This is a genomic window from Marinifilum breve (assembly GCF_003202155.1).
In the GTDB taxonomy this organism is placed as follows: Bacteria; Bacteroidota; Bacteroidia; order Bacteroidales; family Marinifilaceae; genus Marinifilum; species Marinifilum breve.
Genome location: NZ_QFLI01000003.1, coordinates 172,768 through 230,438, shown reverse-complemented (window position 1 = coordinate 230,438; position 57,671 = coordinate 172,768). Strand labels below are relative to the sequence as shown.

43 protein-coding genes (2 of these 43 only partly in view) are annotated in these 57,671 nt (G+C 36.6%); 27 read left to right on the top strand and 16 right to left on the bottom strand.

What is annotated here, in order from left to right; translation table 11 throughout:
* Positions 1-2,464 carry the 5' portion of a sensor histidine kinase gene (locus DF185_RS08600; protein WP_110360346.1) on the bottom strand. Its footprint begins 1,334 nt before the window's first position, so 2,464 of the gene's 3,798 nt are visible here — the first part of the coding sequence; it begins with the start codon at positions 2,462-2,464; its stop codon lies beyond the left edge, outside the window.
* Positions 2,465-3,107: 643 nt separating this feature from the next.
* Complete coding sequence (gene hydE / locus DF185_RS08595) at positions 3,108-4,199, bottom strand: [FeFe] hydrogenase H-cluster radical SAM maturase HydE (RefSeq protein ID WP_110360345.1); 1,092 nt, start codon at positions 4,197-4,199, stop codon at positions 3,108-3,110.
* Positions 4,200-4,471: 272 nt separating this feature from the next.
* On the opposite strand from hydE, the gene DF185_RS08590 reads away from it, so the two are divergent.
* From DF185_RS08590 to DF185_RS08545, 11 genes are all read left to right on the top strand, one after another.
* Positions 4,472-6,532: an acetate--CoA ligase family protein gene (locus DF185_RS08590; protein WP_110360344.1), complete on the top strand. Its 2,061-nt coding sequence runs from the start codon at positions 4,472-4,474 to the stop codon at positions 6,530-6,532.
* 108 nt (positions 6,533-6,640) lie between these two features.
* Complete coding sequence (locus DF185_RS23570; RefSeq protein ID WP_165835983.1) at positions 6,641-6,790, top strand: hypothetical protein; 150 nt, start codon at positions 6,641-6,643, stop codon at positions 6,788-6,790.
* An 89-nt stretch (positions 6,791-6,879) separates the two neighbouring features.
* Entirely contained in the window at positions 6,880-7,572 is a 693-nt protein-coding gene (locus tag DF185_RS08585; RefSeq protein WP_110360343.1) for a hypothetical protein, read from the top strand.
* A 51-nt stretch (positions 7,573-7,623) separates the two neighbouring features.
* Positions 7,624-8,145, top strand: coding sequence for a flavodoxin (locus DF185_RS08580; RefSeq protein ID WP_110360342.1), 522 nt, complete (start codon positions 7,624-7,626; stop codon positions 8,143-8,145).
* Between the two features lie 290 nt (positions 8,146-8,435).
* Positions 8,436-9,767, top strand: coding sequence for an aminotransferase class I/II-fold pyridoxal phosphate-dependent enzyme (locus DF185_RS08575; RefSeq protein WP_110360341.1), 1,332 nt, complete (start codon positions 8,436-8,438; stop codon positions 9,765-9,767).
* Between the two features lie 190 nt (positions 9,768-9,957).
* On the top strand, positions 9,958-10,185 hold the full coding sequence (locus tag DF185_RS08570) for a 4Fe-4S dicluster domain-containing protein (RefSeq protein ID WP_054716272.1): 228 nt from the start codon (positions 9,958-9,960) through the stop codon (positions 10,183-10,185).
* 52 nt (positions 10,186-10,237) lie between these two features.
* Complete coding sequence (locus DF185_RS08565; RefSeq protein ID WP_110360340.1) at positions 10,238-11,323, top strand: 3-methyl-2-oxobutanoate dehydrogenase subunit VorB; 1,086 nt, start codon at positions 10,238-10,240, stop codon at positions 11,321-11,323.
* A 3-nt stretch (positions 11,324-11,326) separates the two neighbouring features.
* Complete coding sequence (locus tag DF185_RS08560) at positions 11,327-12,100, top strand: thiamine pyrophosphate-dependent enzyme (protein WP_110360339.1); 774 nt, start codon at positions 11,327-11,329, stop codon at positions 12,098-12,100.
* Positions 12,101-12,134: 34 nt separating this feature from the next.
* Entirely contained in the window at positions 12,135-12,686 is a 552-nt protein-coding gene (locus tag DF185_RS08555) for a 2-oxoacid:ferredoxin oxidoreductase subunit gamma family protein (protein WP_110360338.1), read from the top strand.
* A 250-nt stretch (positions 12,687-12,936) separates the two neighbouring features.
* Positions 12,937-14,262, top strand: a complete 1,326-nt coding sequence (locus DF185_RS08550; RefSeq protein WP_243421761.1) for a M16 family metallopeptidase — start codon at positions 12,937-12,939, stop codon at positions 14,260-14,262.
* Positions 14,263-14,308: 46 nt separating this feature from the next.
* Complete coding sequence (locus DF185_RS08545; protein WP_165835982.1) at positions 14,309-16,372, top strand: M16 family metallopeptidase; 2,064 nt, start codon at positions 14,309-14,311, stop codon at positions 16,370-16,372.
* A 310-nt stretch (positions 16,373-16,682) separates the two neighbouring features.
* Here the strand turns inward: DF185_RS08545 and nadD are convergent, their stop codons facing one another.
* The 5 genes from nadD to DF185_RS08520 form a co-directional block, all read right to left on the bottom strand.
* The gene (gene nadD, locus DF185_RS08540; RefSeq protein WP_110360336.1) at positions 16,683-17,264 is read right to left on the bottom strand and encodes a nicotinate (nicotinamide) nucleotide adenylyltransferase; all 582 of its coding nucleotides are present in this window, start codon (positions 17,262-17,264) and stop codon (positions 16,683-16,685) included.
* 1 nt (position 17,265) lies between these two features.
* Positions 17,266-17,832, bottom strand: a complete 567-nt coding sequence (gene gmk, locus DF185_RS08535) for a guanylate kinase (RefSeq protein WP_110360335.1) — start codon at positions 17,830-17,832, stop codon at positions 17,266-17,268.
* An 83-nt stretch (positions 17,833-17,915) separates the two neighbouring features.
* Positions 17,916-18,794 (bottom strand): YicC/YloC family endoribonuclease, encoded by an 879-nt coding sequence (locus DF185_RS08530; protein ID WP_207784608.1) that lies wholly within the window; start codon positions 18,792-18,794, stop codon positions 17,916-17,918.
* A gap of 69 nt (positions 18,795-18,863) precedes the next feature.
* Entirely contained in the window at positions 18,864-20,204 is a 1,341-nt protein-coding gene (locus DF185_RS08525; protein WP_110360333.1) for an MATE family efflux transporter, read from the bottom strand.
* A gap of 82 nt (positions 20,205-20,286) precedes the next feature.
* Positions 20,287-22,152, bottom strand: coding sequence for an ABC-F family ATP-binding cassette domain-containing protein (locus tag DF185_RS08520; protein ID WP_110360332.1), 1,866 nt, complete (start codon positions 22,150-22,152; stop codon positions 20,287-20,289).
* A 132-nt stretch (positions 22,153-22,284) separates the two neighbouring features.
* Between DF185_RS08520 and nth the strand changes: the two genes are divergently transcribed.
* Positions 22,285-22,944 carry an endonuclease III gene (nth, locus tag DF185_RS08515; protein WP_110360331.1) on the top strand — a complete coding sequence of 220 codons (660 nt, stop codon included), beginning with the start codon at positions 22,285-22,287 and terminating at the stop codon, positions 22,942-22,944.
* Between the two features lie 65 nt (positions 22,945-23,009).
* Here nth and zupT read toward each other — a convergent pair whose 3' ends face one another.
* Positions 23,010-23,834: a zinc transporter ZupT gene (zupT, locus tag DF185_RS08510; protein ID WP_110360330.1), complete on the bottom strand. Its 825-nt coding sequence runs from the start codon at positions 23,832-23,834 to the stop codon at positions 23,010-23,012.
* A 167-nt stretch (positions 23,835-24,001) separates the two neighbouring features.
* On the opposite strand from zupT, the gene fdxA reads away from it, so the two are divergent.
* The 4 genes from fdxA (at position 24,002) to DF185_RS08490 (ending at position 30,589) form a co-directional block, all read left to right on the top strand.
* Positions 24,002-24,172 (top strand): 4Fe-4S ferredoxin, encoded by a 171-nt coding sequence (fdxA, locus tag DF185_RS08505; RefSeq protein WP_110360329.1) that lies wholly within the window; start codon positions 24,002-24,004, stop codon positions 24,170-24,172.
* 616 nt (positions 24,173-24,788) lie between these two features.
* Positions 24,789-27,971, top strand: coding sequence for a SusC/RagA family TonB-linked outer membrane protein (locus tag DF185_RS08500; protein WP_110360328.1), 3,183 nt, complete (start codon positions 24,789-24,791; stop codon positions 27,969-27,971).
* A gap of 12 nt (positions 27,972-27,983) precedes the next feature.
* Positions 27,984-29,684, top strand: coding sequence for a SusD/RagB family nutrient-binding outer membrane lipoprotein (locus DF185_RS08495; protein WP_110360327.1), 1,701 nt, complete (start codon positions 27,984-27,986; stop codon positions 29,682-29,684).
* Between the two features lie 14 nt (positions 29,685-29,698).
* Positions 29,699-30,589 (top strand): BT_2262 family domain-containing protein, encoded by an 891-nt coding sequence (locus DF185_RS08490; protein ID WP_133250002.1) that lies wholly within the window; start codon positions 29,699-29,701, stop codon positions 30,587-30,589.
* Positions 30,590-30,662: 73 nt separating this feature from the next.
* Here the strand turns inward: DF185_RS08490 and DF185_RS08485 are convergent, their stop codons facing one another.
* Complete coding sequence (locus DF185_RS08485) at positions 30,663-32,258, bottom strand: YfcC family protein (protein WP_110360325.1); 1,596 nt, start codon at positions 32,256-32,258, stop codon at positions 30,663-30,665.
* Positions 32,259-32,514: 256 nt separating this feature from the next.
* Here DF185_RS08485 and hutI point away from each other — a divergent pair, with 256 nt between their 5' ends.
* The 3 genes from hutI (at position 32,515) to DF185_RS08470 (ending at position 36,171) form a co-directional block, all read left to right on the top strand.
* Positions 32,515-33,768, top strand: a complete 1,254-nt coding sequence (gene hutI, locus DF185_RS08480; protein WP_110360324.1) for an imidazolonepropionase — start codon at positions 32,515-32,517, stop codon at positions 33,766-33,768.
* 608 nt (positions 33,769-34,376) lie between these two features.
* Positions 34,377-35,105, top strand: coding sequence for a DUF6261 family protein (locus DF185_RS08475; protein WP_110360323.1), 729 nt, complete (start codon positions 34,377-34,379; stop codon positions 35,103-35,105).
* Between the two features lie 139 nt (positions 35,106-35,244).
* Positions 35,245-36,171: a M23 family metallopeptidase gene (locus DF185_RS08470; RefSeq protein ID WP_110360322.1), complete on the top strand. Its 927-nt coding sequence runs from the start codon at positions 35,245-35,247 to the stop codon at positions 36,169-36,171.
* Between the two features lie 39 nt (positions 36,172-36,210).
* On the opposite strand, the gene odhB is transcribed toward DF185_RS08470, so the two are convergent.
* Together odhB and DF185_RS08460 are read right to left on the bottom strand one after the other, a co-directional pair.
* Positions 36,211-37,461, bottom strand: a complete 1,251-nt coding sequence (gene odhB, locus DF185_RS08465; protein WP_110360321.1) for a 2-oxoglutarate dehydrogenase complex dihydrolipoyllysine-residue succinyltransferase — start codon at positions 37,459-37,461, stop codon at positions 36,211-36,213.
* A 100-nt stretch (positions 37,462-37,561) separates the two neighbouring features.
* The gene (locus DF185_RS08460) at positions 37,562-40,414 is read right to left on the bottom strand and encodes a 2-oxoglutarate dehydrogenase E1 component (protein WP_110360320.1); all 2,853 of its coding nucleotides are present in this window, start codon (positions 40,412-40,414) and stop codon (positions 37,562-37,564) included.
* Positions 40,415-40,663: 249 nt separating this feature from the next.
* Between DF185_RS08460 and DF185_RS08455 the strand changes: the two genes are divergently transcribed.
* The 5 genes from DF185_RS08455 (at position 40,664) to DF185_RS08430 (ending at position 48,858) form a co-directional block, all read left to right on the top strand.
* On the top strand, positions 40,664-41,323 hold the full coding sequence (locus DF185_RS08455) for a YiiX/YebB-like N1pC/P60 family cysteine hydrolase (protein ID WP_110360319.1): 660 nt from the start codon (positions 40,664-40,666) through the stop codon (positions 41,321-41,323).
* Between the two features lie 15 nt (positions 41,324-41,338).
* A complete protein-coding gene (locus DF185_RS08450; protein ID WP_110360318.1) occupies positions 41,339-44,203 on the top strand; it encodes a PD-(D/E)XK nuclease family protein in 2,865 nt (954 codons plus the stop codon).
* A gap of 257 nt (positions 44,204-44,460) precedes the next feature.
* Positions 44,461-46,398, top strand: coding sequence for an OmpA family protein (locus tag DF185_RS08440; RefSeq protein ID WP_110360316.1), 1,938 nt, complete (start codon positions 44,461-44,463; stop codon positions 46,396-46,398).
* Positions 46,399-47,178: 780 nt separating this feature from the next.
* Entirely contained in the window at positions 47,179-47,694 is a 516-nt protein-coding gene (locus DF185_RS08435; RefSeq protein WP_133250001.1) for a hypothetical protein, read from the top strand.
* 39 nt (positions 47,695-47,733) lie between these two features.
* Complete coding sequence (locus tag DF185_RS08430; RefSeq protein ID WP_110360314.1) at positions 47,734-48,858, top strand: cysteine desulfurase family protein; 1,125 nt, start codon at positions 47,734-47,736, stop codon at positions 48,856-48,858.
* A 335-nt stretch (positions 48,859-49,193) separates the two neighbouring features.
* Here the strand turns inward: DF185_RS08430 and DF185_RS08425 are convergent, their stop codons facing one another.
* On the bottom strand, positions 49,194-49,727 hold the full coding sequence (locus DF185_RS08425) for a hypothetical protein (protein ID WP_110360313.1): 534 nt from the start codon (positions 49,725-49,727) through the stop codon (positions 49,194-49,196).
* A 475-nt stretch (positions 49,728-50,202) separates the two neighbouring features.
* Here DF185_RS08425 and DF185_RS08420 point away from each other — a divergent pair, with 475 nt between their 5' ends.
* Entirely contained in the window at positions 50,203-53,313 is a 3,111-nt protein-coding gene (locus DF185_RS08420) for a serine hydrolase domain-containing protein (RefSeq protein ID WP_110360312.1), read from the top strand.
* Here the strand turns inward: DF185_RS08420 and DF185_RS08415 are convergent.
* The 3 genes from DF185_RS08415 to DF185_RS08405 form a co-directional block, all read right to left on the bottom strand.
* On the bottom strand, positions 53,284-53,742 hold the full coding sequence (locus DF185_RS08415) for a CYTH domain-containing protein (RefSeq protein WP_110360311.1): 459 nt from the start codon (positions 53,740-53,742) through the stop codon (positions 53,284-53,286). The two genes, DF185_RS08420 and DF185_RS08415, sit on opposite strands and share 30 nt — an antisense overlap.
* A gap of 90 nt (positions 53,743-53,832) precedes the next feature.
* Positions 53,833-54,600 carry a type III pantothenate kinase gene (locus tag DF185_RS08410; RefSeq protein ID WP_110360310.1) on the bottom strand — a complete coding sequence of 256 codons (768 nt, stop codon included), beginning with the start codon at positions 54,598-54,600 and terminating at the stop codon, positions 53,833-53,835.
* Positions 54,601-54,622: 22 nt separating this feature from the next.
* Positions 54,623-55,564 (bottom strand): NAD(P)-dependent oxidoreductase, encoded by a 942-nt coding sequence (locus tag DF185_RS08405; RefSeq protein WP_110360309.1) that lies wholly within the window; start codon positions 55,562-55,564, stop codon positions 54,623-54,625.
* Positions 55,565-55,580: 16 nt separating this feature from the next.
* Between DF185_RS08405 and DF185_RS08400 the strand changes: the two genes are divergently transcribed.
* Together DF185_RS08400 and DF185_RS08395 are read left to right on the top strand one after the other, a co-directional pair.
* Positions 55,581-56,888: an ATP-grasp domain-containing protein gene (locus DF185_RS08400; protein ID WP_110360308.1), complete on the top strand. Its 1,308-nt coding sequence runs from the start codon at positions 55,581-55,583 to the stop codon at positions 56,886-56,888.
* A 7-nt stretch (positions 56,889-56,895) separates the two neighbouring features.
* The gene (locus tag DF185_RS08395) at positions 56,896-57,417 is read left to right on the top strand and encodes a GNAT family N-acetyltransferase (RefSeq protein ID WP_110360307.1); all 522 of its coding nucleotides are present in this window, start codon (positions 56,896-56,898) and stop codon (positions 57,415-57,417) included.
* 10 nt (positions 57,418-57,427) lie between these two features.
* Here the strand turns inward: DF185_RS08395 and DF185_RS08390 are convergent, their stop codons facing one another.
* Positions 57,428-57,671, bottom strand: the final stretch of a protein-coding gene (locus tag DF185_RS08390; protein ID WP_110360306.1) for a LysR family transcriptional regulator. The gene runs 614 nt beyond the window's last position; 244 of the gene's 858 nt are visible here — the last part of the coding sequence; its start codon lies off the right edge, out of view — the gene reads right to left on this strand; it ends in the stop codon at positions 57,428-57,430.

The window sequence follows — 57,671 nt, the reverse complement described above, 5'->3', positions numbered from 1 at the left end:
CCAATATTTTGTTTTGAGCTTCGATTTCGAACTTTTGCTCGCGAACTTCTTTTGTTTTTTCAGTGACCAACTTTTCAAGCTCAATTCTTTTTTGTTGAATGTTTCGAATTCGAGCCATCATGATTAGGTAGACAACAAGTGCCAACAATAAAATTTCGAGACTAATGGCCCACCAGGTTTTATACCAAGGAGGTCTAATCTTAAAATGATATTCATAAGGAGATGAAGTCCATTTTCCATCACTATTTGAAGCCATTATTTTGAAGGTGTATTCTCCAGGCGGAATTCTGGAGTAAATTGCTTCACTCTTGTCACTGACTGGCGACCATTCCTGATCTAATCCTTCCAATTTCCATTTGTATTTTACTTTCTCGGGTGCTTTATAGCTTAGAGCCTCAAACTTAAATGTAAGATGATGCATATCGTGAGTGAGGTTGAGATCCTGTGGTAATGGGAACCAAGGATTGACACCACACATGCATTTGGAGTATTTTTCATCTCTCCAATTTACTTTTCGGAAGAATAATTTAATATCAGTTAATTGAATAATTGGAGGATTTGGGTTGATAACATCTTTTGTTGGGCTAAACATCATGGCGCCATTAATCGTTCCAAACCATAGGTTTCCCTTTTTGTCGATATAATTACATGAGCCGTTATTTTCAACTCCAACAAAGCCATCGAATTTGTTATAATGCCTGATGCTTTCAACAGCACTGCTATCATTATAGTTTATTCTGTCAACACCGCTTTGAGCTCCTACCCAAATGGTTCCATTTTGATCTGTGAGAATAGAGTAGGCAATGTCTGAACTCAATCCTTCTTCAGTGGTTACGTAAGTCCATGTTTTTCCATCCCATTTATTTATGCCTCCGCTAAAGGTAGCTGCCCAAATGTTGCCATTGGTATCTTCAGTTACTTGCATTACCCATTTGTAATTTAGGCCATTGGTTTCGTCAAAATTGATAACGGTATCCTTATCAAACATACTTAAGCCCTGAAAGTGAGAAAACCATGCCCGATTTTTTGAATCTACATATACATTGGTGATTTGATCGGTCTTTAGTCCATGGCTTTCAGTAGTGATTTGCGTTCGTCTGCCATTTTTATCGTAATGAACTACCCCAAAGCCCTGAGTGGTAAACCACATTTCGCCATCTTTTTCAAGAATATCAATAATTCCAGTCCCCGCAGGTAAGCCATATCGCTGCGATACTTCTTTAAACCTTGAGCCATTATATTCGATTAAACCATTGAAGCCAGCCATTAGAATATTGCCATTTGACAGCTGGTGAAAATCACGAATGTTTATTAATCCAGGGTGATCCGATTGAGTATAGGCTTTTCGTTCATTTCTCTTGTACTGCACGATTCCTTTACCTGATATGCTGAACCAGAAATTGTTTTTAGAATCCTGCATAATTGCACGCACAATATTTCCACCAACATCATTGGTAAAATCAATAGATAGGAACTTGTTATTGCCATACTTAATCAAACCGTTCCCGCTGGTTGTCATCCAAATATTACCTTCCTTGTCTTCAACAATATTGTTGATGAACGGGTTTATCAAACCTCGACTGGCATCTATTATTTTGCTGTATTTTTCATCAATAAGCAATACTCCAGTTCCAAAAACACTAATCCACAAACGATTATTGGAATCTAGTGTTACTGAGCCGATATTTTGAGGAGGGATATTGCTTGGCAGATCAATTTTTTGTGGTTTCCCATCCACCATTTTGTAGAAAACAAAACCATAATTCGGAATGAAGTTCGAAAACCATAGTTTGTTTTGATTATCGACTAAAGTTGGTACTACAATTTGTCCTTCAAATTCAGGAATATCGTTAAGTGTTGATCTGGACAGGATTTCATTTTTAAATTCAAATAAACCATCTATGGTAATGATGTAAATTGTTCCTTCATTATCCATTAGAATATTTCTCACCTGGGTTCTGTTTAGAATGTCTTCGTGCTCCTGAATAAAGTCTTTAAACTGTCCCTTTTCTCTATATATAATCTGTCGATTATTTAGATCATTTCCCAATGCCCATATTCGGCCTTTTTTATCTTCGAAAACCCTAAAATAAACAGCATTCGGAACATTGTCATCTGTTCCATAGTTTTTAAACGATACGCCATTGAAGCTTGTAATGCCAATACTTGTTCCAATCCATAAGTTTTCTTTAGAATCCTGATGTAAGGCCCTGATGTTATTATCTGCCAAACCATGACGACGATCGTAAGAAATGAACTCTTTGCCATTGAAGCGGGAAATACCACCACCATTGGTGCCGAGCCATAAATTTCCTTTCTGATCTTGAATTAAACTAAAAACTTCCGACTGAGGTAAACCTTCCTCAAGGGAATAATTTTGGAAGCTATACTGTTGCGCTTTGGAATGATGATTGGGGAGTAAAATCATACAAAGAACCATACAAAACACCACAAAATATCTCATAATACTCCTTTAAATGTAAATAATCTGCTAATGCCATTTAAGGTACAATTTTTTTGAAGGAATTGAAAGTGTTAATACCATGCTACAGCTTGGTTTTTTGTTATTTATCTGTTAAGGTTTTAATTCAGTTTTATCTATTATTTTGCCATATGGATTAGTAAGTAATGATTTCACTCATTTTCGAACGACAATGGTGCTGAGAGTTTTTTTAGACACATTGTACGATTGACAATGCCAAATTTGAAGACAAAATCATACATTAATCGAGTGACAACGTGCATTTCGAAATTTTTAGAAGCGTTTTTCAAATGAAAAAAGGCCTTTTGAAGGTAAAAAGCCATTTTTTTCAAAAGAGAACGTACCTTTTGAATTCAAAAAGTCGTTTTAAATGAGTTAGAAAGTAGATTTTAAATTGAAAACTGCCTTTCAAAAACTAAAAACGCCCCTTTTTAATTTAAAAAGCCATTTTCTTTGATTTAAAACGTGCCTAAAAGATTAAAAAGGCCTTTTTCCACTCGAATAACGCAACTTTTTAATTTCAAAAGCAGTATTGTCTTTTGAAAAATGTGTCTATGAAACTTGTAGAGGTTTATTGAAGAACAATTAACTCAATTAGAATTTATTGAATTGTGCTTTTTCTTTTTTAAGCATCCTTCCTTCTGCTAGCATAGTGTCTCGAATCTCCCCATTCGCCATAACCAATCTCTCCATCGGCCATGTTAATTCTGGCTTCCATGCAGTTTGTACAATCATCAGCACCTTCATCAATACAAGGTTTGTTCTGATAAAGCAAATAGTTGGCTCTTTCGTTTGTTGGGGTAATATTTGGCATGATGATGTTGGCACCAATTCTTAGGGCCTTTTCTCGTCCCAAAGGATCAATTGCTTGCAGAGCTGTTGCTGATGCAATGTTGATGTCTTTCATTAAAATACGCAATACGGCAATCATTCTAAGGGTTAATCTGAATCTATCATTCAAACTCATTAACTGATCGCGATATTCATACAATGGCGTTTCATCATGCTCGATGAATGGTCCCATTCCTACCATATCGATGTCAAATTCTTTCATGAACAACAAGTCGTTGGCCAAATCTTCATAAGTCTGAAATGGAATGCCAATCATTACACCTGTTCCAGTTTGGTATCCGATATCCTGTAAATATTTCAAGCATTTCAATCTGGTTTCGTGCGCATGATTTTCATTCTTTGGATGAATTTTCTCGTATAGCTCACGATTGCTCGATTCAATTCTTAGTAGGTATCGGTGAGCGCCTGCATCATACCAGCGTTGGTAGGTTTCTTTCGTCTGTTCACCCAAGGAGATGGTAATTCCCAGCTCGTTATTGCTCAACTTCTTAATTTCTTTCAACAGATTTTCAATTCTGTCAACAAATTCCTTATCCGATCTTTCGCCAGATTGTAATACCACCGAGCCATAGTTGTTATCGTAGGCAAATTTTGCTGCCTTTAGTATTTCTTCGTCAGCAATGTCGTATCGATCAACATTTTTGTTGCCTACTCTAATTCCGCAGTACAAACAATCCTTTTTACAGATGTTCGAGAATTCAACCAAACCTCTGAAATGAACATTTTTCCCAATGTAATTAAGCTTTACTTCGGATGATTTGGTAAACAATGCTTTCTCATCTTCTCCAGTAGATTTTAATAATTGGATTATATTTTCTTTTGTTAATGAGTCTTGCTCCAGGATCTGTTGAATACTTTTTGACATCTGATTTTGTATCTGTTGTTTCTCCGACAAAAATACTTATAAAATTCTAGCTTTTTGTACCATCGGATACAATTTGGAATAAAATACTCTTAAATCTTAATATAGTGTTATTCGAAAACGTTTGAGTGGAAATGAGATAGCTATGCTTCTAAATAACAATATTGATAAGCGAAAATGTAAATTTTACTTACGGATTGTTTGATAAATCAGCTCAATAGGAGCAGATTATTACTATATTTGTCGGAAAATTGAAAAACTATTAACAACAAAACATGATAAACGAACAGTTACTTAACCCCCAAAGTATAGTTGTAGTTGGCGGTTCCGACGATGTGCAAAAACCAGGTGGAAAGGTTTTAAAAAACCTTATCGATGGAGATTTTAAAGGCGACTTGTATGTAGCTAATCCTAAATTGGATGAAGTACAAGGTGTTAAATCATTTAAAGACCCTAAGGATCTGCCTAATGTAGATCTTGCAATTTTGGCAATTGCAGCTAAATTTTGTCCTTCTACAATTAAATTCTTAGCAGAAGAGAGAAACACTCGTGCTTTTATTATTCTATCGGCTGGTTTTAGCGAAGAAAACGAGGAAGGTGCTAAACTAGAACAAGAAATTGTTGATACAGTAAACTCGGTTGGTGGTTCATTAATTGGCCCGAACTGTGTGGGTGTTTTAAACTCAAACTACAATGGTGTTTTCACCACTCCAATCCCAAGTTTAGATCCTAAAGGTTGCGATTTCATTTCAGGATCTGGAGCTACAGCAGTATTCATTATGGAGTCTGGTGTTCCTAAAGGATTGTCATTCTCTAGCGTTTATTCGGTAGGTAACTCAGCACAAATGGGTGTTGAAGAAATTTTGAAACACATGGATGAAAGTTTCGATCCTGAAACAAGTTCGAAGGTAAAACTTTTATACATTGAAAATATTGATAAGCCTGAAATGCTATTGAAGCACGCTTCATCTTTAATTCGCAAAGGATGTAAGATTGCTGCGATTAAATCAGGTAGTTCGGAAGCTGGTAGTCGTGCTGCTTCATCGCACACTGGTGCTTTGGCTAGCTCTGATGTTGCCGTTGATGCATTGTTCAAAAAAGCTGGTATCGTTCGTTGTAGCGGTCGTGAAGAGTTGGCAACTGTGGCATCTATCTTCATGCATCCTGAATTGCAAGGTAAGAATGTTGCTGTAATCACTCATGCTGGTGGTCCTGCAGTAATGTTGACAGATTCTCTTTCAAATAACGGTTTGGATGTTCCTCATATCGAAGGTCCTAAAGCTGATGCTCTGTTAGAGAAACTATATCCTGGTTCTTCTGTTGCAAATCCAATCGACTTCCTGGCAACGGGTACAGCTCAGCAATTGGGTGATATTATTGATGCTTGTGAGAATGATTTCGATAACATCGATGCAATGGCTGTTATTTTCGGTAGCCCGGGATTGTTCCCAGTATATGATGTATATGATCTTCTTCACGAGAAAATGAAAGAGTGCAAGAAGCCTATCTATCCAATTCTTCCATCGGTAATTAATGTGAAGGACGAGATTGAGCACTTCTTGGCTAAAGGTAGAATCAACTTCCCTGATGAGGTAGTATTTGGTAATGCATTGGCAAAAGTGTACAATACGCCAAAGCCACAACCAGAAGAAATTGCTTTACCAGATGTTGATGTAGCTGGAATTCGCAAGATTGTTGATGAAGCTGATAACGGATATTTAAGCCCTGAGCAAATTCACAACTTGTTAGACGCTGCAGGGATTGCACGTGCACAAGAAGGTGTTGCTGATACGGAAGAAGAGATCGTAGCTTTGGCTAAGAAAATAGGTTTCCCATTGGTAATGAAAGTTGTTGGACCAGTTCACAAATCGGATGTGGGTGGTGTAACCTTGAATGTGAAGGATGAAGAAACTGTTCGTTCTGAGTTCAAGAGAATGATGCAGATTAAAGATACTTATGCAGTAATGTTGGCTCAGATGCTTAGCGGTACTGAGGTATTCATTGGTGCGAAGCGTGAAGATAAATTTGGTCACATGGTATTGTGTGGTTTAGGAGGTATCTTTATCGAGGTATTGAAGGATGTGAAAGCATCTCTTGCTCCAATTTCAACTGAGGAAGCACATGAAATGATTCAAGGATTGAATTCATACGGAATCATTAAAGGTGTAAGAGGTCAGGAACCAGTGAACGAAGATCGTTTTGCTGAAGCAGTAACTCGTGTGGCAGCATTAATGAAAGTTGCTCCTGAAATCTTCGAAATGGACTTGAATCCACTATTGGGTAACAAGGATGCGGTTGTAGCTGTTGATGCTCGTATCAGAATTGAAAAAGAATAATTGATAAAATAGATATCAGAAGATAGAGATGAGATGTGAGAAAATGTTTTTAGATTTTATTTGTCTCAAATCTCACATCTATTATCTAAAAGTCTAAATATATATGTGATGAGAAAGTGGAAAGATCTGAATAAGAATGAGAAAATGATGATCAGTTTTGTGATTATCCTTTTAATAGGGATCGTCATAAAGTGGAAAGATGTGAAGACAGGATTCTTTCAAGGTCTGGACAACTATACAGAGCAATCAGAAAAATAAAAACAATAGCATGGGATTCTTTCTCATGCTATTTGTTCAATTAGTATAGTTGTAATAACTGCTCGTAAATAATAACTAACTATAAAACAATGAAGAAACAAGATATTATCTTCTGGCTAGGATTCGTATTGTTGTTCTTGCCGTTTTTTGTATCTCAAACTGTTTTCGATTTTTATATCGATTTTAATAAGGAGCATGGCATGATAACAAGTTTCATCAAGTTTGCAATTTTGGCAACCATTGGTGAGGTAATCGGCTTGCGTATTCGAACAGGTAACTATTATCAAAAAGGATTTGGTGTAATTCCTCGTGCAATTGTATGGGGATTCTTAGGTTTAACCATTAAGTTGGCATTTGTAATTTTTGCAACCGGCACTCCAATTTTCTTATCATACCTTGGAGTTGAAGGTGCTATTGAGGCAATGAAACAGCCATTTACTGTAACAAAACTATTGGTGGCTTTCTGTATTAGTGCCTTTATGAACCTGATTTATGCACCAGTAATGATGACCCTGCATAAGATTACGGATACTCACATTGTTGATAATGGTGGTACTGTTGTTGGATTGCTTCGTCCAATAAAGTTTTCCAATATTTTTGTGAATTTAAACTGGGATGTTCAGTGGAACTTTGTATTCAAAAAAACAATTCCATTTTTCTGGATTCCAGCCCATACAATTACCTTTTTGTTGCCACCAGATTTCCAGGTTTTATTTGCAGCGGTTTTAGGTATTGTATTAGGCGTATTGCTTGCCATTGCGAGTTTGAAAAGTGCCAAATAGTTTTAACTTTGTAGAAGAAACAAGAAACACACTAACATAAAATATTGTCCTATGAGTAAGATTGGATTGTTTTACGGACCTGAAGGCGGAAATGTGGATAAGGTCGCTAAAATTGTAGCTGAAAAGATAACTACTAAAAAAGTTGAAGTTCATTTGGTTAAAGAAACCGACGCTGAAAAATTGAAGGAGTATTCAAATATCATCATGGGAATTTCAACGCTTGGAAAACATACTTGGTCATCTGATAATTCGGGTAATGATTGGGATGATTTTTTACCAAAATTGAATGGTTTAGATTTAAAAGGTAAAAAAATTGCTCTTTTTGGATTAGGAGATCATATTGCTTACGCAGATTTCTTTGTCGATTCAATGGGAGATTTGGCTGAGGCAATTAAACCTACAGGAGCCGAAATGATTGGTCAAGTTAGTGAGGAAGGCTATGAATTTAACGAATCAAGAGCATTTGTTGATGGCAAATTTGTTGGCCTGCCATTGGATGAAGACTTTGAATCAGACCTTACCGAAGAAAGGGTAGAGAAATGGTTAGAAGTTATTCTTCCTGAATTTGAATAATATTCTATAGAGTATAAAAATATAAGAGGCTGACGGTATTCCGATCAGCCTCTTTTAATTTGTAAGGTAATGAATCCTTAATGTGACGAATTGAAACATTTAAAACGATTACTTTGTTTAGATTGCAATCAAATAAGAGTTTGATGTTTTAATTTGTTATTAAAATTCGTAAAATTGCATAGAATTAGTAAGGTGAGTAGTAGTAGATGCTTAAAAATTGAAAGATTTTAAGATGGAAAAAGCTAAAAATATCACCAGCTATTAACCTTAACCACAAAATATACAGAGAAATGAAAAATACCCCCATAAATAAAGAAGTTGTTGATAAGCAATTAGCGTATTGTGGAATCAATAATATGGCTGATGCAACAATTCGTGATATTGTTCGTGTTGTAAATTTAATTCAGGAGGAAAGCGGAGAGAAATTCATTAGAATGGAGATGGGAGTTCCTGGATTAAAACCTGCAAAAGTGGGGATTGAGGCAGAGAAAAAAGCCTTAGAGGAAGGAGCCGCTTCGGCATATCCGATGTTGGAAGGGGTTAAAGCTTTAAAGGAAGAAGGTTCTCGTTTCGTTAAGAATTTCATGAATATCGATATCAAAGCTGATGGTATTGTTCCAACTGTTGGTTCAATGCAAGGTGGATATGCGGCTTTCATGGCAATTGGAAATTGTGATCCTAAAAAAGATACAATATTGTTTATCGATCCAGGTTTTCCAGTACAGAAAACACAGCTGGAGGTTATGGGACAGAAATACGAATCATTTGATGTATACAATTACAGAGGAGAGAAGCTAAGAGAAAAATTAGAAGAATTCCTTTCGAAAGGCAATATCGCTGGAATGATTTATTCAAACCCTAACAATCCGGCATGGATTTGCTTTAATGAAGAAGAACTTAAAATTATTGGTGAGCTAGCCAATAAATACGATACGATCGTGATGGAAGACTTGGCATATTTTGCTATGGATTTCCGTTCGGATTTAGGTAAGCCAGGTGTGGCTCCTTATCAGCCAAGTGTTGCAAATTATACAGATAACTATGTGTTGATGATTTCGAGCTCAAAAGCGTTTAGCTATGCTGGGCAGCGTATTGGTTTGCTTTGTATTTCAGATAAACTATATAGCCGTAAGTTCGAAAATCTTGAGAAAAGATTTGGTGGAACTGGTGAATTGGGATATACAATCATCTATAGAATTATTTATACTTTATCATCGGGCACTTCTCATTCGGCACAATATGCTTTATGTGCGATGTTGAAAGCTGCAAATGAAGGAAGTTTTGATTTTATTAACGATGTGAAAGAGTATGGTGAAAGAGCTCAAATCATGAAAAAGATGTTCCTAGAAAATGGTTTCGAACTGGTTTATGATACTGATGTGAATGTACCACTTGCTGACGGATTCTATTTTACGGTTTCATATCCTGGAATGACAGGGGCTGAACTAAATAAAGAGTTATTGTATTACGGAATTTCAGCAATTTGTTTGAACGAAACTGGTAGCTTGAAAGAAGGACTAAGAGCATGTGTTTCTCAAATTTCTCGTGATCAATTCAAGGATCTTGAATTCAGATTAAAAGAGTTTGAAAAACATCATCAATTAGAAAGTAAATTGAGCTAAAAAATATATAATGTTTTAATCCTTAGTGGATTATATTATTTAGATTGATTGTAAATTCTGGTGTTTAGGTGTAAGGAATTGAAATTCAGTTGATTTGATGGGATAATAAATTGAAAGTGGAATCATCAATATTGCTTTTAATTTGTTACCTTTAGAGTGTAAAAACATTTAATTTTTAATTATAAATGCTATGGCAAAATTTAAAGGTGCTATTGTAGTTGATACCGAAAAATGTAAAGGATGTGGACTTTGTGTAGTGTCTTGTCCTACAGCGGTTATCGAACTGGCAAGAGGAGTAAATGGTAAAGGTTATCATTATGCTCATATGGCCAATCCAGATGCTTGTATTGGTTGTTCAAGCTGTGGCTTGGTTTGTCCTGATACTGTAATTACAGTTTACAGAGCCAAGGCTAGCTAGTACAATAAGTACTTATTACTAAAATCTGAAAAATTTATAAAAAATATTCGTAATGGGAGACGTTCGTTTAATGAAAGGAAATGAGGTAATTGCAGAAGCAGCGATTCGCTGTGGTTGCGATGGATATTTCGGATATCCAATTACTCCTCAATCCGAAATTATGGAGACCCTAATGATCCGCAAACCAGAAGATGAAACTGGTATGGTGGTTCTGCAAGCTGAGAGTGAGGTTGCTGCTATTAACATGGTTTATGGTGGTGCTTCTTGCGGTAAGAAAGTAATGACTTCTTCTTCTAGTCCAGGGATTAGTTTGAAAGCAGAAGGTATTACTTATTTGGCAGGTGCTGAGCTTCCTGCATTAATTGTAAATATTGTACGAGGAGGCCCAGGTTTGGGAACTATTCAGCCTGCTCAATCGGATTACTTCCAAGCTGTAAAAGGTGGTGGTCATGGTGATTATAAATTAATCGTTTTGGCACCAGCATCAGTTCAGGAAATGAACGATTTTGTTGACCTAGGGTTTGAGCTTTCATTTAAATACTTAAATCCAGCAATGATTCTATCTGATGGTGTTATCGGTCAGATGATGGAAAAGGTAGAATTATCTGATTACAAACCACGTTGGACTGATGAGGAAATTGAAAAGATTTCAGGATCATGGGCAACTAACGGTAAGAAAGCTGGTGGCGAACGTAATATTTCAACTTCTTTGGATTTGGATTCTGCAAAGCAAGAAGTATTCAATCACAAACTTCAAGCTAAGTATAGAGCAATGGAAGAGAACGATGTTCGTTTCGAAAAAATTGCTTGTGATGATGCAGATTACTTATTCGTAGCTTATGGTTCAAGTGCAAGAATTTGCCAGAAATCAGTTGAGCTTGCAAGAGAAAAAGGTATTAAAGTTGGTTTGTTACGTCCAATAACTCTATTCCCTTATCCAACAAAGCAAATTCAAGAAATGTTGGGACAGGTTAAGGGTATCCTATCTGTAGAAATGAGTGCTGGTCAAATGGTAGAAGACGTTAGACTAGCAGTTGAAGGTAAAGTTCCAGTAGAACACTTCGGACGCTATGGTGGAATTATTCCAACACCAGAAGAGGTTGTGGAAGCATTGGAAGAAAAAATTTTAGGAAAATAAGTTATGACAGCAACAACTGAAATCAATAATATTATTAGCGAAGAGAACTTGGTTTACAAGAAAACCGATGTTCTTTTAGATAACGAAATGCACTATTGCCCAGGTTGTACACATGGTGTAATTCACAAGGTAATTGCTGAGGTTATCGAAGAAATGGATATTCAGGATAAGACAATTGGTGTTTCACCAGTAGGTTGTTCTGTATTAGCCTATAATTATTTAGATATCGACTGGCAACAAGCAGCTCATGGTCGTGCTCCTGCACTAGCTACAGCTACTGCTCGTTTAATGCCGGAAAAATATGTTTTCACTTACCAGGGTGATGGTGATTTAGCATCAATTGGATGTGCTGAAATTATTCACGCTTGTAACCGTGGCGAAAACATTGTAGTGGTATTTGTAAACAATGCAATTTACGGTATGACTGGTGGTCAAATGGCACCAACTACTTTGGAAAATCAGGTAACTGCAACTTCTCCTTATGGACGTGATTGTGCTTCTACTGGTGCACCAATGAAGATTAGTGAAATGGTTAGCCTTCTGCCAGGTACGCGTTTTGTAACTCGTCAATCAGCAGAAACTGCAGGTGCAGTAAGAAAGTTGAAGAAAGCTATCCGTAAAGGATTTGAAAATACTAGAGAGAAAAAAGGTCTTTCTTTCATCGAAATTGTAGGAACTTGTTCTTCAGGTTGGAAATTATCTCCAACTCAATCAAATGAGTGGATGAAAGAAAATATGTTCCCTTATTATCCATTGGGTACATTAAAAGATGAATAGAACTCCATTTTAAATCAATAAAAACTGTAAAAAAATGACAGAAGAAATTATCATTGCAGGATTTGGTGGTCAAGGTGTACTTTCAATGGGTAAAATTTTAGCTTACTCAGGTATTATGCAAGATCAGGAAGTTTCATGGATGCCATCATACGGTCCTGAGATGCGTGGAGGTACTGCTAACGTAACAGTAATTTTAAGTGATGACAGAATTAGTTCACCTGTTTTGAAAAAGTTTGATACAGCTATCATTCTTAATCAGCAGTCGATGGACAAATTCGAAGCTGATATTAAACCAGGAGGAACATTACTATATGATCCAAACGGTATCACTCGTCATCCGGAAAGAGAAGATATTAACATTTTTAAGATTCCTGGAGCTGCTTTGGCTGCTGAAATGGGTAATCCAAAAACTTTTAACATGATTATTTTAGGTGGTTTCTTGAATGTGAAGCCTATTGTTAAAATTGAAAATGTTAAAAAAGGTTTGGAAAAATCTTTACCAGAGCGTCACCACAAATTGATTCCTCTAAATATTGAAGCAATTCAAAAAGGAATTGATAGTGTTGAAAATGTTCAAGTCCTGTAATCACAACAGACATAACATACATTCAATAAGTAAAGAGGAGTTCATTTGAGCTCCTCTTTTTTCGTGCTAAATAATTAACAAGTTTTAACTGTTTTGTTCAGTTAAAAAGGTTTAACAGTTTAATACATCGTTTTGTCGAGTTAAATCTGAGTTTATCCAAAAAAATTGAAAATGCTGATATAATCATCTAATATTGTTTAGCAGTTTTAGATTCGAGTAGAATCCAATTAATAATGTAAAACAATATAAAATGATGATGAAAAAGCTTCTACTACTTTCGTTGCTAGTTGTATTCGGACTGGCAAGTGGCTTTTCCCAAAATGGAAAAATTGAGTTTGAAGAGTATGATTTGGATAATGGCTTGCATGTTATTTTGCAGCAAGATCATACTACACCAAACATTGTAGTTTCTGTGATGTACCATGTTGGTTCGAAGAATGAGAATCCTGAACTTACTGGATTTGCACACTTCTTTGAGCACTTAATGTTTGAAGGAACCAAGAACATTCCTCGTCACCAATATGACAAATATGTGTCAAGAGCAGGTGGTGAGTTGAATGCAAATACTTCTACTGACAGAACTTATTATTTTGAAATGCTTCCATCAAACCAATTGGCTTTAGGCCTATGGTTAGAGTCGGAAAGAATGTTGCATGCAAAAGTTGAAGAAATTGGAATTAAAACTCAAAAAGGAGTTGTAATTCAAGAGAAGAAGCAACGTTACGATAATCCTCCTTATGGCACAATTTTGCCTCAAACAATGGCTCATGCTTACGAAAAGCATCCATACCGTTGGACTCCAATAGGAGATGAAGAACACATTCGTAATGCAAAAGATGAGGATTTCATGAACTTTTACAAAGAATTTTATGTGCCAAATAATGCTGTATTAACAATCTGTGGTGATTTTGAAAAAGCGGAAGCAAAAAAATTAATAAATGATTATTTCGCTGAAATTCCTAAAGGAACTAAAAAGATTTATCGTCCAAATATTGTGGAGCCTAAAAAGACAGCTGAGGTTAGAGATACAGTATTTGATAATATTCAATTGCCAGCAGTTATTCAAGCATATCATATTCCAGCTGTAGGAACTTCTGATTTTTATGCTGTAGATATGTTATCAAAATTGATGACTGATGGAAAGAGCTCACGTCTTTACAAAGAATTGGTTGATAACCAGCAAAAAGCAATTCAGTTGATGGCTTTCCCAATGCCTTATGAAGATCCAGGTTTGACTCTTGCTTTTGGTATTCCAAATATGGGAGTGGATCCTAAGGCCTTAGAGGATGAAATGGACAAGGAATTTGCTGTGGTAAGAGATGAATTAATCTCTGATAGAGAATTCCAGAAGCTAAGAAATAAAATTGAGAATGAACTGGTAAGTTCAAATTCAACAATTGCAGCACGTGCAGAAAACCTTGCAACTGCTTATACATACTTTAAAGATACAGAAAGAGTAAATAAAGAACTTGAAAAGTATTTTGCTGTAACAAAAGAGGATATAAGAAATGTTGCTAAAAAGTATTTCGTTCCTGAGAATAGAGTTGTTTTGTATTACTTACCAAAGCAGAAATAATATAGAAGTTCTTAATTGAAATTTCCAGAATAGAAAATATATGAAAATGAAAAACTTATATAGATTTTTAGCACTTGCTGTTGTTGTTTGTTTCGCATTTACAGCTAGTGCTCAGGTTGACCGAACAAAAGCTCCTAAAGCAGGGCCAGCTCCAAAAGTACAGTTGGGTGATTACGATAGTTTTACCCTTAAAAATGGAATGAAAGTTTTAGTGGTTGAAAATCACAAGTTACCTCAAGTAGGTTTTGCAATCTCTTTGTTAAATGATCCAATTGCCGAAGGTGATAAAGCCGGTTATTTGTCGATTATGGGACAATTGCTTGATCGTGGTACTGCAACAAGATCTTCAAAGCAAATTGCTGATGAAATCGATTTTATTGGTGCTGAATTAGGTGTATCTTCATCTGGAGTTGATGCTGGTGGTTTGTCAAGATATAAGGAGCAAATTCTTGAATTGATGGCCGATGTATTGTTGAATCCAACTTTTCCACAAGAAGAATTTGACAAAATTGTGAAGCAAACTTTATCAGGTTTAGAGGCTAATAAAACCGACCCTAAATCGATGGCAAGTAATATGAGAAGCAGGGTGCTTTATCCTGCACATCATCCATACGGAGATGTTGTAACGGAAGAGACCGTTAAAAGTATTACAATCGACGATTGTAAGAACTACTATAACACCTATTTTAAGCCTAATAAAGCATTAATGGCAATTGTTGGTGATATTACTACCAAAGAGGCTAAGAAATTAGTTAAAAAGTATTTTGGAGAGTGGGAAGCTGCTGAAGTTCCAAGTCATTCTTATGAAATGCCAGCAAAAATGGAAGGTAAGCGTGTAGTATTGGCAAATAAAGATGCTGCTCCTCAGTCATTGGTGAGAATTTACAACTCATTCGAATTGAAAAAAGGTAACCCAGATGTAATTCCAGCATCAGTAATGAATGCAATGTTAGGTCGTGGTTTTTCTGGCTTATTAACCAAAAACTTACGAGAGGATAAGGCTTATACTTATGGTGCAGGTTCGAGATTATATTCAGATAAATTGGTTGGTGGATTTTACACCAGTTCTGAAGTTAAAGCTGAAGTAACTGATAGCGCATTAATGGAAATGGTTGTTGAAATGAATCGAATCAGAGATACAAAGTTGACTCAGGACCATTTGAATATGACTAAAGCAACTATGGCTGGTGACTTTGCCAGATCTCTTGAAGATCCGGGTACTATTGCCAGATTTGCAATGGCAATTGAGCGTTACAACTTGCCAGCTGATTATTATGCAACTTACTTGGAAAAATTGGATAAAGTTACTTTGGAAGATATCCAAACAATGGCTAAAAAGTATGTTGATCCTAACCATGCGGTTTACTTGGTTGTTGGTGATAAGAAATACAAAAAGCAATTGGCGAAATTAGATTCTGATGGAGAAGTTGAAGAGTATGACTACAAAGGTGATATCGTAAAAGAAGATCCTAATGCAATTCCAGCAGGTTTGACATGCAAATCAGTAATTGATAACTACATTGCTGCAATTGGAGGTCGTGAAAAGTGGGAAGCTGTAAAAGATATTAGCATCAAAGGTGAAATGAAAATGGGCCCAATGAGCATTAATGTTGAGACAGCACAAAAAAACAATAAGAAATTCTGTATGAAAATGACCATGAATGGACAGGTAATGCAAGCGATGTATTACAATGGAACTGCAGGTAGAGTAGTTGCACAAGGACAGGAAATGGCAGCAAATGAAGCACAATTAGCAGGATTTAAGCAACAAGCACAAATGTGTCCTGAACTTTCTATGGAAAAATTGGGTTATGAAATGAAACTTGTTGGTGCTGAAAAAGTTGATGGTGAAAAAGCATATAAACTTGAAATTAAAGATCCTCAAGGGAACTCAAGATTTGATTTCTTTAATGCAAATACTGGTTTAAAAGTTAAAACCGTCGCACAGCAGCAAGGTATGAGTATGATCATGTTGTACAAGGATTACAAAGAAGTTGATGGAGTGAAGTATCCTTTCCAAACCATTACTAAAATGGGACCACAGGAAATGCCTTTAACCATTAAAGAATTGCTTGTAAATAAAGGTGTAGATGATGCAATTTTTAACTAAAATAGGAATTGGATAATAAATTTAGAGAGGCTGCAATTGTAGCCTCTTTTTTATTAAATGCTTTTAGAATAAAGCTTTTAGCTGAAGTGATAATTATTCAGACTCAAATTTTAGGAAAATAATTCAAATTCCCTTTGTAGATTAAAAATAATATCTACCTTTGCACTCCGATTCGGGAGTGTAGTGGTTAGGCACGTTGAGCGAATCAATATTTCAATATGAATTGTATAAGGTTTTAGGGTTAAAGTTTCGTATTGGAAATCATTTTGGGTTAGAAAAAGGCAGGTGGGGACCTGCCTTTTTGTTTTTATTACCTTTCATAGAAGTGCATCTCTTTTAAGTAGTTGTAAGCCGCTTCAGGCATGAAATAGGGAATGTCTTTCTTTTCCTTTATGGCCTCCCTAATAAAGCTTGATGATATTTCCATAAGTGGTGCATTCACCAAATGAACAGTACCATTTAGCTCAACTTCTTTATCCTTAAATCCTGGTCTTGGGTACACATACAAATCATGTTCTTGTAGAATTAACTCGTAGTTTTTCCACTTTTCGAAATTTTTCAGGTTATCCGAACCCATTATTAAAGAAAAATCATATTCGGAGTATTTTTCTTTTAAGTAAGTAAGCGTATCGATTGTATAGGAAGGTTTGGGTAAACCAAACTCAATATTCGAGGCTTTTAATTTAGGATATGCTTCAATTGATCGGTTTACTAACTCTAACCTGTGGTAATCGCTGAGTAAGCTTGATTTTTGCTTAAATGGGTTTTGCGGACTTACTACAAACCAAATTTGATCTAAATCGGAGTATTCGGCCATATAATTTGCTATGGCCAAATGTCCAATATGAATTGGATTGAATGATCCAAAATATAATCCAATTTTAAGCTTCATATTATTTTTTAATGAATTCGCTTAATGTGTTTTCAGCTTCTTGAAGAGCAACCTCAAGCTTGTCGTTAATAATCACCTTATCAAACTGATCTGCAAATCCCAATTCAAACTGGAATTTTTTAATTCGTTCGGCAATTACTTCTTCGCTATCGGTATTTCTTCCTCTTAATCTTTTTTCTAACTCTTCAAGAGAAGGTGGTTGGATGAAAACTGCCAAAGCATCATCTTTATAGTATTTTTTGATGTTTACACCACCAACAACATCAACATCAAAAATAACATTGTTGCCTTTATTTCTAATACGATCAATCTCACTTTTTAGAGTGCCGTAAAAACATCCTTCGTACACTTCTTCCCACTCCAAAAACTCATCATTTTCAATTTTTTGTTTGAATTCCTCTGTGCTTAAGAAGTAATAATCTTTTCCATGCACTTCTTTTCCTCTGCTGGCACGACTGGTTGCTGAAACAGAAAATTCAAGTTTAAAATCCTGTCTAAGTAGATGACGAACAATAGTTGTTTTACCTGAACCACTTGGAGCTGAAAAAATGAATAATTTTCCTGACATATTATAATTTGTGTGTTGTTTTAAAATTATAAAAAAGCGCAGAGTTTTGACCCTACGCTTCTGTTGAATTTCGTTTTTATATCTTACAAGACATTTAAGAGCTGCTCTTTTATCTTCTCCAGCTCGTCTTTCATCTGAATCACTATTTTTTGAATATCAGAATCGTTTGCTTTCGATCCTAATGTGTTTATCTCTCTACCAATTTCCTGAGCGATAAAACCTAATTTTTTACCGATTGATTTGCCATTCTTAGCCGTTTCGATAAAATATTTGCAGTGGTTTTCTAAACGAACCTTTTCCTCGGTAATATCTAACTTTTCAAGATAATAGATAATTTCCTGCTCGAATCTGTTTTTATCTACATTTTGTTTTTCAACAAAATCCTTAAGGTTATCGTTAATTCTTGTTTTAACAGTTTCGATACGTTTTGCTTCGTACTGAGGAACCTCTTTCAATAGTTTTTCAATATTGGCGATGCGTTCAAATATATCCACTTGCAAAGCTTCTCCTTCTTGCTTTCTAAATGAGTTTAAATCAGCAACAGCTGACTTAAATCCTGCAAAAATTTGATTCCATTCTTCTTCGTCCAGCTCTTGGTGCTCTGTTTTTAGGGCATCCGGAAGCTTAACGATGGTTTGAAGAATAGGCTCTTTATCCATAGGAATACCTAATTCTGAAGAAAGTTCGGAAAGCTGTTGATAGTAAGCTTCAACAATTGGTTTGTTTATTTTAGTTTCTTTATCGGTACCAACACTCTCTATAAATACAGACAGTTCAACTTTACCACGTTCAAGCTGATTTTTGATTTCGTTCCTAAGAACCAAATCCTTTTCTTTATAAAGGTTCGGTATTCTGGTATTTATATCCAGCTGCTTGCTGTTTAGAGACTTAATTTCGATGGAAACCTTTTTGTTTTCCAATTCTAGAGTGGCTTTACCAAAGCCGGTCATCGATATTAACATATACGAAATATTTATTTCCGCAAAGGTAAGAGATTGAAGTGGAATTACAAACTAATTGGATTGTAGGAATCAAGCTTTGTTTGGAACAACCGATTTACTTTTCCATTTTCCAGTCAAATAGTATAAATAGGAAAGAAGAGCACCCATTGACCATCCAATTGGAATAGACCACCAAATTCCGGTTTCTCCAATTTTAGCAGAAAGAAAATATGCACCAGGAATTCTAATAATCCATAAAGAGAATAGGGTAATGAACATCGGAATTAATGTGTCTCCAGCTCCACGTAATACACCATTTGTTGTGAATAGAGTAGAAAACAAAAGGTAGAACGAACTCACAATGATTAAGTATTTTTCGCCAATCGCAATTACATTGGGATCTGTGGTAAACATTTTCATGAGTTGACTTCCGAATATCACAATTATGGCAGTCATTAAAATGCAGAACAGGTTCGACATTAAAAATGTTGCCTTAAATCCTTTTCGAACTCGTTCTATTTTGTTGGCTCCTAGGTTTTGTCCTACAAATGCAGCAACGGCCTGCGAAAAGTTCATGGCAGGCATCATGGCAAGAGAATCTATTCTACCTGCAGCGGTATAGGCGGCAATAACATCGGTACCAAAAGTATTTACAATTCCCAGTAAAGCCATCATTCCAATGGCTACAAATGTGTGTTGAATTCCTGATGGTAAACCAATTTTTAAACTCTTGATGAAAAGATCATTATCAAAACTCAGTTTTGATAATGAAAACTTCATGATTTTATGGGTGCGATTAAGATATAAGATACCAGTTACAAATGCTCCTCCCTGAGCAATCACTGTAGCCCAGGCCGCACCTGCAATGCCCCATTTAAAAACCATTACAAAGAGTACATCGAATAGGATATTAAAAAGTGATGCAAGAATTAAAAAATAGAGAGGAGTTTTAGAATCTCCCAAACCTCGCAGAACCGAACTTGTACCATTAAATCCAAAGAACAGGATCATTCCTGCCATATAAATGTTTAGATAAGTGGTAGCCTGTGGAATTAACTCAAGCGGCAATTGCAAAAGAAGAAAAAGCTCTTCGCTATAATAAATGCCAAATATTGATGCAAACAACCCTGCTACAAAGAGGAAAATATACATCGTATCAATGGACTTTTTTACGCTGTTAATATCCTTAGCTCCATAAAATTGAGATATAACAATTGAGAAGCCCGATCCTATTCCGATCAGCAATGCAATTAGTGTGAAAATGATTGGAAATGATGCACCTACCGAAGCCAAGGCCTCTTTACCTAAAACTTTACCTACAATAATGCTATCAACAACATTATAAAGTTGTTGAAATACGTTTCCCAATAGCATTGGTAGTGTAAAGTTAAAAATTAGTTTGCTTACGTTTCCGCTTGTAAAATCTTTCATTCAGCTCTTTTGTAGAAATACAAAGCTCTTAATTTTATCACCATTCTCAAAAAAAACACAAATGTTTAACAGTAGTTAACAATTAGGCACGTTCACTCAATTCTAGCCAACGTAACTCTTTCTCATCTATTAAGTTGATCACTTCTTCAATTCTACTTGCTTTCTGCATCAATTCGTCGTTGGCTAATGTACCAGAGCTCATTGCAGTTTCTAACTCCTCTTTTTCGAAATTTAATGCTTCTAAATCAACTTCTAATTGCTCAAATTCGCGTTTTTCGTTAAAAGATAGCTTTTTAGCAGTGTTATTAGATTTTGGTTTTTCTTTTTTAGGTTTTGCAGGCTTTTCAATTTTCTTAAGCTCTTTTTCCTCTTCGGCAATTGTATCACGGTATATGGTGTAGTTGCCAGGGAAGTTTCTGATTTTTCCCATTCCTTCGAAAGCGAACATCTGATCAACCACCTTATCCATAAAGTAACGGTCGTGAGATACAATGATTAAGCAACCTTTAAAGTTCATTAGATATTCTTCCAAAACATTCAGTGTCATGATATCCAAATCATTTGTAGGCTCATCCAAAATCAGGAAGTTTGGATTTTTCATTAAAACCGTCATCAAATACAATCGGCGTTTTTCTCCACCGCTTAATTTTGATACATAGTTGTATTGTGTTTTTGGCGGAAAAAGGAAATACTCCAAAAACTGAGATGCCGACATTACCTTGCCATTACCTAGATCAATAGATTCAGCAATATCCTTTATTACATCAATGATTTTCTCATTTTCGTTGATTGTAATTCCATCCTGTTTGTAATAACCGTAAACAACGGTTTCACCAATTTCAATAGATCCCGAATCAGGTTCCAGATTTCTGGTAATGATATTTAGAAAAGTAGATTTCCCGGTTCCATTTTTACCTACAATACCAATTTTCTCGCCTCGCTGAAATTTGTAGCTGAAGTCTTCAAGAATTTTCAGATCACCAAAGTTTTTGTACAATCCTTCCAGTTCTAAAATTTTCTTTCCCAGTCGAGCTGATTTGATATCCAACTCCATACTGTCTTCCTTAAACCCAGCTGCAGCTTTTTTCTTCAATTCGTAAAAAGCATCAATGCGATATTTAGCCTTTGTTCCACGGGCTTGAGGCATTCTTCGCATCCATTCTTGCTCCGTTTTTAAAAGCTTTTGAGCCTTACCAACTTCAGCATTTATGTTTTCAATTCTTTCGGCTCTTTTCTCAAGATAATAGGAGTAGTTTCCTTTATAAGTGTAAATGGAATTTGCATCCATTTCAATGATTTCATTACAAACTCGATCTAAGAAATAACGATCGTGAGTAACCATTAGCAATGTTCCTTTCGACTTGTTCAAATATTCCTCCAACCATTCAATCATTTCCAGATCCAAATGGTTGGTTGGCTCATCCAGAATTAAAAAATCAGGATCCGTAATCAATACTTTTGCCAATCCAACCCTCTTTTTTTGTCCACCCGAAAGTTGTCCTATTACCTGATCGAAATTGGTGATTTTAAGTTTAGACAGAATTTGCTTGACTTTATTTTCGTAATCCCAGGCTTTGTATTGATCCATTTTTTCAAGAATCTCAGTCATTTTTTCCTGATCATTCAAGCTAATTACCTTTTCATACTCTCTGATTACAGAAAGCACAGGATCATCTGAGTTAAAAACTTCGTTAAGAACTGTATTGCTGTTTTCCAGGTTTGGGTTTTGTTGCAAGTAAGCAACTTTGATATCATTACGAAAAATTACATCTCCTGAATCTTGCGAGTCGATTCCTGCAATAATATTTAGAAGGGAAGTTTTTCCGGTACCATTTTTTGCAATTAATGCAATTTTTTGACCTTGGCCAACTCCAAAACTAATGCCTTCAAATAGTGTTAGATCTCCGTAACTTTTGCTTAGGTTTTCAACCTGTAAATATGATATCATTGTGTTCTTCTCTAAAATTGTGATGCAAATTTAAGAATAAGTATTTCAATACTTACTTTTCTGTAAGTAAATAAGGTTTTTCCTTAGAGTTTATTAATTTCGTTAGCTCGCAATTGTAAAACAGAATTAACTATGCGTAAAAAAGAAAGATTTGAAAAAATAATAGCTTGGTTTCAGGAGAACATGCCAGTTGCTGAAACGGAGTTGAACTATACCAATCCATATGAATTATTAGTTGCCGTAATTTTATCGGCTCAATGCACCGATAAAAGGGTAAACCAGATAACACCTCCATTATTTGATAAGTATCCAACAGCATTTGATTTGTCTCATGCAACACAAGATGATATATTCGATTTGATAAGGTCTTGTTCATATCCGAATAATAAGGCAAAGCACTTGCTTGGAATGGCAAAAATGCTGGTAGAGGATTTTAAGGAAGTGGTTCCTGATGATGTAAAAGAACTACAAAAGCTTCCTGGAGTTGGTAGGAAAACGGCGAATGTAATTGCATCAGTTGTTTACGATAAACCTGCAATGGCGGTGGATACTCATGTTTTCAGAGTTTCAGAAAGGTTAGGGTTAACAACCAAATCCAAAACACCATTAGAAACGGAGAAAGTTTTAGTGAGCTATATTCCAGAAGAATTGATTGCTACCGCTCATCATTGGATCATTCTCCATGGAAGATATGTTTGTTTGGCTCGTAAACCCAAATGTAAACCATGCGGATTAAAAGAGTATTGTAGATACTTTCAAAGAGAAGAAAAGAAGAACGCTAAGGCAAAATAGAAAGTTAAGCTAGCCCTGATTTGTAATCAGGGCTTATAGAGTAAAGGATTTTAAATCCCATTTTTTTACAAGAATAGCAAAAGGCTCACAGCCATTACAGCCATTCCTGCAATTAATCCATAAATTGCATTGTGATGTTCTCCATATTCTTCCGCGGTAGGGAGTAGTTCATCCAATGAAATGAAAACCATAATACCTGCAACACCTCCGAATAATACACCAAATATTGTATTGCTTAAGCCTAGTACAGAATAAATAAGAATAAACCCAATTAAAGCGCCAATTGGTTCTGCTAAACCAGACAAGAATGAAAGTAAGAATGCTTTTTTCTTACTTCCTGTAGCATAGTAAATAGGTACAGAAACGGCAATTCCTTCTGGAACGTTATGAATTGCAATGGCAACTGCAATTGGAATCGCAATTGTTGGATCGGCAAGAGCCGCAGCAAAAGTTGCTAATCCTTCTGGGAAGTTATGAATGGCAATGGCTAGTGCTGAAAATATACCCATTCTCATCAATTTTTTGTTTTTGATATTGGCCTCGTCAATATCTTCAATCTTTTTAACCTCATGCGGGTTTTCAAAAGAAGGGATTAATTTATCAATGACTGCAATAAATAAAATCCCACAAAAGAATGAAATAACCGTGTACCAGGTTCCTGCGACTTCACCATGATCGGTAATCAAAGCATCTTTTGCTTTCTGAAAAATCTCAACTAGAGATACATAAATCATTACACCTGCTGAAAAGCCTAGCGATAGGGATAGAAATTTGGTATTGGTTCGTTTAGCAAAAAAGGCTATGGCACTTCCGATTCCTGTAGATAGGCCTGCAAATAAGGTCAAACCGAAAGCTATTAATACTGTGGTGGTTGAATATTCGAATTCCATGTATGATTTTTTAGTCTGTTTAATTGTTTTGTTGGAGTAAATATAATGATTAATTGGAATAATTCTAAATAAGAATTTAGGATATTAACATCTTGTTTAGATTGAAACCAAGTCGTAATTTTAATTCAGTTCATTATAAGTAATTTATCAATTAAAAACGAATTGTTATGGCTTACCTTATATCAGATGAATGTACCGCTTGTGGTTCATGTATTAATGAATGTCCGGTTGATGCAATTTCAGAGGGAGATATTTATGTTATCGATTCAGATGCCTGTATTGACTGTGCTGCTTGCGCAGAAATATGCCCAGTAGAGGCTATTTCAGAAGCTGATTGATTTCGTTAAATGACTGAATATTTGAGAGAAATCTGAAAAGATTTCTCTTTTTTTTTTGATATTAAAAAAAAAGAGATAAATTAGATAGGGTAAAATGTTTGTAAATCATCTAATAAATATAGGGCTCTTTATTATGATGTTAAATAATTCCAAATTCTATAGAATATATTTGGAGTGCCAAAAACAATTCTACTAACCTAAAAACTTTTATTATGAAATTACTACTCAAAACATCCTAACAGGATTTAACTAAAAAAACATGTAGATTACATTTATTTTGTAGTCTAAGTATCGTTATATTATTCATTTCATGTCGACTGTTATGGATTGTAACGATTGTAATTCCTATCTCTACAAGCTTTAACCCCGAACCCACCACATTTTTAGCAGATAACGTCTGAATCAGATTCAATTCTGATGATGTTAATGATGTTGCTTGCACCAATCACATTATTATGCTTACCACTTTGCTTAGTGAATGTTTTCAGATACATTAAAATGTATGTGTTAACAGTTTATAAGCACCCGAAAACCAAAAGAATTAGAGCTTTATAATGTCGAGTGTAGTTATTATGCACTCTTATTTTAAAAGAAATACTATCAAAAATTTTTTTTCATGAAAAGACTAATATTTATTGTTTGTGCTTTTATCATGTCAATTCAACTGATAATTGCTCAAACAAGTGAGATTACAGGAACTGTTACTAGCGCCGAAGATGGTCTAGGTATTCCAGGTGTTTCTGTAGTAATAAAAGGAACTACTTCGGGAACAAGTACTGATATTGAAGGTAAATTTTCAATAAGCGCAAAGCCTTCAGATATACTGATGTTTAGTTTTGTTGGAATGATTGCACAGGAAATAGCAGTTGGTGACCAAATTGTTATTAATGTGATTTTGGAAACTGAAACGATTGGTATGGATGAAGTTGTGGTAACAGCATTTGGAATCGAAAGAGTACCAGAATCAGTTGGATACTCGGTGTCTTTGGTAGACGAAGAGGAGTTACTGGACAATGCAGAGCCCGATATACTTCGTTCTATGACAGGGAAGATTCCTGGAGTAACAATCGGATCAGCTACAGGAGCACCAGGAGCAGCAAGTAAAATTAATATTAGAGGTGCTACCTCATTTACTGGAGATAATCAGCCTTTGTTTGTAATTGATGGGGTTCCTTACTCTAATGACAATATTGCAACTACTGATAGTGATGCAAGTATCGTAGGTGGTCAATTTGCATCAGGGATTTCTTCTGTCGATCCTAATGATATTAAAAATATTCAGGTACTTAAAGGTGGAGCAGCTTCTGCTTTATATGGATCACGTGCTGCGAATGGGGTAGTATTAATTACCACAAAATCGGGTGCATCAACAGTAGGAGGTGTAAGGAAAGGTTTTGGTGTTAATATCACTTCTTCCTATGGGTTTGAAGAAATTAAAAGCAACCTTCCTGATTATCAGAATAAGTATGGAGCTGGAACTAATTTCGAATATGCAAATTTCAATGGTTCGTGGGGAGCTGCTTTTAATACTATAGATTCTATTCCAACGCCTGATAATTTATTAGACAATTTTCCAGATCAATTTGGAGATAAAATTGCATATGTTGCTCGTCCTAATAATGTAAAGGATTTGTTTGACACAGGTATTATTCGTGAAAATTCTATTAATATTACTCATGGAGCAGAAACTTCAACATTTAATCTTACAATGTCTGAGGTAGACCAAAAAGGATATATCCCTCACAGTGGATTTAATAGAAAATCATTTGCTCTCGGAGGAACTGCTAAGTTATCAGAAAAGTTGACTGTAGGAGGAAATATGAGTTTCTCTCATGTTGATCAAGATGGTCCTTTGTTTGGTAATAACCAAATAAGTGGAGGTGCCTCTTCGTTTGCACGTGCTCTTTGGCCAGCACGTCATTGGAACTGGACAGAATGGCCATATGAAAATGCTAATGGAGAGCCTGTTATTCCTAATGGTGGTTATGACCACCCACTTTGGTCATGGGAGCACAATACAAATAATCAGACTATTGATCGTACTGTACTTGGTATGAATGCCTCATACGAGATTTTACCTTGGTTAACTGCAGGTTTTAATGCTGGTTATAACAAGAGTCTTCAGGAACAAAAAACAGTTACAGATATAGGATCACGTGGAGCTGAAGGTCTGGGAGAAATAAGAGAAAATGCTTATGTAACCGAAAGATTGGAGTCTACATTTACTTTATCTCTGAATAAAGATTTAAGCGAAGATTTTAATCTTCAAGCAACAGCAGGACTCAATGTGAGTCAGAATGATGTTAGTGTATTTAAAATTACAGGAACTGAAATTATCAACCCAGGAATTTATACTTTGCGAAATACCAAAAGTCAGTCGGTAACTGATGATTATACAACGCGTGATAGAATCATGGGTTTATTCGCTCAAGCTACTCTGGGATATAAAGATTATCTTTTCTTAACCTTAAATGGTAGAAATGACTGGAATTCGGCTCTTTATCTTCCTGAGGGAGGCGTGGGTAAAGAAACAACTAATTTTTTCTATCCAGGTGCTAACCTTGCTTATGTATTTACAAACCATTTTGATTTGAGTGATACACCTATCGACTTTGGTAAATTGCGCTTAGGTTGGTCAAAAGTAGGTGGAGTTGGTGCATTAGGTCCATACGATAACAATGCTGTATTTATAACAGATCCTTCTGCATTTGGAGTAAATCTTATAAGAAACTCAATTAGTTTGAGTAACCCTGTATTGTCACCTGAATTTACTAAAGAATTTGAAATAGGTGGAGAGTTTAGGTTTCTTGAAGGTCGCATTACTTTAGACGCTACGTACTATGATCGAACAACAACAGATATATTGGTGCCTTTAACTGTTCCAAGATCTACAGGATTTCAGACATATTTTACCAATATTGGGGAAATGACCAACAAAGGTGTTGAAATTGGTCTGGGGTTAATTCCAGTAAGAATTAATGATGGTTTTTCTTGGGAGGTATTTTCTTCATTTACTACAAACAATAATGAGGTAACCAAGATTATTGAAGGTATTGATCAATATGCCATTAATGTGAACGAGGTTGCTTTTGTGAAAAAAGGAGAACCACTGGGTGTTTTTGTTGGAAGTTCAAATTATAGAGATGAAAATGGCAACTTGCTAATAGACAGAACTACAGGACAATTAATTAGAGATAATGAGCAAAAAGTGATAGGAGATCCTAATATAGATTTCAGACTTGGGATAACAAACACATTTAAATACAAAGGTTTATCCTTACGAATATTCTTTGATTGGAGACAGGGAGGAGATGTATTCTCTAACACTATAGCTTCATTATTGGGACGTGGTGTAACAAGAGATACAGAAGACAGAGAAGGAACTTATATTATTCCTGGAGTATATGGGGACCCTAATACAGGATTACCAATTTTGGATGATAATGGTAATGCGATTCAAAATACTACAGGTGTAAATATGAACAATTTGTATTTTGGTGAGTCTTATGCGATTAATTCATCTGATGAAATGAAAATTTATGATGGAACAACTTATAGGTTACGCGAGCTTAGTTTAAATTATACTATTCCTAGTAAATGGTTGGAAAATACATTTTTAACCAGAGCATCTGTGGGATTTACAGGTAATAACCTATGGTTTTTTGCTCCTAATATTCCTAAATACACCAATTTTGATCCAGAAATATCAAGTTTTGGAGCTTCTAATGTACAAGGAATTGAGCAATCTGCTGCACCAAATCCAAGAAGATATATGTTTAACGTGAAGATCTCTTTCTAAAAACAGGAAAATATGAAAATAAATAAGAATATAATTATAATATGTATTTGTGGGGTGTTATTAGGAGTGACTGGTTGTGATGACTATCTTGATATTAACACAGATCCTAATAATCCTACAGTTGCACCTTTGGATCAGCTAACTTCTAAAATTCAGAAAGATGCTGCGGATACATATAACTCAGGAGATTTTTGGATGGCTAATTTCCTTGGAGTTTTTACACACCAAATCGTGGTTAGAGAAGAATCAGATCAATATGGTTTATCGACAGGAAGTAATTTTATTTCAAATTCCTGGTCGAAATTATATCTAACCAATACCAATATGAATAGCTTAATAGGTACTGCTACTGAGCAAGGAAATATGATTTATGCTGGGATTGGAAAGATTATGCATGTTGATGCCTTTAGCAAAGCTGTAGACATATGGGGAGATATTCCTTATACAGAAGCCAATCAATTAGGTGAATCTATAATAGCTCCCAAATTTGATGACCAAGTTCAGATTTATACAACATTATTTGCGTTATTGGATGAAGCAATTGCAAATTTGAAAGATGAAACAGCTGAGAATAGTTTAACACCAGGAGGGGATGACTTGATTTATGGTGGAGATGTTGATAAATGGATAAAAGCAGCAAATACACTAAAATTGAAAATGTACAATAATGTACGTCTTTATCCTGAATTGTTTGATGCGGCTGCCGTGAATGCGCTTATCTCAGAAGGAAATCTGATTAGTAGTTTAGACGAAGATTTTGAGTTCAAATATGCATCTGCCTTAGCTCCAGAAGACGAAAGGCATCCTTTGTTTGCCGCAGAGTATGGTGGTGGACAGATAACTCAGTACATAAGTCCTTGGTTCTATGAAATTATGATGGGAGTGAATCCAACATCTTATTTTACCACTATTGAAGATCCTCGAATTCCATATTATTGGTTTAATCAATTGACTGGAGGAGAGTTGGCTCAGAATCCTATTGATTATCATGATCCTAATACCGATTTTGTTTCAATACGATTTGGTTCTCTTAGTGATGGTCGTGATAGTGGACAAAGAGGATCAGGAACAATGGTAGGAATGTATATTTGTGGAGGACGTTACGATGATGGAATGGGTAGTCCTGATGGTGATCTTGGATCTAGTGATGGTACAGGAGTTGCTCCATTTCAATATATCAATTATTACGAACGTTTGTTTATTGAAGCTGAATTGATGCAAGCAGGTGTTGTGACTGGTGATGCAAGTGCTAAATTACGAGAAGCTGTAGTAGCCGCTTTTGCCAAAGTAGATGATATAGCTGAAAACAATGGATCAAGTCAGTCTATCCCTACCTTATCTGGAACTACAGAGGTAACAGCTTACATTGATGATGTTATTACTCTATTTGATGCTGCAACAGCGGATCAGAAAATGGAAATCATAATGACTCAAAAGTGGATTGCTAGTTTTGGGAAATTTACAGATCAGTATAACGATATCAGAAGAACAGGATACCCTGTTTTAGCTAATCCTAATGGTACAAATGAATACCAGATTGATGCAGGACAAAACTCAGATGGTGCACTAGGTGATCCATTACTTGATTCCGAAACCACCTTGGGACGAGATTATCCTATTTCTATATATTGGCCGGCAAATGAGATTAATACAAATTCAAATGCGCCAGATCAGAAACAACAATCGATTTATTCAATTTTTTGGGACAATTAATAAACATTAGAATTATGAAAAAAATACATATAATATCAATTTTTTTAATAGGGCTACTTTTTTCTTGTTCTACTTCGAGTATTGATCAGATTGATGGAGCTATGAAATCGGCTGTGCCTGATTTTAAATTAGATTTAACCTTGGATGGTTTTATCGATAAAGCTAATCCTGCGGGAGAATTTGGATTTTCAATGGATCTTGCTGATGGGGACGTGACCTCAGCAGATGTTAAAGTTGCTTATGTTAATGTAGTTACTAAGGCTACTTCTTTCGCTACCATTGAAGCAGGACTTACAGAATTTCCATATAATAAGAGCCTTACGGTTGCTGGGATTATAGGATTGTTTCCTGACTTGGAAACGACCGATGATCTAAACACTGGTGATGAGTTTATTTTCTACGCAGATTTTAAACTAAGGAATGGAACAGTTGTAATTGGTTATGATGAAAGTGGGCCTAATTACAGTGATGATGTGAGAACTTCGCCATTATATACTCCTTTTGTTGGTATTAGCGTAGCTTGTGCTTCAAACATTGATGGAGTTTATGATTGTGTAGCTAATGGTACTTCTACCGACCCTGGACCATCTCCGAGTGAAAACCCAGCGGTTAATTTCACATCAACTATTACATTGACACCAACTGAAGCGAACGGAGTGTATACGATTTCAGATTTTTCAGGAGGTCTTTTTACGTTTTGGTATGATATTTACGGTTTAGCTGGTGATTATCCTGGTACAATAAAAGATGTTTGTGGAGATATATCTTATACAGCTACTACAGGGCCATTTGGTTCTCCTATTTCAGGTACTGGTAGTGTTGATGAATCGACAGGAGTTATTACCTTAACGGGTCTTGCTGATGACTGGGGAGATACATGGACATTGGTATTAACACCACAATAATTGATTTTTTAGAAACTTAAAAGAAAAAGAGGCTGTCCAATTAATTTTCCGGACAGCCTCTTTATTTTATATTTTAAAATCCATTCAACTCCATTGTTACGGTTGGAATTAGCAATAAAAGTCCTAACAAGAGTAAGATTGCCATAAATCCGCCAATCCACTTCACCCATTTGTCATATGGGATTTTTGCAACTCCAAGAACTCCAATTAGTACACCAGATGTTGGTGTTATCATATTGGTAAAACCATCACCAAACTGGAATGCCATTACAGTTGCTTGACGTGATACTCCAATTAAATCAGAGAATTGAGACATCATTGGCATAGTTAAAGCTGCTTTCGCAGATCCCGATGGGATAATTACATTAATAATATTTTGGATCAGGTACATGATTGAAACAGAAGCCATCTTCCCAAAATCGTTCATCGATTGTGAAATGTAATAAAGGATAGAATCGATTACGTTTCCTTCTTCCAATACAATTAGAATACCACCTGCTAAACCTACAATCATGGCAGCAGAAAGAATATCTCTCGATCCTTCAAGGAACAGATTTGTGATTTCGTTAGCAGTGTTGTTGAATGCAATACCTGAGAAAATACCCATGGCAAAGAATAAGGTAGCAATCTCCATGATGTACCATCCATATCCCATTACACCAACAATTAGATAAATGATTGTGAAAAGTAAAAGATTTAGAATGTAGAAATGCACTGACTTAAGAAGAGATACTAGACCTAAAATTGCAAATAAACCTGTCACAATCGGAAGTACATAGGTAGTCATTTCCGAATTACCAACTTTCAAAGTACTCATAGGATAATGGAAAGAGAATACCACCATGGTAATCAAAAGAATGAAATAGGTAACCCATGCCGATTTTGGGGTATAAAATTCCAACTCTTCCATATCTGTATCGTTGTGTTTTCTCCAGTATTCATCATCGGTGTAAACCAAAGATGCTTGTGGATTCTTGCGAATTTTAGCGGCATATCTTAAAATGAATGCAAATCCGATAACATTAATCACCACCCAGCAAAATAAACGATACTCAATACCTGAAAATAAAGGCAGGTTCGATAATCCTTGTGCAATTCCAATGGTAAAAGGATTTAGAAGCGCTCCAGCAAATCCAAGTCCAGCAGCAACAAAGCAGATACAAACTCCTACAATGGAATCATATCCCATTTTAATGGACATTGGAACAAAAATGATTACAAAGGCAATGGTTTCTTCGCTCATACCGAAGGTGGCACCAAAGGCACTAAACACCAGCATGATTAAGGTCAGTATAATATTGTTGACTCCAATTTTCCGTATGGTTTTATTCTTCTCTAGTTTTTGAGTAAACTTCAGGAAGGAATAGATCCCTACATCAATAGATTTACTGGCATTCATAATCCAGAATGCACCACCAATTACCAAAATAAACATGATAATATCGGCTTTATCAACAAATCCTTTAAAGAAAGAAGAGAAAATTTCCCAGCTCTGTCCCTGACTTTCTATCTGATGATATGATCCCTGAACGATCACTTCACGGTCGGTACCATTTACATTTACTGTGGTACGCTCAAATTCTCCTCCTGGAATAATCCAGGTTAATATTGCAGATAATACAACTATTGCAAATACAATTACATAAGTATGTGGTATCTTTTTAAACATATAGGTTGATTTAGTTTGTGTTTTGGTTTTTACCCCTTAAAATTGAATGCGTAAAAATAGAAAAATATGTACAGAATCAGCGATATAAAATAATTTTAAAGAGCAATTCGAAAAGGTTTGCAATTTGTTCAGAATTAGCTAATATTTGCATGTTAAAGTGAATGAGTGGATTTGAATTGAAACAGCGAAAATTTCAGTATTAAATATTCTTTTCAAATTACTCATTATGAATTGCTAATTATTAATTGATATAGATATGAAACTGTTAATAAGTAATATAAAGACTCTTGTTCAGGTTGAGGAAACTCCACGAAAGTGGGTTGCTGGGACTGATATGGCAAATTTGAATTGCATTGATGATGCTTATTTGCTTATTGAGGATGAAAAGATCTCCGATTTTGGCAAGATGGAAGATATGCCAAACTACGATGAAATGGAAGGTTTTGATCATGTAGAAGAGATTGATGCTACAGGTCGCATGGTATTCCCATCATTCTGCGATTCGCACACGCACCTTGTATATGCTGGTAGTCGTGAGATTGAATATACCGATAAAATCAAAGGACTTTCGTACGAAGAAATTGCCAAGCGTGGTGGTGGAATCTTGAACTCTGCTAAACGCATGCACAATGCTACCGAAGATGAGTTGTACGAAGCTGCAATGGAACGCATTCACGAAATCATAAGCATGGGAACCGGTGCGGTTGAAATCAAGAGTGGATATGGTTTGACTGTTGAGGACGAGTTGAAAATGCTTCGAGTAATCAAGCGAATTAAAGAATCAACTCCTCTTACCATTAAATCGAGCTTTTTGGGTGCACATGCCGTACCAGCTGAATACAAAGGTCGCCAAGGAGAATACGTTGATTTGGTAATCAATGAAATGATTCCTCAAGTGGCTGCAGAAGATTTAGCAGACTACATTGATGTATTCTGTGATGAGGGATTCTTTACGGTTGAAGAGACAGATCGTATTTTGAACGCAGGTATGAAGTATGGAATGCGTCCAAAAATCCATGCCAATGAGTTGGATTACTCAGGAGGGATTCAGGTAGGCGTAAAATACAATGCCCTTTCGGTTGATCACCTTGAGTTTGTAGGGGAGGAAGAAATCAAGTGTTTGAAAGGTTCTGAAACCATGCCAACCGTATTGCCAGGAGCAGCTTTCTTCTTGAATATGGTTTGTTCGCCAGTTCGCGATATGATGAATGCAGGATTACCTGTTGCTTTGGCTTCTGATTTTAACCCAGGTTCATCACCTTCAGGGAATATGAAATTCATTATGTCATTGGCTTGTATCAACTACAAAATGTTGCCGCAAGAGGCTGTGAACGCTACAACCATTAACTCGGCTTATGCAATGGGCGTTCAGGAAGAATTGGGAAGTATTGCTCGTGGTAAAATTGCCAATGTTTTCATCACCAAAGAAATTCCTTCGGTTGAGTTTATGCCATATGCCTATGGTAGCAACTTGATTGACGCTGTGATTTTGAGAGGACAGAGATTATAATTTAACCACAAAGAGTATTCACGAAGAAAGAATTTAGTCCATAAGAACATTTATAAAATATGGAAAAATGAAACCTTTTATGCAGTTCGTGGCTCAATTTGATAAACTCAAAACAATAAAATATAGCCTGCCGGTTTTCTGGCAGGTTTTTTTGTGAATTTGGGTAAAGATGAATAAAACAAAGAGTTCCCAATTCAAAAGATCCAAATTTCCTTCTATTCTGGCATTTCCCAATTTGGGAAAGCTAAAATCCAATTGTTTTTACCCATCCCCAGTTTGGGGAAGCTAGTCTAGGATTTAGGTAGACTTTCCCAATATGCCATTATTATCAAATAATTAATTTGATAAAAAAGGATTAATCCTTAAATTTAAAATAATTCATTTGAATAAAAAGTAAAGCAATATTTATATCAAATAAAGTATTTGAAAGAAAAGGAAGATGTTAATACTTCATTTTAATTTAAAATGGATGTTCCCAAGTTGGGGAAGCTTTGCTTCTTTCTAAATATGGGTACTTTTTGTTTGGGAAAGGGAAAAACAAGTTTGGGATAGCATATAAAAGAACAGGAAGCTTAAAAAAACTTTGGAATTGATAATGGAAACCCAATATGAGTAAGAATACAATGATTTCGGCTATTGATTTGTCTCATTTACACAATTTAGAGTTCTATTCGTTTGTAGAAAATATTCTGGAAGCTCTAAAGAAAGTAAATCAGAGTCTTGATTTTCAAAAAGAATCAGATCAACTTCGCGATGGACTGGTACAATTCGATATCATATTTGAGAAGAAAAAGCTTAGTTCTTACACCCAAAAAGTAATTGAATTGGATAAAAAAAGATGTGCTTCGTTTACAGGATTGCAGCAATGTGTGCGTGGGTACACAAAGCATTATAAGGAGGATATGAAACAAGCTGCCGAAATTATTTTGGAAAGCATCGAATCGATGGGCAAACAGATTGTGTATCGAAATTATCAAGTAAAATCGGCTACCTTTTCTTCGCTAACATCGGCTTGGCAAAATAAACCTGGATTTACAGAAGCGGTTGACACTTTGGCAATGAGTGATTGGGTAAAGCATCTGGATGAAGAGAATAAGGCATTTGAAGCAGCTTATCTGGAACGATTAATTGCCCAGGGTGCTGTACCTAAAACCAAATTGATTGACTTACGAGCTGATTTAATAAATGTGCATAGAGGAATTGTAAAAAAACTGGAAGCCTACTGCCTCTTTGAAAATCCAAAAGCCTTAGAGTTGAGCAAGCATTTTAACAAGTTGATTGCTGCTTACAACAAGGAGTTGACCAGGAGAAAAAATAAAACTAAGAAAAAGGAATAGTTGTACTACTATTTTAGACTAGCTGTAAGTGTTGTGTTATAACTTTAATCTGTTAGATAGCATTTTACTTTGGTGCATTTTTATGTTTTTAAAATAAAATGTACATTCGTAAAGTATATGATTAATTAATATTTGCTTTATGAATAAGATTATTCTGTGTTTATGTTTTTGCTTCTTGATGAGTATGGGCGAAACATGTCTAGCTCAATCAGATATTGAGTTGAGATACGAAAGAAAAAGTGACAATACTGTTGATTTTAATTACTCGAAAAATGTGTATGGCACATATTATTTGCTGATTAAATTTGATGATTTAACTAATGCCATGCAAACAAGCTATGGAACGCATGTTAGTGGACATACAGGTCGTTTTTTTACATTGAAACCCAAAAATCCATCAAGTGGAATTGGGTTTTCTTATACCTACATTTATCAGAGAGGTAGGGTGAATCCTAGAATTAAGGATGATATGGTTTATATGTTACCTTTTAAACCAAACACAAAAGTAAAAGTGCAAAAAGCAGAATACATGGGACTTACTTTTGGAAAAGGATCTCCTGATAATTTTAATGCATTTGTGTTTAAAGTTGAGAAAGAGGAAACTGTTGTTGCTGCTCGAAAAGGATTGGTAGTAGAAGTGGAAGATAAATATAAAGCAGATACAACCCAGGCATACAGTTTTGTGCGTTCTGCTAATAGAGTACTTATAGAGCATAAAGATGGTACTTTAGCTGAATACTCTGGGTTTAAATCAGGAACTATAAATGTAAAAGAAGGTGAAACGGTAAATCCAATGGATCCAATTGGAATTGCAGGAAGGTTCGACTCTAATAAAAATTGCAGGCTGACATTAATGGTGTATTATCTTAAAACAAAAAAATTGTTTGATTCTAAGAAAGAAGAAAATAAATACAATCAATATGGATATGTGAATCCAATTTTTTGTTACAAAGGTGGTAGATCTTTGTTACTTCCTAATAACTACTATTCGTCAGATTGCAATGATGAATTAATAACTCAAGAATTTAGCAGACGAGAAAAAAAGAAATATGTAAGCAAATTATAAAGAGAAAGAGCGATGAAATTTCATCGCTCTTTTTTATTTCTATAATCCCAGCAACATGCTATCCGGATCTTTACCATCGAACAACATCTTGTGAGGATTTTCAATCATTTCTTTAATTTTAACCAGGAAGCCTACCGAATCCTTACCATCAATCACACGATGATCGTAGGATAGCGCAATGTACATCATTGGGCGAATTTCCACCTTGCCATTTACAGCAACAGGTCGCTCAACAATATTGTGCATTCCTAAAATTCCCGATTGTGGAGGGTTGATAATTGGAGTACTCAAAAGAGAGCCAAATACCCCACCATTGGTAATGGTAAAGGTTCCGCCAGTCATTTCGTCCAGACTAATTTTGCCCGCACGAGCTTTGGTGGCCAGTTCCATTAGTTTCTTTTCGATATCAGCCAAACCTAATGATTCTGCATTGCGAATAACAGGAACCATTAATCCTTTGGGCGTTTGAACAGCAATGGCAACATCGGCAAAATCAGGGGTTACAATTTCTTCGCCATCAATCATTGAGTTCACCATTGGGTGAGCCTTTAAAGCCTCGGTAACCGCTTTGGTAAAGAAGGACATGAAACCCAATTTGATATCATGTGTTTCCACGAATTTCTTCTGATACTTCTTTCTCAGCTCCATTACGGCACTCATGTCAACCTCGTTAAAAGTGGTTAGCATGGCAGTTTCGTTCTTCACCGATACCAAACGAGCACTCAATTTCTTACGAAGATTGGTCATCTTGGTGCGCTTTTCTTCACGCGAAATTGCTTTTGGCGCTTCTGATACAGCAACTGGTTGGTTGTTTTTGTTGTCAACCACAGCTTGAATGTCTTTTTTCGATAGTCGTTGTAAGCCTGCAATCACGTCATCAACCGAAAGCTGATTCTCTTCCATTAGCTTTTTGGCAACAGGAGAAATTTTTACATCCTTATAATTCTCCGATTCGATATTAGCTGCAGGAGCTGAACTTGCAGCTTCTTTTGCTTTCTCTTCAACAACTTCTTCTTTTGGAGCTTCAGCCTTTGGACTTGGAGCTTCGCCAGCAAAACTGGTATCTATTTTACAAGCCACCGAACCAACTTCTACGGTATCGCCTTCTTGTGCAAGAATTTCAATTTTACCGCCTTCGTCGGCAACTAAAGTTAGCGTTGCTTTGTCAGATTCAATCTCAGCAATGTCTTGATCTTTTTCAACAATATCGCCATCGGCAACAAACCAATTGGCTATTTCAACTTCTGAAATGGATTCTCCAGGACTTGGTATTTTAATCTCAACTGTCATTTGTTATTTCGTTATTGTGTGATTTTGTTATTGTTTGAATGAGGAAGTATGGAGTGCTTTACACAAACTTTTTCCTTTCACCTTTATACTTTTTCCTTTTTTACATTAAAAGCTTGCTCTTCTTCTCCTCAAAGTATTCATGAGTTTGCAGGATTTCTTCATGAGAACTTCCTTCAACACATTGTAATCCACAATATTTTAATTTTCTATCGCAGTCACATTTTCTAAATACTTTGTTGATGATTTCGTTTTGTCCAAGCATGTGAATTTTTGCTAATCCTGTTGCCGGACTGCCACTAGCCTGGCGAGCTACAGGAACCAATTTCACCTCCTTGTTGCGGAAGTTGTAATTCATAAATGTCCAAGCTCCCATATTCTCAGGTTCTTCCTGAACCCATAAATGAAGAATAGCATTCGGATATCTTTCCAAGACTTTATCTACTTGCTGATGAGGGAAAGGATACAATTGTTCCATTCTTACCAAAGCAATATCCTGAGCATTTAGTTTTTCTTTCTGAGCCAATAAATCAAAGTATACCTTGCCTGTACAGAACACAACTCGTCTCACTTCTTCCGAGATTACGTTGTTGTCATCAATAACTTCCTGGAATTTGCCTTTTGCCATTTCATCCATGCTCGAAACACAAGCTGGATGACGAAGCAAACTCTTTGGAGAGAAGCAAATCAATGGTACCCTGATATCTCTCTTTACCTGTCGGCGCAACATATGGAACAAGTTAGCGGGAGTAGTTGGGTTGGTAATTTGCATGTTGTTGTGCGCACAAAGTGTTAGGAAACGTTCCATTCTTGCACTTGAGTGTTCGGCACCTTGTCCTTCATATCCGTGTGGCAAATACATTACCAAACCATTCTTAATTCCCCATTTATCCTCGGCTGCACTAATATACTGATCGATTACCGCCTGCGCTACGTTGTGGAAATCGCCAAACTGCGCTTCCCAAATGGTTAGTCCCGATGGATGAGCCAAAGCATAACCATATTCATAACCCAACACACCATATTCACTTAAGGATGAATTGTAAACATGAAATGGAGCCTGATCTTCCGAAAGATTTTTAAGCGGGAAATACTTCTTGTCAGTATCTTCGATCACCAAGGCCGCATGTCGATGCGAGAAGGTTCCGCGCTCAGAATCCTGACCACTAATTCTCACCGAATTGCCTTCAGTTAGCAAACTAGAGTATGCAAGCATTTCACCCATTGCCCAGTCAAGCTGATCGTTTTCCACCATTTTCTTTCTGTCACCCATTAACTTTCCAATCTTCTTGAAGAATTTTAAGTCTTCAGGCAGAGAGGTAAAGTTATCTGCCAATGATAGCAATGTCTTTTTGTTTACACCAGTTTCAGGAGAAGATTCAAAATCAGATTCAACTGAATATCGAATGCCTTTGTAATAATTATCCAAGAAAGGTTGAATAATCACCTTATCGAATGTTTTCGATAGTTCAAACTTATCATCCAACAGTTTGTTGTAATCCGAATTAATGGTTTTTACTTCTGCTTGAGAATAAATACCTTTCTCAATTAAATGAGCCGCATAAATGTCTCTAGGATTTTTATGCTTGGCAATCTCCTTGTATAATATTGGCTGGGTAAAACGAGGTTCGTCACCTTCGTTGTGCCCATATTTTCTGTACGATAAAATATCAATGAACACATCAGTATTAAATTCCTGACGGTATTCCATTGCCATCTTAATGGTAAAGATTAAAGCTTCCACATCATCGCCATTCACATGAAAAACAGGACAGCGAGTTACCTTGGCCACATCGGTACAGTAAGTACTCGATCTTGCATCCAGGTAATTGGTTGTAAATCCAACCTGATTGTTGATCACCAAATGGATGGTACCACCCGTTTTGTATCCCTTCAATTGAGACATTTGAATGGTTTCGTATACAATTCCTTGTCCGGCAATGGCAGCATCACCGTGAATCACAACAGGAACCAATCGATCTTGATTGCCTTCGTAATCATTATCTATTTTAGAACGTGAGATTCCTTGAACAACAGCACCTACCGTTTCCAAGTGAGATGGGTTTGGAGCCAAATGCAATTTTACCTCGCTACCATCATCAGTTTTTACAGTATTGCCATATCCCAAGTGATATTTTACATCTCCCAGCGCAATGTCTTCTTCATATTCTTCACCAACGAATTCTTTAAAGATATTCTCATACGGCTTTTCAAGAATGTTAGCCAAAACATTTAGTCGGCCTCGGTGAGCCATACCAAAAATGAACTCCTGAACACCCAATTCGGCACCACGTTCAATCATGGCATCCAAAGCAGGAATTAGAGTTTCTGCACCTTCTAATGAGAATCTTTTTTGCCCCACAAACTTCTTGTGAATGTAATTCTCGAAGCCAACTGCCATTCTTAAATGGTAGTAGATGTGCTTGCGTTGTTCATCGGTAAACTGTGGAGTATTTTTTGAACTCTCCATTTTCTTTTGCAGCCATCTCAACATTTGCGGATGACGAACAAAAACATATTCAGCACCTACAGACTTACAATAAGTTTCTTGCAGGTGAGCTACAATATCTTTTAATTTTGCTACACCAATACCAATTTCTTTCCCAGCATGAAATGGAGTTTCCAAGTCAGATTCTGCCAGATCGAAATTTTCAATATCCAGCGTAGGGAAGTATTTTCTCCTGGTTCTAACCGGATTGGTTTTGGTAAATAAATGCCCCCTTTGGCGATATGCCTGAATCAAGTTCATTACATTGAATTCCTTGCTCATTGATTCGCTGGCAGGCAAGCTATCGGTACTTTCTTGTTTTATCGGAAAATTAGCCGATGCGAAATCGAATCCCTGGAAAAACGTTCTCCATGTTTCTTCCACCGAATTGGGATCTTTTTTATAGGATTGGTATAGTTCATCTATATAGTCGATTTCACTATTACCCAAAAAACTGAATTTATCCATAGATTTGTTTGTTGTACTTGTCTGATTTTTGTTGTCGCTTAAACAAATGTATTAATTTTGAAATGGAACAAGTAAGGATAAACACGAATAAAAGACCAAAAGGTCATCTTTTTTTCTAATGAGCTTATAGACATTTTCTATGAGCTGATATTGTTTAACATTTGTAGAAAAAATAAAGAACTATTTTTTCGTTTGTTGCATTTTCCAATTAATTTAGTTTTGCATTCAAAAACATCAATATTTAATAGTATGACATTTCTTCGCACTATAATAATTGTGCTGGTATTTCTACATTTTTTAAGCTGTGATAATTTACAAAAAAAAACGCAGTTTGAATTCCGTAAAGGAGATCTAATTTTTCAGGATTTAAATACCGATTCCATTTCAGATGCCATTGAATCAGTTACAGGTGGTAAGAAGAAGCTAAATTTTTCTCATGTCGGGATTGTAGATATTGATTCAAAAGGGGAGGTGTATGTTCTGGAAGCCATATCCAAAGGGGTTTCTTTAACTCAATTGGACAGTTTTTTACTAAGAAGCAATAAAGTGGCAGTAGGAAGGTTAAATACCAAGTTGAATTCCAGAATTGATGCGGCAATGACTTATGGAAAAACTCTGTTGAATTTTCCTTACGATGATATCTATGTAATAGGTGATTCGACCTATTACTGTTCCGAATTGATATATGAAATGTTTACAAATATTAGCGATTCAACAGAAGTATTTCAATTGAATCCCATGACATTCAAGGATAATGAATCAGGAGAATACTTGCCGTTTTGGGTGCAATATTACAAGGATTTGGGAGTAGAAATCCCGGAAGGAAAACCAGGTTTAAATCCCAATGGCATGTTTCAATCACCAAATATTGAAATTGTGTTGCCATACGGAAATCATCAATTTAATTAATCTCTTACACGATATATGAACTCATTCTTACAACAAATCACTAAAGAGCTTTATTCAAAATATACCAATGACTTATCAGACTGCATTTTGGTTTTTCCCAACCGAAGAGCAGGCCTGTTCTTCTCAAAATACCTAAACGAATTGGTGGAACAGCCACTTTGGGCGCCAAGAGTATTTACCATTAGTGAGTTTTTTCGTTCCCTGTCCAATTTACAGATAGAAGACAACCTGGGATTGCTGTTTCGCTTGTACAAAATCTATGTGAAAAGAATGAAGGTAAGCGAAAGCTTCGATGAGTTCTATCACTGGGGTGAGATGCTGCTGGGCGATTTTGATGATCTGGACAAGTACAGGGTAAATGCTGAGCATTTGTTTCAAAACCTGGCTGATGAGAAGGAGATCGAGAACCTGTTCGATTATTTAACGGATGAACAGGTTGAGGCGATACAGGCATTTTGGAGCAGTTTTAAACCAGAGAAATATTCAGAACACCAAAAGGAGTTCGTGAATTTATGGGAAAATCTGTTTGGAATTTATAAAGATCTGAGAGAGGAATTGAAAGCTGAAAAGCTTGCCTACGAAGGAATGGCGTCGAGGAATTTGATAGATGGATTGGAATCAGGAGAAATTCAAATTGATGCTAAAAAGGTAATTTTTGTTGGGTTTAATGCATTGAACAAATGCGAGATTGATTTGTTCGAATTCATAAAGAAGAAAGAGCTAGCAGAATTTTACTGGGATTACGATGAATCCTACCTGAAGAATCCATACCATGAAGCGGGATTGTTTATGCGAGATAATGTCAGAAGGTTTCCTGCACCAAAAACAGAATTGAGCTTTTCGAATATCAAGGAGAACAGTGCCAAGGTTGAGTTTGTGTCTCTGTCATCAGAGGTTGGGCAGGCCAAATATGCACACTCTGTAGTGCAAGCATTTTGCCAGGATGAGGATGTAGCGCCAGAAGAAACAGCCATTGTGCTAGCCGATGAGGAATTGTTGCTGCCAGTTTTGCATTCCATTCCCGAGGTGGTAGAGAATGTAAATGTTACCATGGGATATCCTGCAAAGAATACGCCTGTTGCCAGTTTGTTGCGTTTGGTAATTGATATGCAAAAAAGTTCGCGAAAGATTGGCGGCGAGGTAGAATTCCATCATAAAGAGGTGTTGGCATTGCTGAATCATCAGTATTTGAATTCAGTAAATCCTGAATTGGCTCATGAGCTTACCCAAAATATTCTTACTACCAACAAAATAAAGGTTCCGCAAAAGCTTTTAACAGGCGATGAGGTAATCGAAAAGCTGTTTACACCAGTAAAGGATGTGAATCAGTTTGCCATGTACCTATTGAATTTGCTGCAGAATGTTTACCAAAGATTGGAAACCAAAGAGGAAGAAAAATCATTGGTCGACAAGATTGAACAGGAGTACATTTACCACCTGTTTTTGGCAATTAAGCGATTGAAAGCATTGTTGGATCAGCATGAAATAGAGGTAAAGCAAGATACTTTCTATAAGATTTTGGAGAAAATGATTCAAACTTTGAGCATTCCGTTTGAAGGAGAACCTTTGGCGGGATTGCAGGTAATGGGGATTTTGGAAACGCGTTTGCTCGATTTTAAAAAGTTGGTGGTTCTATCGATGAACGAAGGGAAACTGCCAAAAACAGGAACCGCAAACTCATTCATTCCATATCACCTGAGAAAGGGATTTGGCATGCCAACCATTGATCATCAGGATGCGATTTTTGCCTACTATTTTTACAGATTGATACAGCGAGCAGACGACATCAAATTGCTGTACAGCACCCAAAGCGATGGAATCAGGACAGGGGAGATGAGTCGATTTTTGTATCAACTGAAATATGAATCGGATTTTGATATTGAGGAATCGAGTCCAGGGTATGATATTTCGTTAAAGGAGGCCAAACCCATAAGCGTTGAGAAGAATGAGCGAATTCTAAATTGCTTGGCAGAGTATTGCGGTGATCAATTCAGGAGTTTTTCTCCTTCGGCATTGAATACTTATCTGGCTTGTCCGTTAAGTTTTTACTTTAAATACATTGCAGGATTAAAAGAACCCGATCAGGTGTTGGAAGAGATTGATCCGCCAACATTTGGGAACCTGTTTCACAATACGCTGGAAGATCTTTACAAACCATTTGTTGGCAAAACATTGGAAAGGGAAGATCTGGAAATCATCAGGAAAGACAAAGACTTGATTGAAGCGAAACTGAAGACCGCTTTTCGCGATACTTATTTTAAAACGCCCAAAGATAAAGAGGTTCAGATATCAGGAAGGAACTTGTTGATATTTGATATCCTGAAAAAGTATATCGATAGGATATTGGTATTGGATCAGCAGTTTGCTCCTTTCCAAATCCTATCATTGGAGGATGAATATAGAATTCAGATTCCGATATCGGGAAACCGAAAGGTAAATATTAAGGGATTGATTGACCGTGTTGATCGAGCAAATGATACCATTCGAATCCTGGATTACAAAACGGGTAAGGCAGATTTGTTCTTTAAGGACATAGAATCCTTATTCGAAAAAGAGGGCAAGAACAGAAACAAGGCAGCTTTTCAAACTTTGTTGTACTGCTTGTTTTACGAGGACAAAACAAAAGCTGCAGAGGCAATTTCGCCTGGAGTGTATAGTCTAAAAGAGTTCTTTAATAACAAGTTTGCTTGCATGTTGGCCCGAAAAGAAGGGCGTGCCAAACCGGAACCAGTTGATGATTACAGAGTATACAAGGAAGAATTTACCAAGGCTCTGCAGGAAATGTTCGAGGAGATATTTGATCCGAAGGTTCCATTTACACAAGTGGAAAATCAGGATGCATGTAGGACTTGTTTGTATGCGGAGATTTGTCATAGATAGGAATGATTTTTCTGCTCTAGCCGCAGGGGCTCTTCCTTTCTCCATTGATGAGAAAGGAAGCAAAGAATCTAGGGCGCGTAAGCCCAAACTACATATACTCGAAAACTTTAAGTGCGGCGGGGTGATCTTCGAACAAGTTCTCAGCTTCCCCGTCTTACTAAAACTTTTCTTCGTATAAGCAGCTTGTCCTTCCAATGCCCGAATAGCAGGACTGAATGGTACAGTAGGTTTAATAACAAATGTGACATTATAGAAAGATGAAAAAGAGCACAATATTTTTTCTGGTGATTTTGATGGTGAATGTTTCTTTTGCGCAGAAGAAATACAGTATCAAATCTCGCAGGGCAATACACTTTTACGAAGAGGCCGGGCAGTATTATCGAAACAGGGATAATCAGAAAACTTTGGAAAGTTTAAGCAAGGCATTAGAGGTGAACGACAAGTTTATTGAGGCTTATCTTTTTCAGGCAGATGTGTATTATACGCTAAAGGACAGTAAGGCTGAAATTGAAGCTTATCAGAAAGCAATAGCAATAGATGGATCTTATTTTCCACGAGTGCATTTTAACCTGGGGAATGCATACCTAAAGCAAGGAGAGTATCAAAAGGCCAAAGACAAGTTTCAAGACTTTCTGTCCTTCTCAAAAATCTCATCGAGGAATAAGGCGAAGGCGCAAAAGCGGATTAAGAATTGTGATTTTGCGATGAACATGATTGCCAATCCAGTGGATTTTAAACCTATAAATATTGGGGATGCAATCAATACCAAGTACGATGAATACTGGCCTAGCTTAACTGCCGATGAGGAAGTGTTGGTGTTTACCCGATTGAGTCCGGCCGAAAAATCTACGCAAGTAAAATTGGAGCTGCAAGAGGATTTTTGGATATCCTTAAAGGAGGAAGAAGCATGGAGACCAGCAAAAGGATTATCGGAAATTATTAATACCACAAGCAACGAAGGGGCACAATCCATAACGGCGGATGGAAGATTCATGTATTTTACTGCATGTGGCAGAAAGGATGGATTAGGCAGGTGCGACCTGTACTATTCGGTTCGAGAGGGAGACAGGTGGTCGAAGCCTCGAAATTTAGGACCGACCATAAACTCGGCAGCATGGGAGGCGCAACCAAGTATTTCGGCCGATGGGAGAGTGCTTTATTTTGTGAGCAATCGCAAAAGCGGAAAAGGGAAGATGGACATTTGGCGATCGGAATTGATGGAGAACTTAGCCGATGGCAGACAAAGGTGGTCGAAACCTGAAAATATGAACTTTAATACGGCAAACAATGAGATGTCGCCTTTTATTCATGCCAGCAACCAGTATTTGGTGATTGCTTCGGATGGACTGCCGGGCATGGGATCTTACGACTTGTTTAAGCTAATGCAGCAAGAAGATGGGAAGTGGTCGGAGCCAGAAAACCTGGGGTATCCGATTAATACGCATGGCGAGGAATTGGGATTGGTAATCAATGCAAAAAGCGATAAGGCTTACTTTGCATCGAACAGGTTGGAAGGAAAAGGAAAGGATATTTTTGTGTTTGATTTGCCCAAGGAGCATCAACCGCCAATGGTTTCGTGGCTGAAAGGCAAGATATACGATGTGGATACAAAGGAAAACTTGTATGCTTCTTTGCAATTGATCGATTTGAGTTCGAAAGATACGCTTGGGCGAATTCATTCGGATCGGGTAAATGGGAAATACTTGGTGTGCTTGCCTGCAGGGAAAGAGTATTTGTTTGCCGCCGAGAGCGAGGGATATTTGTATTATTCGGATCATTTTTCGCTGTTAGAAAATCAGGAAAAGAATCAACCGCAAGAATTAAATATTGGTCTTCAGAAACTGGTTACAGGAAGCGAAATTGTACTTCGAAATGTGTTTTTTGATACCGATTCATGGGAAATTCTGCCAAAATCGGAGAGCGAATTGTCTATCCTGTACAAGCTGATGAATCAGAACCAGGATTTGATTGTTGAGATATCGGGACATACCGACAATACCGGATCGGAAGAACACAACCTGAGCTTATCGGAAAACAGAGCAAAAGCTGTGTGCGATTACCTAATTGCCAAAGGAATTGAAAAGGATCGCTTGCTGTACAAAGGATTTGGATCGAGCAAGGCAATAGCCAACAACAATACTGAAGAAGGCAAGGCCTTGAACCGACGAACTGAATTTAGGGTGGTGAAGGATTAATGCTAACCTCAGCAGGTTAACCACGAAGGGCACAAAGGTGTTTCACAAAGAACACAAAGGATGAGCCTGAAAGGCTCAAAACAATAACAAAGGGCATTGCCCTTTTGGGGTGGTGTTTGTTATATAAGCCCTGCATGGGCCTAAGCTAGAAAATGCATTCCGATAGAATTTGAGACACAAATTATCTCTCGACAAAATGTAAAGGCAGTTTTGACTCAAAAAAATGCTCTCGATGAAATGTAATGGCAAATTCGCCACAAAAAAGATCTCTCGAAGATTTGTAAAGCCAGTTTTGTAACAAAAATGAGCTCTCGACAAAATGTAAAGGGAATTTTGGCGCAAAAAAATGCTCTCGATGAAATGTAATGGCAAATTCGCCACAAAAAAGATCTCTCGATGATTTGTAAAGCCAGTTTTGTGACAAAAATGAACTCTCGACGATTTGTAAACCCAAATTTGTGACAAAAATGAACTCTCGACAATTGGTAATGGCAAAAATTATTGATCTAAATAACAAAGAGTTTGAGTGATCTTGATTAAAAAAAAATCCTTGGGTTAAAACCCAAGGCAGGGGGATGAATTAAGCACTAGCCGTTTCCAATTGTCCTCTGCTTTAGCTGAGGGCTTTGTTTTGATTGAAGTCATTATGTAGATAAAAATGAATTTTCGTTAATTGATAATAAATATTAATTAGAATGTTTTGCTTGGGGATTATTGTTTTGTAATTTCAGTGGCGAAAAATAAGTTAGCAGTAAGTAAGGAAACACAAAACTCACAATGATGATTAAGAATTTAACAGATACAGATATAAAAGAAATCAAATACATGACAAGGGCGGGCTATATTATCCCAACTTTGTTTTTAGCATTTGCTGCTCTTGAAAGTATCTATCTGGTGTTAGGTGAAGGTGTTGATCCAAGTACGATAACATTCATTCTAATTAATGCTTCGGTGGTGACTTGCCTAATAATAATATCCTATCTAATTAATCGAAAATATTTTAAAGACCTGAAAAGTGGTGAAAAGAAGATAGAAATACATACAGTTCAGAAGAAAGAAGACAGAACTTCATATGAAGCAGGAAGTGGAACATTGCATATTCCAATACTTGGTGATCTTTTTCCAAAACTATGGAGTCAAGAAATGAAAAAGAATTACTTAATGTACTTAATCATAAAAAACACACGATTTGAAGTTTCTAAGGAATTATATGATCAGGTTAACATAGGAGAATCAGTACAAATGCATTATTCAAGGTATAGTAATATATTACTTAGTATTAAGAAGAATAATTAAGCACTGAAATGTGACTCACAGCAAAAAGACCCGAACAAAATGATATACCTAGACTATAACGCCACCACACCGGTAGCCAAAGAGGTTGCAGAAGCCATGCAGCCTTATTTATTTGAATATTTTGGAAATCCGTCAAGTTCACATTGGTATGGGCAGCAAACCAAAAAGGCGGTTGAGCAGGCTCGTGAGAATGTAGCGAAGCTGTTGAACTGCAAAAGTGAGGAGATTGTGTTTACCAGTGGAGGTAGCGAGTCGAACAATTACGCATTAAAGGGATATGCTTTTCGAAACAAGGATAAGGGCAGACATATTATCACAACAAAAATAGAACATCCTGCCATTATCGAGGTTTGTAAATTTCTGGAACAGGAGGGGTTTGAGATGAGCTATTTACCTGTTGACAAAACGGGAAGACTTAGACTTAAGGATGTGGAAGATGCCATTCGTCCTGATACGATTTTGATATCGGTGATGTATGCCAATAACGAGGTGGGCACTTTGCAGCCACTGAAAGAAATATCGGCTTTGGCGAAAAAGCATAATATTGCAGTACATAGCGATTGTGCACAGGCGGTTGGAAAAGTGCCTGTAGATGTGAAAGAATTGGGCGTTGATTTGCTGACTGTAGCAGGTCATAAGTTCTATGGACCCAAAGGGATTGGAGCCTTATATGTTCGTGAAGGCATGGAGCTGCAAAAGTTAATTCATGGTGCCGATCATGAAATGAACCGCAGAGCCGGAACGGAAAATATTCTGGAAGTTGTAGGTTTGGGCAAAGCTGCAGAATTGGCAATGATAGCTCCGGAAAGTAGAATGGAAAGAGAGAGAAATTTAATTCGCCTATTGCGAGAAGGCTTGGAGCCATTAGGGGATTTTAGAATTAATGGGAATGCAGAATTATCTTTGCCAAATACCTTGAGTATCTCTTTTAAGAACCTGCGAGCTGCAGATGTTCTTGATAATATGCCAAACGTTGCTGCCTCGGCAGGAGCTGCTTGTCATTCCGATGCAGTAAAAATTTCAGCAACGCTTGATGCAATGAATGTGCCATTCGAATATGCTATGGGAACTTTGAGATTATCGGTTGGGAAATATACCAGCGAGGAGAAGATTGTTAGTGCGATTGAGGAGATTAAGGAAGCTGTTAGCTTATTAAGAGAATAAACTAGGAATGTCTTTTTGTTAGTTTGCTCAAGCCGCAGGGGCTCCTACTTTTTCCATTGATGAAAAAGTAGGCAAAAACTCTAGGGCGAGTAAGATCAAACTACTTATACTTGAAAAATTTAAGTGCGGCGGGGTGATCTTCGAACAAGTTCTCAGCTTCCCCGTCTTTCTAAAATTTTTCTGTGTCTAATCAGCTTGACCTTCCAATGCCCGAAAGGAGAACTATTTTTTTGGAAATAATGATTGAGAAAGTATAACATACGAAGAACGCAAAGATGAAAATTCACCTTTGCGTTCTTTCGATATATGTCTTCGCGAGATTTGCGTGAAAATTTTTAATTCATATAAGCCAAAGCCGAATCCATCAACTCATTAATTTTAGAAATGGTGTTCTTCTTTACAATTGAATTAAGGTATCGCTCTTTTCCTGATTTCTTATAAAGCTTCTCTTTGGAGAACCAATCAGAAGGGTAGGAAATTAGAGAGGCTGTTCCTTGTTTTCCATTTACAGGCAAGGAAAGGTAATACACATCTTTAATTTCGATTTGCAACTGGTTGTTTTGCTCTTTCAAACTTAGCGTGTAGTACATTCTGGTTTGAAAAGTCGACTTATTCTCACTTAAGTAAATTAAACTATTTCCTTTAAGCCTGGCTTCTCCAGCTTTTTCATTGATCATTTCCAATTCGACTGCTTCGGTTGAAAGCACCCAATTCTTAAGATTATTGTAATTGTCAGAAGATACTTGAACAGTAGCTGTCAACTTTAATGCGGTTTGATCATCAATGCTAAGTTCTTTTGCGGCATGATTTTGGGCAATTGAAATAATTACTGTGGATAGTAATATAAAAGTGCAGAATATCTTTTTCATGGTGATTGTTTTTTAAGGGTTAAGGTATACAGTGGCTATGTCTTAAAATAGTCATTTTGCAAGACAAATCAAAATAGAAAACATTGGATAAAGCTTGTTATTGCTTGATTCTACTTGATTTATAACTCAATAGCTTATGTGGTGTAAAGGTGATATTATGCTCAATTTGTCAAACTTGGCAAACTTGACACTTGTTTTTTTAAGGTGAGTAAAATAAATTTACTTCTGAATCAGGGAAAAAACATCCCGATTATAGTTTCGCATATTGCACTTGGTTCGATCCTAGATTCAAGTTTTTAATATGATTTTAGTTGTAAGTAATTGAGAAGGGGCAGTGCCCCTTTTTCTATTGGCCCCCTTTTTGCATTTAAAAAATTTACAAATTCAGTTTTTTTAGTGATCAATCATTCTCTTTATTCATGGGCGTTTTATAATTTTGTTATACCCCGTGGTGAACAGGATTAACGAATTTTTTATGCTTTATATATTTTCTCCGAAAAGGATATTAATACTATTTTTTTTCTATTTGCTTGCTTTCTCTTTAGCGGCTCAAAATTATGTGCAAGATCAGTATCTGTTGGTTGATCAATTGAATAGGTCTAATCATTGGGCAGATTCCATCTTTTCTACCATGAATGAGGATGAAAAAATCTCCCAATTGTTCATGATTGCGGCTTATTCCAACAAAAACAAAAAGGAAACAGAGCGTATTGCTGCATTGGTAGACAAGTATCAGATTGGTGGAATTATCTTTTTTCATGGAGAACCAGGAAAGCAGGCCGAATTGAGCAATTGGTATCAAAGTTTATCGAAAGTACCCATGTGGCTTGGTATGGATGCAGAGAATGGTTTGGGGATGAGGCTGAAGCAAACCATCAGTTATCCACGACAGCTAATGTTAGGTGCTGTTCAGGATAATGAGTTGATATACCGCTTGGGAAAACAAATTGGTAAGGAGTGCAAGCGACTGGGGGTGCATGTGAATTTTGCGCCGGTGATGGATGTGAATAATAATCCTGCCAATCCAGTAATTAATAGCAGATCTTTTGGTGAAGATCGATACAATGTGGCCAACAAATCCTATGCGTTTGCAAATGGAATGCAGAGCGCTGGTATAATTGCAGTGGGGAAACATTTTCCGGGCCATGGTGATACGGATACCGATTCTCATGTCGACCTACCAATCTTGAATCACAATCGTGCAAGATTGGATTCAATTGAACTTTATCCCTTTAAAAAAGTGATTGCCCAAGGCTTGGGCGGTGTGATGATTTCTCACTTGAATGTTCCTGCTTTGGATTCAGAGCAGAAGGTGGCAACTTTATCGCAACCTATTGTTTCAGATTTGCTTAAAGATGAATTGGGCTTTAAAGGTTTGGTATTTACCGATGCCTTAAATATGAAGGGTGTTCGAAAATATTACGACAAAGGAAAAGTGGATGTTAAAGCTTTAAAGGCAGGGAATGATGTTTTGCTGTTTACCGAGGATGTGGAAATTTCGTTGAAGGAAATTAAAGCAGCAATTGAAAAAGGGGAACTAAGTTGGGACGAAGTCAATGAGAAGTGTAAGAAAATTTTGAAGGCCAAGTATTGGTTAGGACTTCATAACTATAAGCCTGTAAATACTGAAAGACTTTGGTCTGGTCTGAACACGCAGGAGGGGTTTATATTGCGCAGACAATTGGCCGAACAGTCCATTACTCTCTTGAAGAATGATAGAAACCTATTGCCATTAAAACGATTGGATACCTTAAGGGTAGCTTCCATTGCAATGGGAGCTTCTATTCGAAATAGATATCAGGAATATTTGGGAAGATATACCAATATCGATTTTTACCAGGTGGAGAAGGATGCTACGAAAGAGCATTTCGATATTTTGAAGGAGAAGCTGGACAAATACAATTTGCTGATTGTAAGTATGCACGATACGGATCAAAGACCATCTCGAAATTTTGGAATCACTGAGCAAACGGTGCAATTGTTATCAGAAATATCTGCCAACAAGAAAGTGATTTTCGATCTGTTTGGTAACCCTTATGCTTTGGATAAATATCAAAATTTAAATGATTTGGATGCTATTTTGATTTCTTACCAGGATAGCCGGGAAGCGCAAATGGCTTCTGCTCAAATTGTTTTTGGTGGATTGGCGGCAAAAGGAAAGCTTCCAGTTACGATAAATGATGATTTTCCAGTTGGAACAGGAGTTGAAACTACTCACAACCGATTGGGATATTCATTGCCTGAACAAGTAGGCTTGAGTACTTTGAAACTGAATGTAATTGATTCGATTGCAGAGGATGCCATCAAGAAAAAGGCCACTCCTGGATGTCAGATTTTGATTGCACGTTCGGGTAAGGTAGTATTCAATAAGTCTTATGGACATCATACTTACGCAAAGAAAAGACCTGTTCGAAATCCAGATATTTACGATTTGGCTTCCCTTACCAAAATTACAGCAACCTTACCGGCATTAATGCAAATGACGGATGAAGGTTGGATTGATGTTGATGCCAATATTGGCAAATACTATTCAAAGGCTAAGGAATCAAACAAAGACAGTCTGATTTTAAGAAAGATTCTTGCGCATGAAGCCCGTTTGTTAAGCTGGAAGCCATTTCATTGGGAAGCTGTTGATTCTGCAAGTTTTAAGGACAAACTTTTTAGCAGAAGATACTCCAGAAGGTACAGCCTAAAGCTTGATAGGAATCTTTACATTGATAGAAATTACAAATTCAAGAAAGGAGTTTTATCCAAAGTGAAGTCGGATACCTATCCGATTGAAGTAGCCAAGAATCTCTACATCAACAAGAATTACAAGGACACCATTGTACAAGGAATTTTAGATTCAGATTATCGCGAGAAGAATGGTTACAAGTATAGTGATTTGGGCTTTATCCTGATGGGAGAAATGATACAGGAAAGATCGGGAGAACCTGTAGATAGCTATGTGAATCGTCATTTTTATCGCCAGTTGGGAGCGGGAACTTTGGGGTATCATCCAAAGAAAAGGTTTAGCATGAATCGAATTGTACCAACTCAAAATGACAAATTCTTTAGAAGGCAATGGATAAAAGGATATGTGCATGATCCTACATCGGCAATGCTTGGTGGAGTGGCAGGTCATGCCGGCATGTTTGGCAATGCCAGCGATTTGGCCAAGTTGGCGCAAATGTATCTGCAAAAAGGAGAATATGGAAGCGAAATGTACATTGGATCAGAAACCATGCAGGAGTTCACTTCTCGAGCATATCCTGAAGGAGAGAACCGAAGAGGGATAGGCTTTGATAAACCATTTTTAGATCCTACCGATGAGAATGGACCAACCAGTAATTTGGCTTCATTGTCAAGTTATGGACATACAGGTTTTACGGGAACCATGATTTGGATTGATCCGGATTATGACTTGGTTTACATCTTTTTATCGAACCGAATTTGCCCGGATGAATCCAATGCGAAACTGATGGAAATGGATGTAAGAACAAAAATACAGGAGTGCATTTACAAGGCTGTAAGACCCGAAATTACTCCTGCAAGACATTTTTCCGACTTGTTGGTGTCACCACTTGATGAAAGGATTTTCAATTAAAGAGACATTCAAATATTTGGGATCATTGCTGACTTCCTGATCAATCCATTCGGGAAGTTGGATTTGTTCTTCGGAAGAAGCCAATTCAATTTCAGCAACAATTAACCCTTGATTATCACCATGGAATACATCCACTTCCCAAGTGTATGAATCCATAGGAATCAGGTATCGGGTTTTCTCTATTTTAGCATCACACAAGTCAAGCAATTCATGAGCATCTGTCATAGGAATTTCGTACTCGAATTCGCTCCTCTTTAAAATGTCGTTTCCTGCTTTAATGGTAAGAAAAGCTTTTTCGCCAGCGATTCTAATGCGTAAACTCTTCTGAGGATAGCTCCAAATGTATCCTTGAATCAACTTTTTTCCATCATTAGGAAGAGGGAGTAAATCTTTATTTACTAGGAATTTTCTTTCTATTTCGATCGCCATGTTTTACAAGTTATCAGTTATCAGTTATCAGTTATCAGTTATCAGTTATCAGTTGCGCAATTGGTAGACTTGTTTACTGATAACTGTTCATTATTTATAAAATTGATTTCCGATGATTTTTAAACCATCAAGAGTCAAATCAGGTTCGTGGTGATCGAAGCTGTCGATTACCGGAAGCATAACTTTTGATAAACCACCAGTTGCAATCACTCTTGTATCGCCTTCTAATTCCGATTTGATTTCCTTTACAAGATATTCAACCAAACCCTTGTAACCCATTACAATTCCTGCTTGCAGTGCATGTGTGGTATTTTTACCAATGCATGATGGAGGAACTGCAATATCAACATTGGGCAGCTTTGCAGTATTCTGTGATAAAGATGCCATTGCAGTTTTTAAGCCGGGCGCAATGCTTACGCCGAGTAGGTTTCCATCTGCTTTAATTGCAGTGAAAGTAAGTGCTGTACCAAAATCAACAACAATACAATTGCCTTTGTATTTGTTGTGAGCCGCAACTGCATTTGCTACCAAATCGGTTCCTATCTCGTAAGGATTTTTGATTCCGATATTTAGTTTTGGATAAAGCTCTGGTCCAATCACCAATGGTTCTTTTCCGAAAAGCTTTTTAATCATCTCCCTAATTGGCAAAATCAATGAAGGAACTACACTACTCACTACGATTTTATCAACCTGCTCGAGTTTAATGTTTCGACTTGAAAGTAAGGTACGATAGATCACTTCGTACTCATCTGCAGTTTTATTGGCAACCGTATGAATTCGAAATTGTTCTGTCCAGTGGTTGTTGTCTGATAATCCACAAACCACATTGGAGTTTCCTATGTCAATGGCTAATAACATCTATTTGTAAATGATTTTAATTCTAATTTACTCTGTTTTTTTCTTTTCCGTCAATTAAAAAGGAAATGATATTCTCACTGGCCTCTTTGCCCATTTCTATTCTGGTTTCAATTGTTGCGGTACCTATATGCGGAACTACAACTACATTCTCCATTTGCAATAGTTCTGGATGAATTTTTGGTTCGTGTTCAAACACATCCAAAGCGGCACCGGCTATTGTGTTCTTTTTAAGAGCATCAACAAGTTCCTGTTCGTACACCACTGGTCCCCGTGCAGTATTAATGAGCAATGCGGTATCTTTCATCAGTTCCAATTCCTTCTTCCCAATTAGGTGATGAGTTTCATCGGTTAAAGGGCAATTCAGAGAAATCACATCTGACTGTTTCAATAGATCGATAAAATCAAGATATTGGTAGCTTGGATCCTCTATTTTATTGCGATTGTAATACACTACTTTCATACCAAAAGCTTCGGCTTTATTGGCAACAGACTTACCAATCTTACCCATTCCCACAATGCCGAGTGTTTTACCCTGCAATCCGGTTCCCAGGTTTTTCATTACGCCCCATTCAAAATCAGAATTGGTTTTTAATCCATGATGACATTTGGCAATACCTCTGGAAATTGACAGGATCAATGCCAGGCAAAGTTCTGCTGTAGGCTCACAAACTGCCTCAGGCGTATTACAAACTACAATTCCGTTTTTACTAGCCGTTTCAATATCGATATTATTAAAACCGACTCCGTAATTGCTTATAATTTTCAATTGCTTACCTGCTTCAATTACTTCTTTGGGAACTTCCTTGTTGAATATCGACAAGAGTGCGATGCAATCTGGAATTCGTTCAATTAACTCTTCTGTAGAGAAAAATTCTTTATCAGGATAGACTATTTCAAAATCTTTTTCGAGCTCCAAAAGTCCTTGAGGAGGAATAGAATAAGCGATGAGGATTTTGTCTTTCACAATGTAATTTTTAGTGATGATTTCAATTCTGAAATTTAGTGAATCATTGCATACAAACACTGCCGTGATTGAAAAAACTGCAATTTCTGATTTCAGGATGAATATTAAAGCTTTCTTCGTAGCTTTGCGATATTATCATATCGACAAAACAAACACTACATACCACATGATACTATTGGATAAACCTTACGTTTCCAAATTCTTAAAGGAAACCATTGTAAAATATGATTTTCCTGCCTTGGATACTGGAAACATCACGGAGCATGGAGAACTAAGTTTGATAAGCCCTGAAGAAATTATTAAGAACTTTCAGAATGATTCGAATAGCAGATTGTATACCAATTCTGAAAATTCAATCAACTGGGTAGTGAAGAATTTGGGCTTTACAAAATTGCCAGAGTATATCAATGTGTTTAAGAATAAGGTTGAGTTTCGCAAGCTGATTCAGAAAATGTATCCCAACTTTTTCTTTCGCGAAGTGGGCTTGAAAGAATTGGATGCGATCGAACTGGAAGAATTGCCAATGCCTTTTATCATCAAGCCTGCAGTGGGTTTCTTAAGTTTAGGAGTTCACAAAGTACTGAATCAGGAAGATTGGGCAAGAGTAAAACAATTGATCAAAGATGAATTTACCGAGGCGAAAAGCTTGTTCCCAATTGAAGTGGTAAATGCTTCTAGTTTTCTAATCGAAGAAATTATTGAAGGGGAAGAGTTTGCTTTTGATGCTTATTTCGATGAAGTGGGTGAGGCTACTTTGTTAGGGATTTCGAAGCATTTGTTTTCTTCGGATACCGATGTTAGCGACAGGGTTTATTACACATCTAAAGAAACTATCAAGCAATATCTTGAGCCATTTACCCAATTTGTTCAGGCTTTGGGTAAGGAAGCCAATTTGAAAAACTTTCCGGTACATGTTGAAGTACGTGTAGACAAAAATGGAGTATTGATTCCGATTGAAGTAAACCCAATGCGTTTTGGTGGTTGGTGTACCACTGCAGATTTAACTTATTTTGCATCTAAGCTGAATCCTTATTACTTCTTTTTGAAAAATATCAAACCAGATTGGAAGCAGGTATTGGAGGAGATGGATGATGAAGTTTACTCTTTGGTCATTCTGGACAATTCAACGGGTATTCCTTCAAAGGAAATTGCAAGTTTCAATTACGATGCTTTGTTGAGTAAATTTGTTCAGCCATTGGAATTGAGAAAGGTGGATTACAAAATGTATTCTATTTTTGGAATGTTATATACCAAAACTCCGAAGAATCAATTTTCGGAAATCGAAGAAATTCTAACTTCAGATTTAAAGGAGTTTGTAGAATAATAAATTGATGATTGAAAAAATGATCATACGTGAAGCCAAATTTGAAGATGCCAGCAAAATTGCAATGCTGAAGCTTCAGGTTTGGCTTCATACTTATACTACCGATGGTATTGAAGGAGAATATGCCGATTACCTTGTAACTGAGATTACCAAAGAAAAGACCGAGTTTATCATTCAAAATCCTGACAAGAAACTTTTTTTGTTGGAAAAAGAAGGGAGAACTATTGGATGTTACCAGTTGGATTTTGATACCAAATGCCCAAATCCAGAAATCAAGGCCCCCGAATTATCCGTTTTGTATCTCTCTCAACATTTTCATGGAATGGGCTTGGGCAAACAAATGCTGAAACATGCCGAAGGAGAAATCTTAAAGTTGGGTTATGATGCCATTTGGCTTACAGCTTATTACGAAAACAAGCAAGCCATTGCTTTCTATCAACATCAAAAATATGCGATGAAAGGCAAATGTTATTTCGAAATGGGCGATAGCAAATACGAGAATTGGGTGTTTTGGAAGCCGCTAATATAGTTTGAGTTTTCTATTTCGGTAAAAAATTAAAGTCCGATTCATGCTTTGAAAGGTAATCTATCAATTGAGCTACTTTCGTGTTTTTCAAACTTTTTCTTGCATAGGAAAGACCAATTTCTCTAAAATATCGAGGTCCATTGTATTTCTTAATTTGAAAGCTATCCCAGTCACTTACAAAATATTCAGGCAGGAAGGTAATTCCCAAGCCAGACATCAATAAGGTAAGGACTTCATTTTTACTTTGACAGTTGGCT

What these genes read in the sequence shown, in the direction of transcription:
- DF185_RS08530 (WP_207784608.1), bottom strand. Translation starts at nt 18,794, where the DNA reads ATGTTAATATCGATGACCGGCTTTGGTAAAGCCACTCTAGAATTGGAA.
- DF185_RS08590 (WP_110360344.1), top strand. Translation starts at nt 4,472, where the DNA reads ATGATAAACGAACAGTTACTTAACCCCCAAAGTATAGTTGTAGTTGGC.
- DF185_RS08495 (WP_110360327.1), top strand. Translation starts at nt 27,984, where the DNA reads ATGAAAATAAATAAGAATATAATTATAATATGTATTTGTGGGGTGTTA.
- DF185_RS08425 (WP_110360313.1), bottom strand. Translation starts at nt 49,727, where the DNA reads ATGAAAAAGATATTCTGCACTTTTATATTACTATCCACAGTAATTATT.
- hutI (WP_110360324.1), top strand. Translation starts at nt 32,515, where the DNA reads ATGAAACTGTTAATAAGTAATATAAAGACTCTTGTTCAGGTTGAGGAA.
- DF185_RS08435 (WP_133250001.1), top strand. Translation starts at nt 47,179, where the DNA reads ATGATTAAGAATTTAACAGATACAGATATAAAAGAAATCAAATACATG.
- DF185_RS08545 (WP_165835982.1), top strand. Translation starts at nt 14,309, where the DNA reads ATGAAAAACTTATATAGATTTTTAGCACTTGCTGTTGTTGTTTGTTTC.
- DF185_RS23570 (WP_165835983.1), top strand. Translation starts at nt 6,641, where the DNA reads ATGAGAAAGTGGAAAGATCTGAATAAGAATGAGAAAATGATGATCAGT.
- DF185_RS08470 (WP_110360322.1), top strand. Translation starts at nt 35,245, where the DNA reads ATGAATAAGATTATTCTGTGTTTATGTTTTTGCTTCTTGATGAGTATG.
- DF185_RS08575 (WP_110360341.1), top strand. Translation starts at nt 8,436, where the DNA reads ATGAAAAATACCCCCATAAATAAAGAAGTTGTTGATAAGCAATTAGCG.
- DF185_RS08400 (WP_110360308.1), top strand. Translation starts at nt 55,581, where the DNA reads ATGATTTCAATTCTGAAATTTAGTGAATCATTGCATACAAACACTGCC.
- DF185_RS08475 (WP_110360323.1), top strand. Translation starts at nt 34,377, where the DNA reads ATGAGTAAGAATACAATGATTTCGGCTATTGATTTGTCTCATTTACAC.
- DF185_RS08580 (WP_110360342.1), top strand. Translation starts at nt 7,624, where the DNA reads ATGAGTAAGATTGGATTGTTTTACGGACCTGAAGGCGGAAATGTGGAT.
- DF185_RS08525 (WP_110360333.1), bottom strand. Translation starts at nt 20,204, where the DNA reads ATGAAAGATTTTACAAGCGGAAACGTAAGCAAACTAATTTTTAACTTT.
- DF185_RS08420 (WP_110360312.1), top strand. Translation starts at nt 50,203, where the DNA reads ATGCTTTATATATTTTCTCCGAAAAGGATATTAATACTATTTTTTTTC.
- DF185_RS08570 (WP_054716272.1), top strand. Translation starts at nt 9,958, where the DNA reads ATGGCAAAATTTAAAGGTGCTATTGTAGTTGATACCGAAAAATGTAAA.
- DF185_RS08410 (WP_110360310.1), bottom strand. Translation starts at nt 54,600, where the DNA reads ATGTTATTAGCCATTGACATAGGAAACTCCAATGTGGTTTGTGGATTA.
- DF185_RS08555 (WP_110360338.1), top strand. Translation starts at nt 12,135, where the DNA reads ATGACAGAAGAAATTATCATTGCAGGATTTGGTGGTCAAGGTGTACTT.
- DF185_RS08485 (WP_110360325.1), bottom strand. Translation starts at nt 32,258, where the DNA reads ATGTTTAAAAAGATACCACATACTTATGTAATTGTATTTGCAATAGTT.
- hydE (WP_110360345.1), bottom strand. Translation starts at nt 4,199, where the DNA reads ATGTCAAAAAGTATTCAACAGATCCTGGAGCAAGACTCATTAACAAAA.
- fdxA (WP_110360329.1), top strand. Translation starts at nt 24,002, where the DNA reads ATGGCTTACCTTATATCAGATGAATGTACCGCTTGTGGTTCATGTATT.
- DF185_RS08585 (WP_110360343.1), top strand. Translation starts at nt 6,880, where the DNA reads ATGAAGAAACAAGATATTATCTTCTGGCTAGGATTCGTATTGTTGTTC.
- nth (WP_110360331.1), top strand. Translation starts at nt 22,285, where the DNA reads ATGCGTAAAAAAGAAAGATTTGAAAAAATAATAGCTTGGTTTCAGGAG.
- DF185_RS08520 (WP_110360332.1), bottom strand. Translation starts at nt 22,152, where the DNA reads ATGATATCATATTTACAGGTTGAAAACCTAAGCAAAAGTTACGGAGAT.
- DF185_RS08500 (WP_110360328.1), top strand. Translation starts at nt 24,789, where the DNA reads ATGAAAAGACTAATATTTATTGTTTGTGCTTTTATCATGTCAATTCAA.
- DF185_RS08395 (WP_110360307.1), top strand. Translation starts at nt 56,896, where the DNA reads ATGATTGAAAAAATGATCATACGTGAAGCCAAATTTGAAGATGCCAGC.
- DF185_RS08550 (WP_243421761.1), top strand. Translation starts at nt 12,937, where the DNA reads ATGATGATGAAAAAGCTTCTACTACTTTCGTTGCTAGTTGTATTCGGA.
- nadD (WP_110360336.1), bottom strand. Translation starts at nt 17,264, where the DNA reads ATGAAGCTTAAAATTGGATTATATTTTGGATCATTCAATCCAATTCAT.
- DF185_RS08460 (WP_110360320.1), bottom strand. Translation starts at nt 40,414, where the DNA reads ATGGATAAATTCAGTTTTTTGGGTAATAGTGAAATCGACTATATAGAT.
- zupT (WP_110360330.1), bottom strand. Translation starts at nt 23,834, where the DNA reads ATGGAATTCGAATATTCAACCACCACAGTATTAATAGCTTTCGGTTTG.
- DF185_RS08430 (WP_110360314.1), top strand. Translation starts at nt 47,734, where the DNA reads ATGATATACCTAGACTATAACGCCACCACACCGGTAGCCAAAGAGGTT.
- DF185_RS08565 (WP_110360340.1), top strand. Translation starts at nt 10,238, where the DNA reads ATGGGAGACGTTCGTTTAATGAAAGGAAATGAGGTAATTGCAGAAGCA.
- DF185_RS08490 (WP_133250002.1), top strand. Translation starts at nt 29,699, where the DNA reads ATGAAAAAAATACATATAATATCAATTTTTTTAATAGGGCTACTTTTT.
- gmk (WP_110360335.1), bottom strand. Translation starts at nt 17,832, where the DNA reads ATGTCAGGAAAATTATTCATTTTTTCAGCTCCAAGTGGTTCAGGTAAA.
- DF185_RS08415 (WP_110360311.1), bottom strand. Translation starts at nt 53,742, where the DNA reads ATGGCGATCGAAATAGAAAGAAAATTCCTAGTAAATAAAGATTTACTC.
- DF185_RS08455 (WP_110360319.1), top strand. Translation starts at nt 40,664, where the DNA reads ATGACATTTCTTCGCACTATAATAATTGTGCTGGTATTTCTACATTTT.
- DF185_RS08450 (WP_110360318.1), top strand. Translation starts at nt 41,339, where the DNA reads ATGAACTCATTCTTACAACAAATCACTAAAGAGCTTTATTCAAAATAT.
- odhB (WP_110360321.1), bottom strand. Translation starts at nt 37,461, where the DNA reads ATGACAGTTGAGATTAAAATACCAAGTCCTGGAGAATCCATTTCAGAA.
- DF185_RS08560 (WP_110360339.1), top strand. Translation starts at nt 11,327, where the DNA reads ATGACAGCAACAACTGAAATCAATAATATTATTAGCGAAGAGAACTTG.
- DF185_RS08440 (WP_110360316.1), top strand. Translation starts at nt 44,461, where the DNA reads ATGAAAAAGAGCACAATATTTTTTCTGGTGATTTTGATGGTGAATGTT.